This window comes from Corynebacterium mendelii (genome assembly GCF_017307055.1).
GTDB classification, from domain to species: Bacteria; Actinomycetota; Actinomycetes; order Mycobacteriales; family Mycobacteriaceae; genus Corynebacterium; species Corynebacterium mendelii.
In genome coordinates this window covers 120,788-171,840 of the sequence record NZ_JAFLEQ010000016.1, presented here as the reverse complement: position 1 = coordinate 171,840, position 51,053 = coordinate 120,788, and the positions used below count along the sequence as shown (strand labels likewise).

Genomic DNA, 51,053 nt, shown 5'->3' with positions numbered 1-51,053 from the left:
CAGTCAACCTGAACCTCCTGGTTCCCTCCTACTCCGATGACACGAAATCCCTGTGGGAAAACATCATCTCCGGCTTCGAGGCTGACAACCCCAACATCAAGGTCAACCTGCAGGTTGAAAGCTGGGAGAACATCAATGACGTGATGCGCAACAATGTCCAGGCCAACAAGATGCCCGACATTTTGAACATCGACTCCTTCACCGACTACGCCCGGGAAGACCTGCTCTACCCGGCTGATGAAGTCGTCTCCCCCGACACCCTGTCGGATATCCAGCAGTCCTTCCGCGACAACGCCTCGATGGACGGCACCCAGTGGGGCCTGCCGTTGATCGCCTCGGCCCGTGCCCTGTACTACAACAAGGATCTGTTCGAGCAGGCCGGCATCTCCGAGCCGCCGGCGACCTGGGAAGAACTGGAAAAAGACGCCCTGGCGATCAAGGCCCTGGATCTTCCGGGTGTCGACGGCTACGGCATGCCGCTGGGCAACGAAGAAGCCCAGGCTGAAACCGCCGTGTGGTTCTTCGGCGCCGGTGGCAGCTACACCGACGGCAAGGAGATCACCATCGACACGCCCGAAAACCTCGAGGGCGCGACGTTTATGAAAAAGCTCATCGATGAAGGTGCCACCCAGGCCAACCCGGGTTCCTCCCAGCGCACCCCGCTGGGCAAGACCTTCTTCCAGGGCAAAGTCGGCATGGTTGTGGGCCTTCCGCAGTACAAGAAGCTCATTGAGGAGCAGAACCCGGATCTCAACTACGCCCTGGCCGCCATCCCCACCAAGGACGGCTCCGCGATGACTCTGGGTGTCGCCGACCACCTGATGGCCTTCGATCTGGGCGATGACGCCAAGAAGGAAGCGATCACCAAGTTCCTGGACTACTTCTACTCGGTGGACGTGTACTCCAATTTCGTGTCCACTCTCGGATTCATCCCGGTGACCAAGTCCGCCGGTGAGAAGCTCGCCAGCGACGAAACCATCAAGGAATTCATCCCGCTGCTGCCCAACGCCAAGTTCTACCCGTTCACCAACCCGAACTGGCAGACCGCGCAGGGCGCGATCCAGGCCAATATCGGCCGCATCCAAACCGAGGATCCCAAGACGGTTCTGGAGACCATCCAGACCCAGACCGATCAGGGATAGCAGTCGGCTTCACCGGCGGTGCAATCACACGGGTGCTGACCGTTTCCCGGCCAGTACCCCACCACCGCCGGGCCCGGCTGTTGGACAGCACCACACCCACCCCGTAGCCGCCGGGACAACACACGGTGTTTCCCGGCACCGGCCATCATGCCGTGCCACCGGGTGCCTGTGGCGCATGGTCCCCGGGCTGTCCAACCGATGCACACCCACCGTGTGACCGTCTCTGTTGCCGGTTGTCGTCCGGTACCACTGCGTCGGTTTTTCCCTGCGGCCGGGCCAGGTCCGGCCGCGGAGAAAGATCAACGAATCCCGGGCGCATTCTTTAACGGGCTGCCCCACAATTTCATCGCTTTTCCCGTTTTTTCACCTTCCCCGCCATCTGCTTGGGTCAGCGGCAGTGCCCGCCCAACAGTGCCCCGGCGGGACACACGTGGCCGCCACCTCCTTTTTTCCGGTTCCACTGCCCCAAGGAGTGTGTTTTAGTCACACACCGCGGACAACGACGGTGGTCACGGCCTGCACATCCGTCTGCTGATTGGATCCCCATGGCTCGCGTATCCCAAGACAAACGCACACTGAAAGACACCGGCCGCGCCCTGCCGTGGCTGGCGCCGGTACTGGTGCTGATCGCCGGCATTGTCATCTACCCGATGGCGCTGATGGTCTACAACGCCACCCGCAAGATCAGCCGCATCGGCACCGACAAAGGCTCGGCCGGGCTGGACAACTTCAAACATGTCCTCACCGACCCGGCTCTTCCCAGGGTGCTGCTCAACACCGCCATCTGGGTGTTCAGCGTGGTGGTGCTGACCATCATCATCTCGCTGTTTCTGGCCAGCTTTTTGAACAAGGTCTTCCCCGGCCGCCAGCTGGTACGGCTGGCGGTGATCATCCCCTGGGCCGCCTCGGTGGTCATGACCACTACCGTCGTCTACTACGCCCTGGAACCGAAGCTGGGCATCGGCCAACAGTTCCTCTACGACCTGGGGATCATCGATTCCACCGACTACGGATTCACCAAGCAGCCGGTTCCGGCGTTCATCATCGCCATTGTGGTGGCCGTGTTCGTCTCCCTGCCGTTTACCACCTACACCATTTTGGCCGGGCAGGGATCGATCGGAAAAGACGTCATTGAGGCCGCCCGTGTCGACGGGGCCAGCCGCACCAGGATCTATTTCTCGGTGATCCTGCCGCAGCTGAAGCCCGCCATCGCCACCGCCACAACAATCAACATCATCAACGTATTCAACAACATCCCGATTCTGCAGGTGATGACCGGATCGATTCCGGGTACTGCCGCAGACACCACCACAACCCTGCTGTTCAAATACATCCGGGTGCGTGGCCACCTGGACTGGGCATCAGCCCTGTCGGTGATCAACCTCGTGATCATGGTGGTGCTCATCGGCATCTACCTCTACTTCGCCAAACCCATGAAGGGAGTCGACGACTGATGACCGCCCACACTGTCCCGAAAAAACAGATCAAGGCACCGTCGGCCGCGCCGAAAAAACAGTCCTGGTTCTCCCGGCACAGCGAGGAACGCGCACCCGGTGTGAAACCGCACACCGGTCTGCGGATCCTCGGCGGGGTGATTATTTTCGTTATCTTCGTGCTGCCGTATCTGACCATGATCGTCGGATCGCTGAAATCGCGTGCCGAAGTGCTGGGGATCCCGCCGACCTACATCCCCAAGGAATGGCATTTCGACAACTACATCACCATGTGGTCCACCCCGGAGACCCCGGTGGGGATGAACGTGTTCTCCACGATTTTGATCTCCGCGGTCTCCACGATCATTGTGCTGTGCGTGGCCATGCCCGCCGCCTACTACACCGCCCGATTCCGTTTCCCGGGCCGCGGTGCGTTTTTGTTCCTGGTGCTTTTGACCCAGATGTGTCCCCCGGCGCTGGTGGTGGCCGGGCTGTTCCGCGAATTCCAGCTGTTCGGCCTGGTTGACACCTACATCGCCATGATTTTGGTGAACTCGGCATTCAACCTCGCGTTTTCCACCTGGATCATGCACTCCTTCTTCGCCTCGGTACCGAAGGAAGTCGACGAGGCCGCCAAGATTGACGGGTGTGGCCTGTGGACGGTGCTGTTCAAGATCAACCTTCCGCTGGTCTGGCCCGGCATCGTCACCGCCGTGATCTTCACCTTCGTCGCCGCGTGGAACGAATTCGCCGCCTCCCTGGTGATCCTGTCTTCCGCCGAAAAGCAGCCCCTGTCGGTGGCCCTGACCAAATTCGTCGGCCAGTACGAAACTTCCTGGCAGTACGTCTTCGGCGTGTCGGTCATCGCCATTATCCCGGTGCTGATTTTGTTCGGACTCATCGAAAAGCAGCTGGTTGGTGGCCTTACCGCCGGCTCGATCAAATAGTCCCGGCACCCCGCCGCCGGCCCTTGACAGACAAGGGCCGGCGGTTTTTTTCATCCCCCGCACGAAACGGGTCTTGTCCGCCTGCGTCAGCAGCCGCCCCGTTATCCCCCGGCCGGGTATGGGTTGCCGCACCCCAGCATCACCAGTACGGGCAGTGGACCGCCCGGAAAACCCGGCCGGCGTGCCGGTGAAACTGGCCGCACTCCGCAGGATACAGCACATCTGCCACACCACTGGGTCGGCACATGTGCTCTGCTTGCGAACAGAAGGGATTCGCCCCATGGACCACCGGTTTCCCGCGCTACCGTTTTACCCGGATTTTTTTTATGCCTCATGCCCCGAAACACTGACGAGTTCACGCCACCGGATGTCTCGGGCATCGACGATGCGCAACGTGGACTGCTCGACCGACTGTTGACCATCGGTGACACAAGCGTCGGCAGCCAAAGCGGTCCTGGACAAGCTCCGGTAATACGGCCGGGACTGGATCGAGAACAACGGATGGCCAAACCCCTGTGATTTCGTTGTCATCGACGACAGCGACCTTCTGCCGTTGGGTTATGCCAGGTGGAACGGCGCGACCGGTAAGAAGGAAGGAATTCTTCTACGTCTGGCGTTCGCGGCTCGAGCGCTTCAACGCCCTGAAAAAGCAGTACGACGCGTTAACACACTGCGGAAACAATGGGAATCACCAAAGAACAGATCGGCCGTTACCGGGAATATCTCGACGCTGACATCGACCATCACCCGGACAAGTTCGCCAACTCGTACATCAAACCCGGCGTTGATCTCGGATATGGTCTGACGGCTGCAGTCGACACAGAACTCTTCGACTCGCAGCCCCCGGTACTGAGATGGGAGTTTCTCACCGGAGACTGGCAGAAAACAAGGAGGTGTCCCAGCTGATCACGGCTTGTTCACCCGTGTTGGTCAGGCACACCTGTTTGTGCGGCCGACGGCGTCACGCCCGCCGCTGTGACAGCGGTCGGCGCCCGCCCGGCGCCGGGCATCCATCATTTCGCGGCCTGGGGAAAATAAGTTGTTGCCGAACAAAAAAATACCGTGGTCAAATCGTGGCGGCGGCTATCCGGCCCGCCGGAAAAAGACGACAACCCCGCGTGAGCTTGTACTTCACGCGGGGTCTACTGGTGCCCCCAGTGGGACTCGAACCCACACTTGGCGGATTTTAAGTCCGCTGCCTCTGCCAATTGGGCTATAGGGGCGTGGCTTTGTGCCGCAGGTGGCGCATCCGGCTGCCACCGGACAGGACGGCTCCCACCGGTGGTGGAGGGGGAATCATCGTGCCCGTGAAATTGTAACCGGCAACCGCCCGCAAAGGCCACTTGGGGCGGTCAGCTGCTGGCCAGACCGGCGATAATGCCGTCGAGGATGTCTTTTTCACTGACCACGATTTCTTTCACCCCGGCCAGATCACGGGCAACGCCGATAATTCCCTGCACCACCACCGATCCCCCGGCCAGCACATCGGCCCGGCCCGGGTGGATGACCGGGTGGGCGGCCCGCTGGTCGGAGGTTTGCGCGATCAGCTGGTTGGTCAGCACCATCAGCGCATCACACCGCAGCACCGACCCGTGGATGGCCGCGGCTTCGTAGGTTTCCAGCCCCTGGGCAATGGCGGAGATGGTGGTGAAGGTTCCGGCGCAGCCGACGAAGGTTTTTGCCCTGGCCAAATCAACGGTGCGCTGCACTGTCTCCAGGCATTCGTGCACATAGTCCCGGGCAATCTCAATTTCAGTGTCGGTGGCCGGATCATCGCGCATGATTCTTTCGGTGATGCGCACACAGCCCATGTTCGCCGAGTAGGAGCCGTGGATCGTGCCGTCGGCATCACCGACAACGAATTCGGTGGAGCCGCCGCCCAGATCAATGACGCAAAACGGCCCCTTGTCGGCGGGAAGATCCGCCACTGCCCCGGCGAAACTCAGGGCGGCTTCTTCTTCGCCGGTGATCACCTCGGCAACCGCTCCCGGCTGGATACGGCCGAGAAGATCAGAGGTCATGGCGAAAAAATCGTCCCGGTTGGTGGCGTCCCGGGTCGCGGAAGTGGCGACCATGCGGACTTTTTCCACCCGTTCAATGCGCATGATCTCCACATAGCGCTCCAGCGCCGCCCGGGTGCGTTCAATGGCGGTGGGGGAAAACCGGCCGGTGGCATCCACGCCCTCGCCCAGGCGGACGATTTCCAGGGCGCGGTGAATATCCCGGGTTTTACCACCAGAGTGTTCACTGATCAACAGCCGGATGGCGTTGGTTCCGCAGTCGACAGCTGCCAGACGGGTCACTTGTTTTTCCCTTCCGCGTGGGTGAAATCGAAACAGGACTGGTCGATGCCCAGATCATCGGCGGTCGGCCAGTCCGCCGGGATGGCGGTTGCCCGCAGGCCACCGTGATCGGCGGCCAGGGCGACGGCTTCATCGCCGAGAATGAAGTGGCCCGGGCCTTCGGCCAGCGCATAGGCGATAAGCACATGCAGGCATTTGACCCGTTCCGGCATCCCGCCCCCGGAAAAATCGGTTCCCAAATCCTCGATTGAATTGCGGGCCGCCAGGTAGTGGTCGTGTGCTTTGGCGTAGTCGGCGGCGAGTTCTTTGTCCTCGGCCAGACGCTGGGTCATCTGTTTCATCACGCCCGCGACCTCCAGCCGGGAGGCTTCGGCGGTCAGGCGCGGATCCGTCAGATAGTAGAGGGTGGGAAACGGTGTCCCGTCGTCGAGTTTCGGGGCGGTGGTCACCACCGCCGGCACCCCGTCCGGGGTCCGGTAGGCAATGCCGATCACCCCGCGCGGCCTGCGGCCGAGCTGGGCTTCGACAATATCCAGATCGTGCTGTTCGACCTTGGATGTGATCGGTTGGGCTGCCATGGGCTTTCCCTTCGGGTGATCGCGACGTTGTCGGGGCGGAAAAAATGGGCGGGGAGGCGACGTACACACCGGCTCCCGGTGGCGGATCAACCCGTCACCGGTCACCGGCGGGATCATCACCCGCAGCAACCAGTGCGGGGTGTGTCCCCGCAACGGGCTTGTGCCCCGGTGCCACTGTAAGTGCAGCCGGGCCGAAACCCCAAGGCGGTTCACCCCACTGGTGTGCAGTCAGTCTCAGGCAGGGGGTGCGTTATCTGTGTGTCCACCGCTATCCGGCTGCTCGGCCGGGGGCTGCGGGTTGTCAGCTGGCGGCTGCGGGTCATCGGCCGGGGCCAGGGGGTCGTGGTCGGGATCGAAGATGGATGAATCAACGGTACCGATACCGTCGAAGGGGGTTTGCTGGTTTTCCGGTGCATCGGGTTGGCCGTCATCTGCCGGGCGGTGTTCCGGCAGGACCGGGGCGGCCCCCGGATCGGCGATGGAATCCCACATCACTTCCCACCAGGGACCGAGTTCACCGGTGGGTGTGCCGTCCGGTGTGGTCGGGCCGTCGGCCGGGTCCTCGGGCACGGGAACCATAATGCGGAATGCCGTTTCACCGGGTTCGATCACCCCCAGGCGCACGCGTGCCTGTTCTTTGAGGTAAGCATCGGAGCGCTGCTTGTCGATTTCGTCGAGCAGACGCTGCTTTTCGGCCTGTTTGGCTTCCACGGAAGCCGTCAGCCGGGCGATCTCGCCGCGCTGCTGGAAATAGTTGCGCACCGGCATGGAGATCATCAGCACAATCATCACCGCGCACAGGCCCAACACACCCATCTGCAGGGCGGTGAACTTGAAGTCGGACAGCCGCAGCCGGGAGCCTGTTCGTGACCGTGCGGCCTGGTTGTCGCGCCGGTGAGCCACCGGAACCGGCCGGCGGGAGCGCTTTGAGGGAAGTGGTGCCATAGCAATCACATCCTAGTCCTTTTCCGCCCTTCGACGGCAGCGTGCGGACACACCCCGTGCGGGGGCCGAAACAGCCATCACGGCCACCCCATCGCCCGGCGTGTTCCGGTGGCGGGGTGGCCAAAGGGAAAAAGCACCCGCCGTCATCGGCCGCTGCCCGCCGCAGCCTTCAGCTGTGGCGGATGTTGAAAACAAGCGGTCAATGTCGGCGGGTGCGGATATCATCCGGGTCCTACCGCCCCGGGCTGTGCCGGGGCGGTGTGCTGGATGACACCGTGGCCGGATTGCAGGGGTGTGCTAGCCCTGGAAACGCGGGAAAGCGGAACGTCCGGCGTAGACGGCGGCGTCGCCCAGAATCTGCTCGATGCGCAGCAGCTGGTTGTATTTGGCGACACGCTCGGAACGGGCCGGGGCACCGGTTTTGATCTGGCCGCAGGACAGGGCCACAGCCAAATCGGCGATGGTGGTGTCCTCGGTTTCACCGGAGCGGTGGCTCATCATGCAGCGGTAGCCGTTGCGGTGGGCCATCTCAACGGCATCGAAGGTCTCGGACAGCGAACCGATCTGGTTGACCTTCACCAGCAGCGCGTTGGCGACATTTTCCTTGATGCCGCGCTCCAGGCGCTCCGGGTTGGTGACGAACAGGTCGTCGCCGACCAGCTGGACTTTGTCGCCGATGGCGGCGGTGAGCTTGGCCCAGCCGTCCCAGTCGTCCTCGTGCAGCGGATCCTCGATGGAAACGATCGGGTACTTGGCGATCAGGTCTTCGTAAACCTTGGCCATCTCTTCGGCGGTGTGCTCGCCACCCTCGAAGTGGTAGACGCCGTCCTTGCAGAATTCCGAGGAGGCGACATCCAGGGCGATGGCGATGTCTTCACCGGGTTTGAAGCCGGCTTTTTCGATCGCTTCGATGATCAGGTCGATGGCTTCCGCGGTGGAGCCGACCGAGGGGGCGAAGCCACCCTCGTCACCCAGGCCGGTGGACAGGCCCTTGGACTTGATGACCGACTTCAGGGCGTGGTAGACCTCCGCACCGTAGCGCAGGGCCTCGGCGAAACAGGGGGCGCCGATCGGGGCGATCATGAATTCCTGGCAGTCGACACCGGAGTCGGCGTGGGCGCCACCGTTGACGATGTTCATCATCGGAACGGGAAGAATGTGGGCGTTCGGGCCGCCGATGTAGCGGAACAGCGGAAGATCGGCGGATTCGGCGGCGGCGCGGGCCACAGCCATGGACACGCCGAGAATGGCGTTGGCGCCGAGCTTGGACTTGTTGGGGGTTCCGTCGAGTTCGATCATGGCCATGTCGATGGCACGCTGGTCATCGGCTTCCATGCCGACAACCTCGTCGCAGATGGTCTCGTTGACGTTTTCCACGGCCTTGAGAACACCCTTGCCGAGGTAACGGTCCTTGTCACCGTCACGCAGCTCGTGTGCCTCGTGGACACCGGTGGACGCACCGGAGGGAACAGCCGCCCGGCCGTCGCATCCGTCATCCAGGTACACACCGCACTCGATGGTGGGGTTGCCGCGGGAATCAAGAATCTCGCGGGCGAAAACGCTCATGATATCTGCCACTGGAGCCTCCTTTAAGGGCTTCACTTGCTTTTGTCTGTCAGGCCCGCCCGAACCGGGCCGACCGTCGGGATCCAATTGTTCCACAGACCGCCGCTTTGTGACGGCGCCCTGAACCGCCGGGCGGCGCCCCGGGGCTTGCCACCAGCTCACAGCAACCTTAAATATCGGTGAATGACCAGCTAGAAGGCATGACGTTCATGCTGCCGCGGCACCGGGGACAGCAAGACCCGGGGGAAAAATGTAAACAACACCACACCACAAACCCACCGAATCGGACACAAAATAACCGCGCCGATGTCACCGGACGGTCGTTTTCGGACACAATCGGACACTGTTTCGGTCAGGCCGGTTGCCCCAGGGCATAGTTGGCCGCGGCATCACGGACATCGATGAGGTACTGCCGGGAGGCGTTGTAGGAACGCACCGCCCGTGTCCAGCCTTCCGGGGTGGCAAGGTCCCCGCCGCGGGTGCACAGAAGATGGGCCGCGGCCAGTGCCGCATCATCGATCTGGTGGGGATCGGCCACCCCGTCACCATTGGCGTCCCGGCCGAAAATCTCCCAGCTGGTGGGAATGAACTGCATCGGGCCGACAGCCCGGTCGTAGTCGGTGTCCCCGTCCCAGGCACCGCCATCGGTGTCGGGTATTTCGGCAAACCCGGGGGATCCGTCCAGCGCTATGCCCACGATCTTCGGTACGGCATAGCCGTTGTCGTCGAGATGGGAGGGGGAAAACACATTGCCGTTGTAGCTGCCGTGGCGGGTTTCCACCCACCCGATACCGGCCAGGGTGGTCCAGGCCAGATGACACTCCGGCCAGACGTGCCGGGCAATGACCACGGCATTGCCGTAGGCGCGCAGCGCCTGGGCGGGGATACGGGTGCCATCGGCAATCGGGTCCGCCCAGTCGGTCAACTGCCCGGCGGTGCGTCCCGGCATGGCCGTATCAATCTCGGGAACCGGCTGCCCGGGGGCCGGGGGAACATCGGCGGGAATGGGCAGCTTCCGGACCATCGGGTTGTGGATCGGCACGGTGGAGACACCCCAGCCGACCAGCGCGATGACACCGAGGATCGCCACGGTGACGATCACCATGCACCCACCGGCCATTTTCACTCCACGCCCGACCATGGGGCGTAATAGTACCGAAGCCACGCCCCGCCCCGGCACCGGCCGTCCCGGCGTGGCCGAAACCCCCAGCCACATCCAAAAACAACCATCACAGCCGCCACCTCCGCCACTGCCGTCACGGTAGATGACTTTTTTCCCGCCGACTAGACTGCCCACCACACACCCCACCGGTTATCACCCCGGGCTGTTCAGGGTGTGCACGACCACACCGAGACACCACCCAAGGACCCACCAATGACCACACCCTCCACCCGGATTACCGCCGCCTGCCTCGCCGCAGCCCTTGCCTGCTGTGTGGCCGCACCCGCCGGGGCCGATGAATACTCCCCCACCACAGCCCAGTGCCGGGGACTGAAGGAAGTACTGGTCGACCGGGAGATGATCCGGCCTGATCTGTCCACCCCGATATCCACCCTCACCGACAACCTGTCACGCCAGTCCCACGGGGACTTGAAGCTGGCCGCCGCAGCGCTGGGCATGCCGGCCGCCCGGGGGGAAAGCAAGGACACCACCGCCCGCCGGTTGACCGGGGTGGCCCACCGCTGCCATCTGGTCACCGATGATCCGCAGCCGGTCATCGATACCGCCACCCGCGGGTCGTCTGCACTGCCGCAGATTATCCATGCGCTGACCACACCCGACCCGGTGGCGGCGGTGATCACCACCCTGGCAGGCATCAGTTCCGCGCCCGGGCGTTAAGCGGCGGACTGAAAAAATCACAAACACGACCACCGGCAATGTGACCGCCCCGGAAAACCCTTTCCACCGCCCCCGTATCCGGCGGTCATGGCCGGTGTTTCAGGGCCCCGCTCTCCTCGCCCCCTACAGTAACGTAGCCGAAGACCAGCGTTTTTTATCCGCCCACCGGATTTGACACAACGCGGTGATGGACTATGTTGGGGGACCACCCCGCAGGGTTCACCCCGCAAGCGGGGCAGGCCACCGCCTGCCGGTGGCACGCTTTAATTCCCCGATATTTTGTCCGACAATTTCCCAGGAGTTTTTTCATGCGCAAGTTCCTCACTGCCAGCCTCACCGCCGCCACCCTGGCCGGCGGCGCCCTCGTCCCGGCCGCCAACGCCGATATTGTTGACGACGTGAACTCTTTGTCCTGCAAGAGCACCAAGCAGATTGTCGAGTCCATCGGTGCCACCACCAAGGGTGAGCTGATCGTGCTGCTGGACCGCAAGTCGATCAGCGAACTGAAGGGTCTTCTGCTCCTCGCCGGCGAATTCGCCCTGACCGAGAAAAACAAGTCCCCCCTGATCGAGCAGTTCGCCGCCAAGGCCGAAAAGTGCAACGCCGTCGAGCAGGGCCTGCTCGCGGAGACCTCGTCGCTGTTCTCCAACACCTCCTCGGTGGCCAACAAGAAGCTGTCCTCGGACGAGGACAAGGACAAGGACAAGAAGAACTTCGATTTCTCCGATATCTTCACCGCCTTCTCTTCCGGTATCTCCAGCTAGCAGATACCCCGGCGGGGCGGGCTTGTCCCCAGGCCCCACCCGTCACCCCACCCCGGCCGTTGCGGCCCCTGTCACAGGGGCTTTCAACGCCCGGGGTTTTCTTTATTCACACCAGTCCCATCTGTCACACAAGCATTAATCCTTCACTTTTGTCCCATTTTTTATTAGACTGGCCGGGCGACCACCCCGTCGCCGCTCCACCGGCCCGACCGGGGTGGGCAGGAGATGTCACCCGAGTTGAAAGTGTTGTTTTCCACAAGCCATGATCAAAAAACTTCTTGCCTCCACTGCTGCCGCCGCTGTTCTGGCCGCCGCCATGTCGGCCCCGGCCACCGCCGCCGACAACACCACCCCCAGTGCGGGTGAGTGCACCGCGATCGAAATCGCCATGCTGCCGCTGATGGGCCAGGCCCCCAAAGGCCCCAACGGTCAGCTGCGTTTCACCGAATCCGAGCTGCGCGGCAAGTTCGCCCAGAAAAGCGACCAGCAGCTGGCCGGATTGGTCGACAACGCCTACGCCTCCATGCTGGGATCGGCGAAACTGTCGAAGGACTTCACCGACAAAGCACTGGCCTGCGGGCTGGTCAAACCGGATCCGAAGCGTGACCTGGTCGGCTCCTCCGAGATCGTCACCCTGCTGACCTCTGTGCTGGGCCTGACCGGACGCTAGTCGCACCCGCACAGCCGGAACGGCCCTGCCTTTCAGGGGCAAGACCTTATAAAAAACAACCGGATACCGTTACCACCCCCGCCAGGCCGGAACCCGCCGCCTGGCGGGGGTCGGTTTTTTGAAAAACCCCTGCCAACAGCCTGTTTTTTCTTCCCGGTGACAACTTCCCCGGCGCGCAGGTCGCGGGGAGTTGAAACCCGCGTCGTATGCCCCGTCCGGGTGGGGGCGCTCAGTGCGGCCCGGGGCCGGCCCCGTGTTCCCGGCGTTTGCTGTCCTGCCAGATGCGGTCTTCTTCCTCGGCGGTGATCGTGGTGGTCCCCGGGTCAAAGACATAGGGGGCTCGGCGGGAGATTTTTCCGGTGAAGGCCGCCGCCACATCCTCGACGGTAAATGCCCCGCGGCGGCGGGCGATCTCGGCATGGAAAAGCACCTGCAGCAACAGATCCGACAATTCACGGCACACCTGTTGTTCGAGCACTTCATCGCCTTCTTCCAGGGCAGCGACAGCCTCGGCGAATTCGGCTGCTTCTTCTTCCAGGTAGGGCAGCAAACCGGCATGTGTCTGGCTGCGCTCCCAGCCGCCGACCAGATGCGCCCGGGCCATCACACCGGCGGCCCGGGCCAGCTCCGGAAGCATCATTCCGATGGTGTCGGCCACCACCACCCCATCGTCGCCGTCGTTGGACTCATCATCCCGGCACAGGCGGGCCATGTCGCTGTCCCCGCGGGCGGTGATTTTTTCCCTGACCGCCTCTATTCCGGTTGCCCGCTGTCCCGCCAGTTCAACACGGGCCACCACACCGCAATCCCCCGCGGGGTGGCCGGCATCTGCGCCGGGCACACAGCGCACTGTGGCCACCCCGGCCTGCCGCAGCAGATCAACCACACTGTCTGCCACCCCGGGGCCAATGGCCACCGGACCGGAGCCGACAAGCGGCAGCGCCCGGGCGGGAAACAGATCGGGGCAGCGCGGATCGAGATAGACACAAAGCATGGTTGCCATCATGGTCCGCGGCCGGCGGCGGCGCCAGTGCGGGCATGGATGACCACCTCCGGACACCCTGCGCCCCGGGGGACGGGGAAGGGAAAATGAAGGAAAAATCATGCCGGTTGAGGATTTCTTCATCCACCAGCTCACCGCGGGTATGGGCGGTGTTTACCCCCGGCCGGCCGGCACGCTAGGGTATGCACCGTGAAAAACGCGGACACACTTCTCAGTTCCCCCAACAAGCGACATACCGTGACGATGTGGACCCTGGTGTCTTTGATCATCGGTTCCACCGTGGGCACCGGTATTTTCGCCCTTCCCCGCCAATCGGCCACCGCCGCCGGTCCCGGCGCGATGCTCATCGGCTGGGCCATCGCCGGTGTGGGCATGCTCTCGATTGCGTTTGTTTTCCAGATTCTGGCGACCCGGAAACCCCACCTGGATTCCGGTGTCTATTCCTACGTGCGGGCGGGCCTGGGCGATTTCGTCGGCTTCGCCTCCGCCTGGGGATACTGGCTGGGATCGGTGATCGCCCAGGTCGGCTACGCCAGCCTGTTTTTCGCCACTCTGGGCCACTATGTGCCGATTTTCGGCAATGACCATCCTTTCGTGCAGGCTCTGTGTGTCTCGGCGATGACGTGGGCGATTTTCCTCGCCCTGACCAAGGGCGTGAAACAGGCGGCGTTTCTCAACATTGTCACCACTGTGGCGAAGCTGCTGCCGATTCTCGCGTTCCTGTTGGTGATCGCGTTCTTTTCTTTCTCCTGGGACAGGTTCTCCCTGCACATGTGGGAGCATTCCTCCGGCGCCGGGGTGATGGACCAGGTCAAGGGAATCATGGTCTACACGGTGTGGGCGTTTATCGGTGTCGAGGGTGCGTCGGTGTATTCCAAGCAGGCGGCCAAACGCACCGATGTGGGCCGGGCAACGGTCATCGGTTTCCTGTCGGTGCTGTTGATGCTGGTGGCCGTGGGCACCCTGTCCTACGGTGTGCTCACCCAGGAAGAGCTGGCCGCCCTGGACAGCCCCTCGATGGCCGGTGTGATGGAGGCCGCGGTCGGCCCGTGGGGCGGGGCGCTGATTTCCATCGGTTTGATGCTGTCGGTGCTGGGCGCCTATGTCTCCTGGCAGATGCTGTGCGCCGAGCCGATCACCTTGATGGCCCAGGACCGGCTGCTGCCGGCGAAATTGGGCAAAACCAGAAACGGTGCCCCGTGGACCGCGCAGCTGATCAGCTCGATTGTCATCCAGATCATGGTGGTCGTGTTCTTCCTGAATGAAACCACCTACGACAGGATGGTGTCGCTGGCAACCATGATGTACATGCTGCCCTACCTGTTTTCCTCGCTGTACCTGGTGATGCTGTGCACCCGCGGCAAAGGCATCACCCACCCGCAGGCCGGCACCAGCTTCGACGATTCCGGCCCGGCCATCAGCGCGGCCACCAACCGCAAACACCTGCTCATCGGCTCGGTGGCGCTGGTCTACTCGATCTGGTTGTTCTACGCCGCGGAGCTGAAATACCTGCTGTTCGGCGCCCTGCTGGTCATCCCGGGCCTTGTGCCCTACATCTGGCAGCGCAACAAGATGAAGCAGCGGCCGTTCAACACTTTCGAATGGGTCATTGTCGCTCTGGTGGTCATCGGCTCCATCGTCGCCATCTACGGACTGTATTCGGGGCGGATGAGCCTGTAGGAAAACCTCCACCACCGGAAAGCACCAGCAGGGCACAGGTGCACAGCCCACCGGGCGGACATGCCCCGGTGGGGCGTGTTTTCCCGGTGCTTCCCGGACGCTGCCCCTACGCCTAGTATTGTTGGTTCAGCAGGCATCTTTCCCGTCGCCGGATGGGTTTCATCCGCGGTGGGGTCTGCCTTGCGGCAAACTCATCCCACCCTGCCGGCTTTCCCGCACCCGGTTGATCCGTCCCGGCCACCGGGGTTGTCACACACCAGGAGAACACCACACCATGTCAGCTTCACCGATGTTTGCCCCGCGCCGCCTCCGCCGTGTGGCCGCGGCTGTCTCGGTCGCAGGTCTCCTGGCAGCCGGTGCGCCGGTGGCCGAAGCCGGTATTTTGGACACCCTGTTCGGCAGTGCGGGAAGCTCCGGTGCAACCGGAACCACAACAGGCCGCTCCGGCAGCGGGTCATCGGCCGGACAAACCACCCGCCCCCAGAACACCCACCGCACTTCCGCCGATATCCCGCAGTGGACCACCCCCCTGTCCGATCCGCCGGAGGTGCTGAAAAAAAATGCCTCCTTCGGGCAGTACACCTCCAATCACCCCGACGACTGGGGATGGTTGAAAACCTCCCCGAGACTGCAGCCGGGGGCGAAAATCATCCGGGACAGCAGCAACAGGCTGGCGTGCTCGGCCGGCTGGATTCTCAACAGCGGCAAGGCCCGCTACCTGCTGACCGCCGGTCACTGCGGGGCCACCGTCGACAATAGGCAGCAGAACTACAAGTTCGCCCTGCCCAAACAGGACCCGCAGCACCACAATGAGTCCCTGCCTCCTTTCGGCACCCTGGTCGAGTCCTCGTACACCAACAGCGTCCGGGACTACGCCCTGATCGAGTTGAACGGCAACATCACAGGCTCCACCGGCCCCGACACCCAGAAGCTCTACACCAACACCGTGATCAACCGGGATCTGATGGCCGACCTGACCCAGGTGGATACCCCGCTGTCCGTTGATCTGCTGGTCAAAGACAGCACCTGGCTGTGCCATCTCGGGCAGGCCACCGGACTGTCCTGCGGTACTTTCCAGGGATTCAACCGGGCCGGCATGATCACCTTCAAGGGGATGGTCAACGTCGGCGATTCCGGCGGCCCGGTATTCGCCGTCGACAACAAACACATCTACCCGGTGGGTATTTTGTCCTCGGCCGAAGACACCACCGCATCCATCCGGCTGATGCAGGCCCAGTCCATCATCGGCGTGATGCTGACCAAAACCAACCTGTACTGGGGCGACAACTAGGTAACCGGGGCGGGCGGCACCCTTTTTCAAAAAAACTCACCCCCCCACACCGCCGGGTCCCGCGCTCGGCGCCCGGTGCCCCCCTGGCTTTTCCCACCCGTCGGGCACGGCCCCGTCGCCGTGCTGGAAGCAGGTGGGGTGTGCATGTTCTTTTTTCCGCCTTTGTGCCGCACCGGTAGCCGCTGTGCCGGGTGGATGCCGCGGGTGCGGCCACCCGGGGGGGATTGCCGGGCACTTGTCTCCGTCACGGGCCGGGGGCGTCTAGCATGGTCGGTGTCTTGTTGAAAAACAACGGGGGGCAACCGGGTTTTTTCAGCAAAAGACCATTGCTGCTGCACAGGCACAGCCGGTGTCCACCACCGGCACCACAGGGGGTAACCGGGGAAAACAGCGTTGTCGGGGAAACTCCGCCGGACAGGCAACAAAATCTGCCGGTCTTTGCCAACCGATCCGAGTGTGTCCCGCCCGTGGCTCAGGCAGCAGCCGACCGCTTGTTCGCCCCCTTTTTTTCACCAAGGCGTGTTGTTGTCCGCGCCCCGTGCGCCCGTTTTTTCAGGGGGATTGAACAAACCGGTCATGGAATCATGTGTGAAAAATACTGCTGTTGTCCTTGCGGGGGTGCTGGCGGGACTGCTGGTGGTGGCGCTGATCACCGCGTCGGTGGCCGATTCGCTGGTGGTTTCTTCCGCCCGCCACCGATGCTGTGGGGACGGTCCCGGCCGACCCGGCGCGCCGGGATATCCCGCACCTGCCGCCCCACCGGTGGACAGCCCGGTGCCGACCAGCGCTCCGCCGGCGCCCAACGATCCGGCGGTGACAGGTCACACCCTGCCGAAGGATGTCGGCACCGGCAGGCATGAACGCTCCTGGTCGTCGTCCCGGGCGTCGGTGGAGGCACTGGACCCGCAGTCCAGGCCGGATCACCTGGACGAGATGTTGTTGTCCTACTACCGGAAGCTGGACGAGTCGGAGAGAAAAGCCCGGGAATTGACCGGGGGGTTCGCCGACACCGAACAATGGTTGGGCACCTACACCTGGTCGACGGTGACCCCGCGTGCCGCCCCGGCCCGGCCCACCGGCCGACCGGGGCACCGCAAGCGGCGGCCGAGTTCGCGGATTTTCCGGCAGTCCAAAGGCTACGGCTATCTTGACGCCGCCACCGTGGTGCAGCCGGGGGCGAAAATACGGACGACACACGGCTACTGTTCGGCCGGATGGTTCGCCCACGATAACCGGGGCCGGGACTACATGATCATCGCCGGGCACTGCGGGTCGATCGGCGACAGGGTGTATCTGCCGGCCACCGGCGACTTTATCGGCACGATCGTCACCGATGACGACGACACCAACGACGACAGGGAATACATGTCCGGGCTGGGGCTTGATCTGGCGCTGGTGGAGCTGGCCGGGAACCGGTTTTCCGCCGGTCTTGATCTGGGTCCGGCGCATTTCCCGCAGATCAGCCACTGGCTGACCATGAGTGAGGTTGAAAAGCTCGACGATGCCGCCGTCTGCCATCTGGGCTACCGCTCGGGGTTGTCCTGCGGGAGGTTCCTGTCGCTGTCGGGCGACAATGTCATCCATTTCGAGTCGATTGTCGACCACGGTGATTCCGGGGGTCCGGTGTTTGTGGTTTACCGGCGGGCCGACGGGGGGACCAACACCGCCGCGGTGGGTGTCGCCCGCGGCAATCCCGCCCACGACGCCCTGGATGTCAGCAGCTCCTCGATCGAGCCGTACATGACCGGCTACGGGCTGACCCTCTACTCCCCGTCAGCCGGGTAGGGCGCAGCCGCGGAACATTGTTCGTTGTGCCCTTAACCAGCGGAAATGTAGCCGCCCCCGGCGGGGGTGGAGGAGGCCGGGGCCGATTTCTTCCCGCCGGTGACATCGATGGCGGGCACATCGAACAGCGAGGAGATGACATCGGCCAGCCACTGCACCAGGTCGGTGTCCCGCAGCTTCGGGTCGGTGAGGCTGCGGCCCGATTTCGGAATCGACAGCTGGATGGCTTTGGCCGCCGCCCGGTAGGTCGAGCCGGGATAGAGCCTTTTCAGCCGCACCTGTTTGGAATCGGCCAGCTCGACGGGATGGATTTTGATCCGGGTGCCCTGCACCACCAGGTCCGTCAGGCCGGCTGCGCGGGCCTGCTGGCGCAGCCTGGCCAGGCTGAGCAGCCGCTCCACTTCCACCGGGACCGGCCCGTAGCGGTCTTTCATGTCTTCCACAGCCAGCCTAAGGTCCTGTTCATTGTGTGCTTCAGCCACCGCCCGGTAGACCTCCAGCCGCAGCCTTTCGGAAGCAATGTAGCTCTCCGGCACGTGGGCATCGACGGGCAAATCGACCCGGATTTCTTTCGGGCCTTTGTCGGTGGCGTCCAGCGGGGTGCCGTCGGCCAGCGATTTCATTGCCTCGACGGCTTCCCCGACCAGGCGGATGTACATGTCGAAGCCGACACCGGCGATATGCCCGGACTGTTCGGCGCCGAGCACATTGCCGGCCCCGCGCATCTCCAGGTCTTTCATCGCCACCGCCATACCGGCCCCCAGCTCGTTGTTCTGGGCGATGGTGGCCAGCCGGTCGTAGGAGGTTTCGCTGAGAAGCTGGTTTTTCGGGTACAGGAAATAGGCGTAGCCGCGCTGCCGGGAACGCCCCACCCGGCCGCGCAGCTGGTGCAGCTGGCTCAGCCCCATGTGGTGGGCGTTTTCCACAATCAGGGTGTTGGCGTTGGCGATGTCCAGACCTGTTTCGACGATGGTGGTGCACACCAGCACGTCATAGTCTTTGTCCCAGAAGCCCTGGACTGTTTTTTCCAGCTGTTCTTCGCCCATCTGGCCGTGGGCGACGACGATGCGTGCCTCCGGAACCAGTTCGCGCAGGTGTCTCGCCCGCTCGTCGATCGACTGCACCCGGTTGTGGACATAGAACACCTGCCCGTCGCGCAGCAGCTCCCGGCGGATGGCGGCGGCCACCTGTTTGTCTTCCTGTGCCCCGACATAGGTCAGCACCGGGTGCCTGTCCTGCGGCGGGGTGAGGATCGTCGACATCTCCCGGATACCGGCCATCGACATCTCCAGGGTGCGGGGAATCGGGGTGGCCGACATCGTCAGCACGTCAACGTGGCTGCGCAGCGCCTTGATGTGTTCTTTGTGTTCGACACCGAAACGCTGCTCCTCGTCGACGATGACCAGGCCGAGGTTTTTCCACCGCACACCGGTCTGGATCAGCCGGTGGGTGCCGATGACAATGTCCACCGACCCGTCGGCCAGCCCGGTGAGAATCCGTGTCGATTCTTTCCCGGAGGTAAACCGGCTCAAACAGTCGATGGTGACCGGGAAACCGTCCATCCGCCCGGTAAAGGTGGCCAGATGCTGCTGGGCCAGCAGGGTGGTGGGCACCAGCACCGCCACCTGTTTTCCGTCCTGCACCGCCTTGAAGGCGGCACGCACGGCCACCTCTGTTTTGCCGTAGCCGACATCGCCGACAACCACCCGGTCCATGGGAACAGGTTTTTCCATGTCCGCTTTCACATCATCGATCGCGGCCATCTGGTCTTCGGTTTCCAGGTAGGGGAAATTGTCCTCCAGCTCCCGCTGCCAGGGGGAATCGGCGGCAAAAGCATGGCCGGGCGCGGCCTGGCGTTTGGCGTAGAGTTCGATGAGTTCGGCGGCGATTTCCTTGACCGCCGAGCGGGCTTTTTTCTTGGTGTTCTTCCAGTCGGAGCCACCCATTTTCGACAGGGTGGGTTTTTCCCCGCCGACGTAGCGGGAGAGCAGATCCAGCGAATCCATCGGCACATACAGCCGGTCGGCCGGCTGGCCGCGTTTGCTGGCCGCGTACTCGATGACCAGGTATTCCCGCCGGGAGGTCTCATCGCCGGTGGTGATGGTGCGTTCGGTCATCTCCACGAAGCGGCCGATACCGTGGGAATCGTGGACGACATAGTCGCCTTTTTCCAGTGCCAGCGGATCGATGCGGCGGCGTTTTTTCGCTCTTTTCCGCCGCATGCCGGCAATATCGCCCACCCGGTTGCCGGTGACATCGGTTTCGGTGATCACCACCAGATCCCGGCCACCGCAGTCCGGGATCCCCGGCACGGTCAGGCCGCCGTGGGTCAGCGCGGTGTAGACGGCGACCTGCCCGGGCTGCGGGGGGTGCCCGTCAGCTGCCGCCGCACTGATGCCCTGGTCGAGGAAACGGTCGGTCATGCGGGCGGCGAAGGCTTTGTTGGGGCTGACAAAAGCCGCCATGCCCCCGGCCAGGACATGCTCTTTCAGCTCCCGGTACATCGTCTCGACGGCCTGCCGGTCCCCGGCCGGCCGGGGTCCCGGCCCGCACGACAGCTCAATGGTGGTGGTCCCGCCGGCGGTGGCCTGGCCCAGCATGCCGGTCGGCGCCAGTGACCACCACACGCATCCGGCGGCGGTGGCGGCGGCCTTCAGTTTCCCGGGCGGGCAGTAGGAACTGGCGGACAAATCCAGTCCCTCAGCCGAAATCGGCCCGCTGGCCCCCATGGCCGCGGCTTCCCACCCGGCCTGCAGGAATTCCCGGTCGGTGGCTTCCAGATCCACCACCCGGTTGTGGATTTTCACCGGGTCAACGGCCAGTACGTGGGTGCCTTCCGGCATGAATTCGGCCAGGGTGGCCAGCCGGGAATCGGTCAGGACCGGAATCAGGGCTTCCATGCCGTCGGCGGGCTGACCTTCGGCCACGGTGGACAGCAGCTGTTGCAGGGCGGCATTGCCGGTGTGCTCTTCGGCCAGCGCCTGCGCCCGGCGGATCACCTCGTCACTGACGGGCAGCTCCCGGCAGGGGTAGAGCGCCACTTCGTCTGTCCGGCCGTCATCGAAGGTGCGCTGGTCACCGACGGAGAAATATTTCATCTCCTGGATTTCATCGCCCCAAAAATCGATGCGGACCGGGTGTTCCTCGGTGGGCGGGAACACGTCGATCAATCCGCCGCGGACAGCCACCTGCCCTTTCGCCCCGACCTGGTCGGTGGTCTGGTAGCCGCGGAACACCAGGCTGCGCACCAGCTCATCGAAGTCGTGGTCTTCCCCGGTGCGCAGCACCACCGGTTGCCGCCCCTGGACGGTGACCGGGATCGGCTGGCAAAACGCCCGGGCCGCAGCCACCACCACCGGCAAACGGTCGATGTGGTCAAGAACTTTCGCCCGCTGCGCCACAGTCTCGGTTGACGGGCTCATGCGCTCATGCGGGAGGGTTTCCCAGGAGGTGAACACCCCGACCGCCTCCTCGCCCAGGCAGGCGGCCAGTTCAGCGGCAATGTCCTCGGCTTCCCGCCCGGTGGGCACCACCACCAGTACCGGCCGGGTGGCCGCCATGACAGACACCAGCCAGGGGCGCAGCTGGTCGATGGCGGTGACATGGACATCCGGTTGCCCCATGGCCGCCCGAACCCGGTCGAATTGGTCACTCAAACCAATGGTCGCGGCCAGACCGGCCAGGGCCGCCGTCGCGGCGGGTGCGGGTTGAGCAGTCACGGGAAAAACACACCTCACATGTCACAGGGGGCGGCAGGAAAAGAAAACGATGAACAAACCGGCCAAACAACAGGCCCCGGCAGGCGTGCCGGGCTGGATAACGCCGCAACACCCACCCCGCCACAGCCCGCTCAGCCCGGGGCCTGCGGGGTGTCTGCTGCCGCAGGCGGACCACTGGGCACCCTACCCGCCGGAGCGCCGGTGCCAAAAGTTGCGGACCGCCCCCACCCGGCGGGAAAAACCCACCACACGTGTTTCAGCTTCCACCGGCGGCGGCCTCTGCCGGTGGCCCGGCGGTCACGCCGGCAGGGCGCCGCCCCCGCACCGGGGCTGTCCCGGGAACGGCTGCGCCGGGAAAGAGCGGAAAACCGGTCACACCCCTAGTCTTTTTTCCCCAGCACCGCGCCTTCGGTGAGAATGTTCTCGGTGAGTTTCGGGTCGTCGTCCATGCGTTCCAGGCCGTTCCAGATGAGATTGACCAGATAGGCGGCGACGGTTTCCTTCGGCGGCTGTTTGGTATCCAGCCACCATTTGGCGACGGAGGCCACCATGCCGACCATCGCCTGGCCGTAGAGTTCGCTGTAGCGGGTGTCCAGCCCGGAGCGTTTCATGGCGTTGCCCAAAATGTCGGTGGCTTTGGCCACGGAGTTGTTGAGCAGTGTGCCGTACTGGCGGCGGGCGGGGGAATCGGGATCCGGATCGGAATCGCGGGCCAGAATAATGAAGCCGTCGGTGTGTTCTTCCACATAGGTCAGCATCGCCAGCACCGCCTGCTCCACCCGGTAGCGGGAACGCCCCCGCCCCAATGCCTCGGCAAGCACCGACTCGACATGTTCGGCTTCCTGCTTGACCACCGCCTGGTAGAGGCCTTCTTTACCCCCGAAATGCTCGTAGACAACGGGTTTGCTCACTCCCGCTTTGGCGGCGATCTCCTCGACACTGGTGCCCTCAAAGCCACGCTCGGCGAACAGGGCAAGTCCAATACCGATCAACTGTTCCCTGCGCTGCTGTCCCGTCATACGCTGTCTGGCCATGGGACTCATTGTAGCCACCGACCGCCGCCGTTAAGCAGCTCATCGACCGTCACCGCGGTACACCGGTGTATCCACCCCGCACACACACCATCACCGGCGTTTGTGACACGCTGTTCACACCCGGCGGACCACACACCGCACCCCCACCACCGTCACGGGCATCGGATCAATCGTCGCCGTGTTCCCGGCGGGGGTTCAGGCCCGGCCACCACCGTCACGGGCGGGAATAAATCAGACCCGCACACCGGGCGGGCACGCCCGCGGACCGCCGCCGGCCGCGGCACCGGAAAAGACAGGGTGACCGGTGTGTTTTCGTCCCCCCACACCTTCCTGGGGTAAGCGGCGGGCAGTGACGATTGGCGTACCGCCCGGGCCGGTAGGCTAGAATAATCTGCGCCGCACGGAGTTCACCGGTGATCAACCGGCCAGACCGCACGTGCGGTGATTCCCCGTGGTGTAATCGGCAACACTCTGGTTTTTGGTACCAGCTTTCCAGGTTCGAGTCCTGGCGGGGAAGCTTTTTTTATGTCTTTTTGCCTTGTCACCGCTGTTTTTCCGGCCACCGCCAACGACGTGTTCCGCAGCGTGTTTTCACCCGTTTCCCCGCCGCGCCACCAGGCGGGGTGGTGCTGTTTTTCCGGTGTCCGGGATGATCACCGGCACAGCCTGCAGGGTGTACGGGATGGATCACTGTGCCGTGGCACACCGTCTGGTCGGGTACGGTTGGCCCTGCGGCACACACCGTGGTGCCGTGCCCCGTATGTCACACACCTGTGACAGTCCCCTGATACCTGACCCCCGCCGCGTGGACCGCGGGCTGGAAAAAGACGATGGTGTTGCCGTCTTTTTTCACCTTTGTGTTTTTCCCTCCCGGGGTCGTGCGACCGGTGCCGGCCGCACGGTGCGCGGTCGAACACAAACCAGAAAAGAGTCCTTGATCTGCCATGCCGCTTACCCCCCATCCCGATGTTGCTGTCGTAGTGTTGGCCGCCGGTGCCGGCACCAGGATGAAATCCGCCACCCCGAAGATGCTGCACACCGTGGCCGGCCGGAGCATGCTCGGGCACGCGGTGCATGCCGCCTGCGGTATCCGCCCGGATCATGTTGTGGTGGTCACCGGACACGGCAAAGACCTAGTCGATGCGGCCCTGGACGAGCTGAAACCCCGTATGGACAAAGACTACGGGGTCGGCTCCATCGACACGGTGGTGCAAAAACAGCAAAACGGCACCGGTGATGCGGTGGCCTGCGCCCTGCAGTCGGCGGCACTGGCCGATTTCACCGGCACCATTGTGGTGACCACCTCTGATGTTCCGCTGCTGGGCGCCGAGGTGCTCGCAGCCCTGCTGGCCGAGCATTCCGCCAAACCGCGGGCCGGGGTGACGGTTTTGACCACCATGGTTGATGATCCGCACGGCTACGGCCGTATCGTGCGCACCGCCGACGGGGAAGTCACCCGCATCGTGGAGGAAAAAGACGCCGACGAGGAGACCAGAACCATCCGGGAAATCAACTCCGGGGTCTACGCCTTCGATGCGGCGCTGTTGGCTGACGCGGTCGGCCAGCTGGACACCAACAACGCCCAGGGCGAGTTTTATCTCACCGACGTCATCGGTATCGCCCGGGCCAGTGACCGGATCGTGCGCGCCCACCGGCTGGCCGATCCGGCACTGGTGGCCGGGGTCAACGACCGGGTGCAGCTGGCCGAGGCCAACCGGCAGTTCAACCGGCGGCTGCGCGAGATGCACATGAAAAACGGCGTGACCATGACCGACCCGGACAGTGTGTTCATCGACTGTGACGTCGAGATCGCCAATGACGTGCTCCTCGAGCCGAACTGCCAGCTGAAGGGATCAACCAGCATCGCCACCGGCTGTGTCATAGGCCCCGACACCATGCTGGAGAACATGACGGTGGGTGAAGGCGCCAGTGTGGTGCGCACCCACGGGTTTGATTCCGTTATCGGCGCCCACGCTGATGTGGGACCGTTCACCTACATCCGTCCGGGAACTCAACTGGGTGACAACGGCAAACTCGGCGGCTTCGTGGAGACGAAAAAAGCCGTCATCGGCCGCGGTTCGAAAGTGCCGCATTTGACCTATGTGGGCGATGCCACCATCGGCGAGGAATCCAATATCGGGGCCTCTAGCGTGTTCGTCAACTATGACGGAGTCAACAAACACCACACCACCATCGGCTCCCACGTGCGCACCGGCAGTGACACAATGTTCATTGCGCCCGTCACCGTCGGTGATGGCGTGTATTCCGGTGCAGGTACAGTGATCAAGGATGATGTTCCGGCCGGAGCACTGACAGTCTCATCGGCCAAACAGCGCATCATCGAAGGCTGGGTGGAAAACAAACGCCCCGGCACCCCGGCAGCCGACGCGGCCGCCCGTGCCCGCACCGGCAGCGCCACGCCCGGCACCGACAGCGACAAGTAAATATCCTGCTGTTTCCCGCACCGTGGGCATCACCTGCCGAAAGCGCGGAAAACCCCGATTCATCCCCCCTTTTTTTCCAGGAGCGAGCGAAAACAACCACCATGACCGCCCATTGGATCGACAACCAGAAAAATCTCATGCTGTTCACCGGCCGGGCACACCCGGATCTGGCCGACGCAGTCGCCAGGGAACTCGGCATTGAGATCACCCCCACCACAGCCCGTGACTTCGCCAACGGCGAAATCTTCGTCCGTTTCGAGGAGTCAGTCCGCGGCTCCGACGCGTTCGTGCTCCAGGCCCACCCGCAGCCGCTGAACAAGTGGCTGATGGAACAGCTGATCATGATCGACGCCCTCAAACGCGGCTCGGCGAAGAGGATCACCGCGATCCTGCCCTTCTACCCCTATGCCCGGCAGGACAAAAAACACCGCGGCCGTGAACCGATTTCCGCCCGCCTGGTTGCCGATCTGCTCAAAGCCGCCGGGGCGGACCGGATTGTCTCCGTCGACCTGCACACCGACCAGATTCAGGGCTTTTTCGACGGCCCGGTCGATCACATGCACGCCATGCCGATTTTGACCGACTACATCAAAGCCAACTACAGCCTGGACAATATCTGCGTCGTCTCCCCGGACGCCGGGCGGGTCAAAGTCGCCGAAAAATGGGCCAACACCCTCGGCGGCGCCCCGATGGCTTTCGTGCACAAGACCCGCAGTGTGGATGTCGCCAACCAGGTGACCTCCAACAGGGTGGTCGGCGATGTTGACGGCCGTACCTGTGTGCTGCTCGACGACATGATCGACACCGGTGGAACAATCTCCGGTGCGGTCGGTGTGCTGCGTGAAGCAGGTGCCGGTGACGTAATCATCGCCACCACCCACGGCGTGTTCTCCGGACCTGCCCGCGAACGGCTGTCCCAGTGCGGCGCCCGGGAAGTGATCACCACCGACACCCTGCCGCAGTCCACCGACGGCTGGGACAATCTGAAGGTGCTGTCGATCGCCCCGCTGCTGGCCAAAACGATCCACGAAATCTTCGAAAACGGATCGGTGACAACACTGTTCGAGGGCCAGGCCTAGCACACGCACCCCGGCCATGCCGCGCACACGCACTGTCTCCCGGCATGGTCGCGGTGACGGGCCCGGCGCCCGGTGATCTGCCGACCTGATCTTCCACGGGCCGGCAGCCGGTTGATCCACCGGCTGCCGGCCCGACTGCTTTTTCACCCCTGCGCCGCATCCTTCCGCCCGCGGCATCCCCTCACCGCTGTCACCGCCCCACCGCAAAGAGGATTTGCCTGCCGGTGGACTGGGCAACTATACTTTCGCCAGTCTCGGCGAGGGCGCCCCGAATGATCGGGGAGTTGCCGTTATCGACGCGATCACCTTTGCCAGGGACGGGAATTTTTATCCCCGTCTTTTTCATTGTGCCGATCACCCCACCTTCTCCCCCCGCTTTTTAAGCGGACCGGTGATGATCCCCACGACCGGAAAAACCTGCGAAGACTCGACGAGATGGCCGGGTTGGAGCGGGAATTTTTTTATTCCCCCACTCCTTGTCGCCCCGGACACAGCCCGATTGACCTTTTTTATTATCCCACCACCTCAGGAGTATTCCCATGGCACGTTCAGTCGTGAAGAACAAGGCTATCGCCCTTGACGCCAAGCCCCGCAACGAATTCGGCAAAGGCGCCGCCCGCCGCGCCCGCCGCGACGGCCTGATCCCCGTGGTCATCTACGGACCGCACATCGAGCCCATCCACTGCCTGGTGGACCGGCTGGAATTTACCGCCATCGTGCGCAACCACGGCACCAACGCCGTGGTGGAAGTCGATATCGAGGGCGAAAAGCAGCTGGCCCTGATGAAGCACCTGGACCAGAATGTGCTGACCTTCCACATCGACCACGCCGACCTGTTCGCCATCAAACGCGGCGAAAAGGTCGAGGTCTCCGTGCCGGTCACCTACGAAGGCGAAATCGCCGCCGGCGCGATGCTCATGCAGGACGCCGACACCATCCTCATTGAGGCTGACGTGCTGTCCATTCCGGAAGAGCTCATCATCGATGTCGACGGCATGGAAATCGGCCAGCAGGTCCAGGCCGGCGATGTGGAACTGCCGGAAGGCGTCACCCTCATCGACGATCCGGAAATCCTGATCATCAACGTCGTCGAGCCGGAAGAAGAAGACCTGCCCGAAACCGATTCCGAGGGCGAGGAAGGCGAGGACGACGCCGCCGCTTCCGAGGAATCCGAAGGCGACAGCGACAACAGCGACGAAGAGTAACAACTCTTTTTCCGGGTCCTCCGACCCGCCCCTGCCCCCCGTCCCAGCTGCTGCTGGGGCGGGGTTTTTCGTTGCTTCTCCCCCGCCGGCGGCCACAGGGCCACCATGACGCAACATATCGCCCATACTGCCGCCATCCAGAACAGACACCGAACAGAAAAACCATACCGAGCGGTTCACAACAGGGGCCTCAATCACGGTTCACAGCTCCGTAAATAGTGCTTCTACCTGCGCATGTTGCATTTTCTCCCGGATAATGTGTAGATTCCTTCAGCACATAGACATCTTGGTCTATTAGTCGGTTTTCCCGGCTTAGCCCACCGTTTATCCATACCCCCACACAACCACCCACAAGGATTTCCTGATGCTGAAAAAACTCTCCGCAACACTTGTCTCGGTCACCACCGCCGCCGCCCTGTGTGTCGGCTGCTCATCTTCCGACGGTTCCGGGGACACCGGTCCACAACCGGATGAGAACGGAATTACCACCATCAAGCTGGGGGTGACCGATGCCGGCAAGAAACAGTGGCCGATCCTCATCGAGAAAGCCAAAGCCGAAAACATCAATGTCGAGCTGGTTCCCTACACCGATTACGTGACCCCCAACAAGGCCCTGGCCGAAGGACAGATCGATGTCAACCGCTACCAGCACCTGATTTTCCTGGCGCAAAACCAGGCCAACACCAAAGACACCCTGGTGCCGATCGCCTCCACCGAGGTCTTCCCGCTGCCGCTGTACTGGAAGGGACATGATTCCCTCGACGGTATCGAAGGCCAGACGGTGGCCATCCCCAATGACCCCACCAACGGTGGCCGGGCGATCAAGGTGCTGGAAAAAGCCGGTCTGATCACGTTGAAGGACAACGCCAAAAACGCCCTCTCCCCCACGCCGTCGGATATTGATGAAGCCAACTCGAAGGTGGCCATCAACGACGTGGACGCCACCCAGACCGCCATTGTGTGGGACAACGGCACCCCGGCGGTGATCAACCAGAACTTCCTGCAGCGCGCGGGTATTGACCCCACGACCGCGCTGACGGCCGACGATCCCAAGGATGCTTCCTCTGAGCCGTACATCAATGTCTGGGTCACCCGCCCGGAGGAAGCCGACAATGAGGCAATCAACCGGATCACCGAAATCTGGTACGACCCGGAGGTCCAGGTGGCGGTGGCCGAAGACACCGGCCATTCGGCTGTCACGGTGAAAAAGCCCCGCGAGGAACTGCAGAAAATCCTCGACAAGCTGGTTGATGAGGTAAAAGCCAACAATTAGCCCGGTAACGCCAGGCCACAGCCACGCCCGGCTTCCCAGCCGGAAGTGATGCCCTGTGCCCTCCCGCCGCAGTCATCGTTTCCTGCCCGCCCCCTTCGGCTACCGGGGTGGACAGGGAAAAGACTGCGGCGGTTTTTTCTTCTCTCCCCCAGGCCAGGCGACTGCATTTTTTCAAACGCCCAGGAAGATGTTTTTTCACAGGTCACCCCGGCGGTGTCGGGGGCCGGGGAAGCCGGCGCCGACAAGGCTCAACGCTTGCGCCTTGTGTGCCTGTCAGGCAGGTGTGCCACAATCGGGATTTGTGAGTTTCGACGACACCTCCCCCATCCTGGTTGCGGGCCTGGGCAATCCCGGCCCCCGCTACGAGACAACGCGGCACAACATCGGTTTTCTTGCCGCCGATGAACTGGCGGGCGCCGCCGCCCCCATGCCCGGGCACTTCGCGCTGGACAAACGCGCCCAGGCTCTCACCTGTGACATCAGGGTCGGCAACCGGAAAGTCATTGTCGCCAAACCGCAGACCTACATGAATCTCTCCGGCGGGCCGGTCAGCTCCCTTTGCCGTTTCTTCAAAATCCCGGCCGGCAATGTGATTGTCATCCACGATGAACTGGATCTGGACTTTGGTGTCATCCGGTTGAAAAAAGGCGGCGGGGACAACGGCCACAACGGGTTGAAGGACATCACCAAAGCCCTGGGGACCAGGGATTATCTCCGGGTGCGCTGCGGGATTGGCAGGCCGCCCGGGCGGATGGCACCGGCGGACTGGGTACTCAAACCTTTCACCGGCGACCAGGGCAGGCAACTGGGTATCGTCACCGCCGACATATCCGATGCCGTGGAACTGTTGATCACCCAGGGGCTGGCAATCGCCCAAAACCAGGTGCACGCCGACTAGCCCCCCCCAAGCGCCACCCGACAGCACTATTTGCGGCGGGCATCGTCCAAAACGAGGGCGAATTTTTTATCCGGCAAATCCATTGCGGAGGCTTTTTCCAGCCGTTTGACCACCACAGGACAGGTAATGCAACGCGGCTTGGAGCGGCAGCATTTTTTCTTGACCTTGCCTTTGGCCAGTTTCTGGCGTGCCTTCGCGATCTTTTTCTTGCCCACGGAAATACACCCTATAGGGTGTGGGGGCCGCCGTGGGCATCCGGCGGAGTGAACCTGCAGACCCGCCACCGGGATGCAATGATACGTGGCATGGATTCCAGCACCCCGTTTTCTCACGGACTGTGGCCGGTGGCCCGCATGTTGGGGGCCTGCCGGTGGGTGGAGCTGCCGCATGTGTTCCGCCCCGGGCAGTCCCGCTATCCCGGGGATCCGGACCAGGTGACCGAGACGTATGCCACGGTTGACAGCGACGGCTTCCACATCGACCGGTTCAGCTTCATCAGCCAGTGGTCCACCCATATCGACGCCCCCGGCCACCGGATCAGTGGTGGAACGACCCTGGCCGATATCGCACCGGAAAAACTGTTTCTTCCGCTCACTGTCATCGATGTCTCACCCAAGGTGGCCGATAACCCGGATTATCTGGCAGACACCGCCGATATCACCGCCCACGAGGCCCTCCACGGCCCCATTCCGGAAGGATCATTCGTGGCGGTGGCCAGCAACTGGTCGGCCCGCTGGGAGGATCCGCGGGCCTATCTGGGAACCGACACACAAGGTGTCCACCATTTTCCGGGTATCAGCGCCCGGGCGGTGGAATATTTGGCCAATAAAAGACGCATCGCGGTGCTGGGTCATGAATCCCCGGCCACTGATCCGGCGTATCTCTCCTGTGACCGGGCCGGATATCCCGCCCACACCCGGGCCGCCGAAGCAGGTATCCCCCTGGTGGAGATGATGACCAATCTGGATCAGGTTCCGGCCACCGGAGCCGTGGCATCGATTGGTTTCCCTGTCCCGGCCGGCGCCACCGGTTTCCCGGTCCGGGTGCTCGCGGCACTTCCCGGGTAAAACAGCACACCACCGACTGCGCGACCGGCCCGGACTCGCACCACCACAGCCCTGTCAACTACGCTTTGCCTGTTACCGGTGTCCGCCCGCCGTGCCGACACCGCTGTTGCGGCAGGCGGGTTCCCGCCGACACCACTGCCGGAAAAAGGAACAACTGATCAGGTACATGCCGTGCCTGTCCGGTTTCCCCGGCCCTGATAGAAGTTTTTCCACCTACCCCGGGTTGCCATGTCTGAATCTGCGTCCACCTCACCCGCCCACCAGGCTTCGCGCCGCCGTACTTTCGCGGTGATCGCCCACCCTGACGCCGGCAAGTCAACACTGACGGAAGCCCTGGCGCTGCACGCCCATGTGATCTCTGAGGCGGGTGCCGTGCACGGTAAAGCAGGCCGTAAATCCACGGTGTCGGACTGGATGGAGATGGAAAAAGACCGCGGTATCTCCATTGCATCCTCTGCCCTGCAATTCGAGTATTCCCCGGAGGGCCATGCCGGTGAGCCGTATGTGATCAACCTGGTTGATACCCCCGGCCACGCGGATTTCTCCGAGGACACCTACCGGGTGCTCACCGCTGTTGATGCGGCAGTGATGCTCATCGACGGCGCGAAGGGCCTGGAGCCGCAGACACTGAAACTGTTCAGGGTGTGCAAAGCCCGCGGGCTGCCGATTGTCACGGTGGTCAACAAGTGGGACCGGCCCGGTAAACCACCGCTGGAGTTGATCGACGAGATTGTCGCCGAAATCGGCCTGCAGCCCACCCCTTTGTTCTGGCCGGTGGGTGAAGCAGGTGACTTCCGGGGCCTGGCCCGGTTGAACACGGACGGTGAAGTCGAGGAATACATCCACTTCATCCGGACAGCCGGTGGTTCCACCATCGCCCCCGAGGAGCACTACACCCCGGATGAGGCCCTGGAAAAGGAAGACACCGCCTGGGAGACCGCCTGTGAGGAAGCCGAACTGCTGGCCATGGACGGGGCCATCCACGACGAGGAACTGTTTCTCAGCTGCACCACCTCCCCGGTGATTTTCGCCTCCGCGATGCTGAACTTCGGTGTGCACCAGATTCTTGACACCCTGTGCGCCCTGGCCCCCTCCCCCGGCCCGCGCTCGTCTGATCCGAAAGTCGTTGAGGCCGCTTCCTCGGCCATCGACGATCACCGGGATGTCGACGGCGAATTTTCCGGTGTGGTGTTCAAGGTGCAGGCCGGCATGGACAAAAACCACCGTGACTCACTGGCCTTCATGCGCATTGTCTCCGGAGAATTCCACCGCGGCATGCAGGTCACCCACGCCCAGTCGGGCAGAAGCTTTTCCACCAAATACGCCCTGACTGTGTTCGGCCGGACCCGTGAAACAGTCGAAACCGCCTATCCCGGCGATATTGTGGGCCTGGTCAACGCCGGATCCCTGGCTCCGGGTGACACCATCTATGCGGGAAGAAAAGTGCAGTTCCCGCCGATGCCGCAGTTCGCCCCGGAGCATTTCCGCACCCTGCGGGCAAAATCGCTGGGCAAATACAAGCAGTTCCGCAAAGCCCTCGAGCAGCTCGATTCCGAAGGCGTGGTGCAGGTACTCAAAAACGATGCCCGCGGTGACGCGGCCCCGGTCATGGCGGCTGTCGGCCCGATGCAGTTTGAGGTCATGCAGGCGCGGATGGACAACGAATACAACGTCGAAACCGTCACTGACCCGGTGCCCTACACCGTGGCCAGGAAAACCGATGCCGCAACTGTGCCGGCATTGGCCAAGCAGCGTGGTGTGGAGGTCTTCACCCGCACCGACGGAGAACTTGTCGCCCTGTTCGGCGACAAGTGGCGGCTGCAGTTCATCACCAAAGAACACCCCGAATTCCACCTGGAACCGATGGTCGCCGACGACTGACCCGCACCACCGGCACGCCCTGGGCGGGGAACATCATTGTTCCAGCTGTCGGGGCGGCCGGACGGCAGTGGCCCCAGCCCACCGGGCAGGGACCCCACGGGGGTAACCCCGCCTTTTGATGCAGCCTGTAATTATTCGATTACGCAAACTCAATCTGGCAAAATTAAGGGAGTTATCGGCACTGGTTTCCGCCCCAACTGTGCCGGCGCAGTCAAACCGTCGGCACAAGCACCGGCGGTATGAATGCACCCGTCTTGTCTAGGAGTGTGTGATCAACGTGAAAACCATCGGGCTGATCGGTGGCATGAGTTGGGAATCAACCGCCGCCTACTACCGGCTGATCAACGAGATGACCGCGGAGGCTCTCGGTGGCCTGCACTCGGCGAAAATCGTGGTGGTCAGCATTGATTACCACGACCTTGAGCGCCTGCAGGCCACCAGTGACTGGATCACCGCAGGAGAGATTCTGGCCCGGACCGGCGAGCAGGCGCAAGCCGCCGGCGCGGAGATGATGCTGATCTGCAGCAACACCATGCACAAAGTCGCCCATGCCGTGGTCGACCGCATCAGCGTGCCCCTGGTCCACATCGGGGAAGCCACCGCCCACTGCCTGATCGCCAACGGGGTGACCACCATCGGTCTTTTGGGCACCCGATACACCATGTGCCAGGACTTCTACACCGGCCTGCTGGAAGAGATGGGCCTGGAGGTCATCCTTCCGGAATCAAGTTCGATCAACATGGTCAACTCGGTGATTTTCAACGAGCTGCGCCACGGCGTCATCAACGACGAGTCCCGGGAAAACTACCGGAAAGTCATCGAGTCAATGAAACAGCGCGGCGCGCAAGCAGTCGTGTTGGGATGCACCGAAGTCGGCCTCCTGGTCAACGAGGCGACCTCTCCGCTGCCGGTCTACAACACCACCCGCATCCACGCCCACGCCGCCGTACACCGGTCACTGGCCGACGAGAAAAACTGCCGTCTACCGCGCCTGTAGCAGACATCCGCCCCGAAGACACAGCACACAGGCAACCAGCACCACGCCGCCGGGACACCACCTGCCGCCACCGGCCCCTTCATGCTGTCTGCAGTTGAAAAAAATGGGACCCCTGCCACCGGGATGATGCCACACCCGACCCCACCACGTGTCGTTTTCCTGCTGTGTGAGTTTTTGTCCCGCACCACCGGCAAAACGCCAACCAGCCGACGTGATAGACCAAGCTGTTTGTTTTTTTCACCTGTCTAAACGGCCGTTTTAACAAATGGAACTTGCCCGAGCAGCTTTTAATAGACTAGGTTGTCTATCATGTCTTCACACAAACTCTGGGATCTGGCCCGCGAACTCCGGGACAACCACACCTACGTTGACCTCACCCACTCCTTTGACGCCGGACAGCCGAAATTCCACATGCTTCCCGACGAAGAGCGGGAGCGTCTGTTCACTGTCGACGAGCACGGTTTCACCGTGGACCGCTATTCGTTTGTCGGCCAGTGGGGAACCCACGTTGATCCGCCGATCCACTTCGTCAACAACGCCCGGTACTTAGACGAGCTTCCCGTCAACGAAATGGTGCTGCCGCTGGTGGTGCTGGACTTCCACACCCAGGCCGAACAGGACGCCGACTTCACCCCCACCATTGCCGATATTGAGGCCTGGGAGAAAGAACACGGCACCATTCCCGAGGGCTCTTTTGTGGCTTTGCGCACCGACTGGTCCAAACGCTGGCCGAATCCGGAGGCAGTGTTCAACGCCGATTCGGAAGGTGTCTTCCACTACCCGGCCTGGAATGTTGACGTCGTCAAATGGCTGTTGGACAACCGTTCCATCACCGCGATCGGCCATGAGACAACCGACACCGATCTGGGTAAAACCGTCAGCCAGGGGCAGCTTCCCACCGAGCTCTATCTTCTTCAGCAGGACCGCTGGCAAATTGAGCTGCTGGCCAATCTCGACCAGGTTCCGGCCACCGGTGCACTGATTGTTGCCACCTGGGCCAAGCCGAAAAACGGCACCGGTTTCCCGGCTCGTGCCTTCGCCATTCTTCCCCGCGACTGATCAAAAACAGGCGCCCACCCGTCTACCACCGCCAATGATCCATTGGCCCGGTGACAGCCGGTCTTCTTACCTTCGTCAACCGTTCTTTCTCACCGCAGGTCGTGTCTTCCAACTCTTCCCCTGCGGCGCAAAGCCCCGGTGTGCGGCCACTGCCGCACACCGGGGCTTTGTGTCGTCCACGACGGGATCAGGACCAAGACCATCAGCCCACCCGTTGCAAGCATGGGGCGGCCGGTGGACCGGAGCATCCGCTGATGTCACACGTTGGCCGGCACATCCCTGACATCGATGGTCGCGTCATAGGTGTTGTCGGCGTTGCGTTTTATCACCCGCAGCTCAATGACATCCTCAAAACCCTTGATCGGTTCCAGTGGCGAGTTGACTGCCAGTGCCAGTCCCACCTCACCTGCCGTGAAATCCGGAACAGTCCAGGTCCCGGAATCCTTCATCTGCTTGAGTATCTCCGGGTCACGGTCATCGAACAGTGTCACAATGACCGCACCCCTGTTGTTCATGCGTTCCGGCGTCATGGGGAACGGTTCCGGTTCGTCGGAGTACTGCGGCAGTGTGATCCCCATTTTTTCAGCGTCCTCGGACCCGAGTTCACGGCAGTCGTTGCCGGCCGCGATGTTCTGGGCGACATACATGAGTTTCCGGTCACCACCGGTAATATCGGCACGGCCCACACGGCGACTGCGCTGGACCAGCGGCACTTTGAAGTCGACCCCCGGAACATCGATCATCTTCGGATTGTTCTTCAGATGCGGCAGCAGCACCACGATTTCACTGAAGTCCGAAGCATCGGGGTTGGCGTGTGAGCCACGGCCTAGAAGATTGCGCAGGTATTCCAGCCGTGGGTTGACCACATTTTCTTTGAAGCTTCCTTCAGTGGTCCACTGCATTTTTCCCAGCAGATCAACGAAGTCGCTGGAAGACATCAGCCCGCAGTGCGCCTGGATTTGTCCGGTAGAATACCTCAACTTGCCGTTTTTGGCTCCCTCTTCACGGAAGAACGCCAATTTCGCTATATCTGCCGACAGTGTTTGAAGCAACGGCTGCGCAACACCGGTGAAGTTGTCCGCCAAAGCCTGCCGGTTGGAGCGGGCCGGAATACCGTTGAATTCCTTTGTTTCCGGGCCACAGGCGGCTGATACGGGATAGACATTGAAGCGCTTTTCCCTTGCGGTGGGCGCCAGCCAGGGCAGCGACTGCTGGACCAGCGGCGGCAGGTCGGCCGGGGTGAGGGCTCCTTCACCGAATCCGGCATACACACGGGCGTTGTAGCGGAACGTTTCCTCATCGACCATGGCAGCTTCGAACGCGTCAACCAGAGTCTCCGGGGCATACAGGCGAACCAGATCCTGGTAGCCCTTGCGGAAACCGAACCAACGGCCGGTCTGCATGAGTGTGTCGGCTGACACGGTGCGCCGCCGAAAGTAGCTGACGGTTAATCCTTCAACGGTGTAACCACGAGATAGCTTCGCACCGCCGACCAGAACCTTCCATACTTTACCGGACTCGAAGTTCGGCATCTCGTCGGAGTTGTCGCCGGTGTTGATCTGCAGGATCGGCGATCCCCCTGATTCACTTGTGTCAGTGGTGATCTCCTCGTAAGCCTTGATGATGTAAGGCTGCAATTCCTGCCAGCTTTCCGGAACCGGCCAATCTTCACTCCAGCTACCGTCGCCGGCTTTCATCACCGGCAAGACGTCTTTCTCGAACAGCTCCTGCATCTGTGGAATCGGCAGACCCGCACCATATCCCCTGGTAGTCCACAGCTCGCGCAGAATCCGGGTGGTTTCATCGTGCAGGTGGGTGTCGACTCCCTCATGAACCAGCATGGTGTGGTGTTTGAAGGAAAGCTCCGGGTCTTTTTCTTCCCGGTATTTTTTCACCGCACCGGTGAGTACGAACATGTCCAATGCCCGCTGCAGTTCGCAGCGGTGTTCTTCGAAAAAGGCTTCTTTTTCGGCCTGCAGCTGTGCTTCACTGGTGTTTTCTTCATCAACCACCAGTTCCTCAGCCAGGTAGCGGATAAACGCTTCACTGCGACAATTGTCGATAGTGGGTTCTTCGTCGTCATCGGTGAAGTTCAGCCGGTCATGGAACCATTCCGCCCCCCGGTAGCCGTCCGGCTTGTCCAGCATGAGGACAAAGTTGCGGGGATAAAGATCACCCGGATCATCCGGATCAATGAACACATTGGCAAACGGGGTGGCAGTGTAGCCGACGTATTGGGCACGCGGCATGGTTTTGAGAATGCCGGTGATCAGTTCATTGATTCTGGTGCGGTCTTTGTCTTCCGGGGCGACGGACAGATCGTTTTTCTTCGTGTTGATCGATGCCAGATCGGCCTCGTCGTCGATGATCAGGACTGGCAGATCCTTGAACCGGGGATCCTTGTTGCCTTTTGCACTGAGTGCTTCCTGCAGCTTTGCCAGAACATCGGCCTGTTTTTTAACCACTGCAAACATGCAGGGCATCTCGTCGAGGTTTTTCGGGTCGTGTACCGCAGCATCGCCGTGATTGACGTTAAACACCAGTTCGCTGTTGTGGGAATTCGGTGCCCCGTAGTCGTGTTTGGAGCTGGTGATCCTTTTGATCTCCGGAAAACCCGGGGTTCCCCAGGACGGCCCATGGCTGACGAAAATATCGCCAGACTCGTCTTCGGTGCGCTCCCACTCTTCATCGTTGTCAAAGTAGGTTTCCCGTGAGCGCTGGCGCTTCGACATGTTTGCTTCATCAATGCCGTTGAGGATCGCTTCCCGGCCAATGAGTTCTTTGTCGAGTCGCCGCTGGGTTTGTTCCCGAAGATTTGTCAGAGTACCTGCCAGCACAATCACCATGCGGTAGCCGGCATCAATGGCTTTGGCTGCAACAGCAGTAAAGTTCGCGGTTTTCCCGGACTGCACGTAACCGACTACCAGACCACGGTGGGACAGGTAGTGCTCGGCAGTGGGGTCTTCAATCCGTTTGAGTACCTGCCGTGCCTGGTTTTCGACAGTCTTGATCGATTGGATTCCCCAGCCTTTGCGTTCCAGCACACTTCTGTAGCTGTCCCAGTAGTGCGGGTTGCGGGCTTCCCGCTCGGGCGTGTACCAATCCCGAAACTCGTTTCCGATGATCACGGTCGGCACAGGTTTCGGCATCCGCCGCCTGATTTCGTCCCCGACTTTCGACAGACCCAACGTGTCAATGACCCACTCAAGCCGTTCATCGGTCTCTTCGGTGGTCTCTGTTTTCGGGTCAAGCGCCGATGCCGGCTGCTCGCAGACGGCCACCACAAAAGACATCACATGATCGAGACTTCCTTCTGGACTATCAGTGATAAATGCTTCGACGTCTTCTTGCGTGAAGTCGTTGCCTCGGAATTCAAGATAGGTAAGCAGACTGTGGATTTTCCCGGGATTGGCTGGGCGTAGGGAGTTGAAGAGTTCTGAGCGAATCTTCTTGAATTTGGTTGACACTATTGTTCCTTTCGGCCGTCTTCCGGAAGGTCAGATGCTGGGTCTATCTGACCGGTCTGAGACGGCGATTTATCAGAATGAACACTGGGCCGAGCCAGTGCCAGTACGGGGAAAGAGAGAAAACGGACAGAGGTGCCGCTGTCTACTGTATTCATCAGTCACAGCGTCATCGACGCCTTTCACCCCTGTTCAGAACTATTTATGAGGCGTCATTGAGTAAAGGATCAACGTCAGCTGCTGCATTCAGAATGGACATTTGAAGCTCAAGATTTGCTTTCGCTTTCGCTGACATACGGGTGCTTACTGCTATCTGACCGAAGGCCAGGTAGAGCAGGGTTTTCAGCAATGGCGCTTCGTCGCCTGGATTGCTCGCGGCGCTGCCGGTGGCTGTCGTATGTGCAAGGGCTTCCCGCCAACTGTCATTGACAGTGATGGTGTGGGCTTCCGGATCCACGGCAACGAAGCCACCATCTTCGACAGTCCCCCACTCGATTTTCACCTGACCTCCGGGAATGAATTTCTCCGTTTCCCAGATGACTTCCTTCGGCGCTGTCGGAAAGTCCTTGGTGACATCAGGAATCGGATCAGCGTCAGCGGATCGGCTGTTCGATGCCCTCAATGCTTCTCTGGCGTCGGCAACAACCGTTGCGAAAGTAACCGATGGATCGGAGGGATCTTTCAACCGGTCCACAAGATCGTGGAATTCAGGGGTAAGACGTACCGATCCTTTTTGTGGACTGATGGTCATGTACGTGCTGTCCAGCAGTTCCGGTGATGAGATTTCCAGTCGCAGCAGCTTGGTGTCTTTTGCCGCCTGCCGGTAGCCGTGCCATCCTCCGTGGGTAATCAATCTGTTGGCGTCATAGATGTAGAACCCCTGGTGCCCCAATTCGTCTTTTGCCTCCAAGTTGAAGTTGTCTGTCCGTGACCGGTTGGGCCAGATGTGGGCTGTGACCGCTGGGCCATCCTTTTTCCCGTCAAGTGTCAGAGTTCGTGGATAGTCGGGATCACCGCTTCTGCGGTATGCAAAGGGACTGATCGCTTTCGGCCCCGCGGCTAGTCCCGGGACGAATTCATCAACCACGTTGTGGAAGCTGACATCCAGTCTGTCGCTTTCAAGAAAACGGTGGTAGCGGATACCAATATGCTTGCGCAGCCGCTCGAGAGTGCTGGAGACAAATGCCCTGGCTTCATCGATTTTGTTGCCCTGATAGGTTCGCACCAGCTGGTTCCAAACGATGGTGGTTCCCCGGTTGGGGCCGATCACACTGTCCCGGAGATTCCAGACCCGGTTGACCGATTTCTCACTCAGGATTTCAGCTTCCAGGGTCTGTTTATTCAGCCGATAGCCGTGGCCGTAGTGGCCACGCACCCGTGACACGATCGTGGTCAGTCCGGCATTGGCGTAGGAGCCTTCCTTCATGCCCATGCCGTACCGTCCGATATTTGTTGACGAGCGGGCCTCGTGCGATCCCAGTCGGAGCACCTTTTCCAGAGTTTCCTTCGACATTCCGTCGCCGTCGTCATGGATGGCAATCTGCACCATCCGCATATCCGACAGATAGAACACCACCGCAATCTTTGTGGCATGCGCGTCGATGGAGTTGTCGATCAACTCATCAATACCGGTGAAAAGATCATGGTTTGCGCCCAGCGCTTCATTGATCTCTGCCTTCGGCGGCAGCGGAATGGTTCCGGTGATCTCGGGGGAGATTTCGTTCGGTGAGGACACAGGACGGTTACTCCTCCACCATCGAGTTGACGATCATGTTGGTCTCAACGGCAACCCGGGCTACCCGCGCAATGAGATCGACAATGTAGCGGGGATTGCCAACTTCGTCGCACCAGTCATTCGGATCGTTGATGATTCCGGATTTCTTATCCTTTTTGACCTGGTACCGATCAATCAGCCAACCGAGCGCTGACCTTGAACCCAGCATGTATTCTTCGGCTTCGGCCGGAATATCTGTGATGGTGACAGCCTTATTGTAGATCAGCTTTGTCACATCGTTGACGTTCTTACCGGTCTCTGGGTCCTTCTTCTTGGCCCATTTCATCTTGGAAACACGCCACGTCTCGCGGTCATTCTCGTCAGCAGACTTTTTCACCGAAACCGTAACTGGATAGGGTTCGACCGATTCATAGTTGACATGCAAATCCATGAGACGCCGTCCGCAATCAACCATAAAATCAAAGCGTTCGCGATCTGTCGGAACCTCAATGTGGGGCAGTATCTTCTTCAAGTCAGCCCGGTATTTTTCCCTGTATCCAGGATCATGTAGCTGCGCGTAAACGAAGTAGAAGATGTCATCACTGGTGACATCCGGACCGAGCTTCTTCTTGTATTCAGCACGAATCTCATCGGTGATGTTGTCGACTCGACGGTATCCGTCAATGATCTCTCCAGCTTCTCCCACTGACGCATCCGAATTCTCAGCACCAGAGAATAGATCAAGCTCTCCCTCGGTAGGCGAAATTGGTTCCCAAGACCAACGGGCGAAAAACTTTCCCCCTTCAGATCCATAGAGATTCAAATCTGGGATAAGGGAAGTTCCGAACACCGAGAAGGGCTTCTTAGCACCAAGACCTAAGACGTAAATCCCAACATTGTCATGGTGCTTTGTCGGAAAGAGAGCGGGAAGACGATATGTACCAGTATTCAGATCCTTATTGAAGTAACAATGACTTTTAAAGAACGGCCGATAGAGGCTATAGAACTCCGAAGAGGAATCATAGGAAATATCCTGTAACACAGCAAGCTTATTCTGCAGCTCCAACGTCCACGCAATGAGAGTCGAATCTCTCAAGTCCGGTCGAGAGCTTATAAACTGCTCCGCCTCCACAACTGAAACTTTTTTGGCACAATCATACGTGCGCACCGAGTTAAATTCTCTTTTAGCCTGATCAAAGGTGCTAATTAGGAGTTCGATTGACCGCCTCAGATTATCAATTTTTAAGTTGTAGCACCACGCATCGCGATTAGTTTTTAGACCACCTGACTGAATTCTGAAATATTGCCTTTTTACACCCGTCCTATCGGCCAAAACTGGCCACTTATCAAACTCTTCCGATCGGCAATCAAGCCAATCACCCTCTTTGTTGGGGACAATATCCCGCCACTCAAGACTCAATAACTCAGAGTTTTTAACTATCTCTAGTTTCTCTTCTCGAGAAAGAAAATCCCCAACACTTCGGTAGTGAATTCGACACCCCGAAACCCCAGATTCCTTCACTCCCAAAAATAAAGTGATAGTCGTCTGTGAACCAGAACCGAAGATTTGCCCCCCTTCACGTTTCCAATCCGGATTGCGCATATTTCCCATTAAATTAAAGACATAGATTTCGGAAAAATCTTTTTCTAACGAAATGCGCACACCGTCAGCAGAGTTACTATCAATCCATCCACCGTTGGAGACAAACGCCACGATCCCTTGGTCACCAATGCGGTCGGTGGCCCAACGGTAAGCGCGAAGATAAGAATCGTAAAGCCTATTTTTGTTTGTTGCAGAGGACCGAGCTGCATAGGTCTCTGTAATGCGCCGGTCAAGCGACGGGTATTTCAGATTCTGGTTGTTGTCGTTGCCGGTCTTTTGTCCTGCAGAGTAGGGCGGGTTTCCGACAATGATGTGGATGGGCGCAGACTTCTGGCGCTCCAGAGCCTTGTTGTTTTCCTTGAATACCTCGAAATCAAGGGCGTCGCCGTCTTCATAGGTCTGGAAGGTATCGCCCAAGGCAATGCCGTCAAAGGGCACGTAATCGGGTTCGGGTTTACCTTCACGAAGAGCGCGCTCAAGCTGCAGGGCATTGAAGGTGGACTCGATGTTGACGGCTGCGACATAGTAGGCCAGCAGCATGATCTCTGTGGCATGGATTTCGTTGGCGTACTTGCGCGCCAAATCTTCCGGTTCAATAAGACCACTCTGCAGCAGGCGGACAATGAAAGTTCCGGTTCCGGTGAACGGATCCAAGACGTGCACATCGTCATCTGTCAGGCCCTTGCCGAAGTGTTCCTTCGACAGGTCATCGGCGGCACGCAGAATAAAGTCGACGATCTCGACCGGGGTGTAGACGATACCGAGAGCCTCAGACTGTTTTTTGAAGGCCTTCCGGAAAAACTGTTCGTAGAGTTCCTTGACGACCTGCTGTTTGCCGGAAGCACTGGTGACCTCAGAGGCACGGACCCGCACCGATTCGTAGAACTTGTCCAGGCTGGCGGTTTCAGATTCCAGTTTGCTGTCGGCCAGGACGTCAACCATGCGCTGCATGACTTTCGACACCGGGTTATGCTCGGCGAAGCTGTGCTCTTTGAACAGCGCATCAAACACAGGGGCTGTGATCAGATGCTGGGAGAGCAGGCTGACTGCATCTTCCTCAGTGATTGAATCGTTGAGGTTGCCGCGCAATCCCTCAACGAAACGGTCAAACTCTTTTTTCGTTTTCGGGCTGGCATTGTCCAGAAGAGCATTGATGCGGGTGATCTGTGCCTGTGCAATGCCGGCCACATCTTCGGCCCAGTTGTCCCAGTATTCGCGGGAACCGACCTTTTTCACCAGCTTGACGTTCATGGCTTCCTGCCACTGTTCAAGAGAGAACAGCGCCAGTTGGGTCACCGATTTCGAGTCGCCGAAAGCTTCCGCGTCCCCTTCCCCATCGCCCGGTGTGTCACCTTCGATCACATTGGGTTTTACGACCCTATCGATTTCCAGGGGCAATTCAGGGGCCTGGTCTTTATCCAGCTGGATCGAGTTGACCTTGGCGTTGAACCGGTCGTCGTGGGCGCGCAGAGCGTTGAGGATTTGCCACACGACTTTGAACCGGCGGTTGTCGTTGAGGGCCACTTCCGGGGAAACATCCGGAGAAACAGCCACCGGCAAAATGATGTAGCCGAGGTTTTTATCCGCGGCTTTCCTCATGACCCGGCCCACAGACTGAACCACATCGACCATCGAGTTGCGGGCATTGAAGAACACAACGGCGTCCAGCGCCGGCACATCCACACCTTCACTCAAACAACGGGCGTTGGTGAGGATCCTTGTTTCGTTGTCGGACACGGAGGCCTTCAACCACGACAGCTTTGATTCGCGTTCCATTGCATTCATGGAACCGTCGACATGTTCGGCTTCGATGTCAAGATCGATGTGGTGCAGGCTGACATCATTGAGGGCCGAGGCGTCAACGAGTGATTCCCGGTAGTTGCCGATCAGTGTCGGGAAAGCACGGGCAATCTCTTTGGAAGTTTTGATGTCTTTGGCGAAAGCCACCGCACGCCGCATCGAGTAGTCATCCGTGGAAAAACCTTCCGCCGATTCCGCCAGCTTCCCGGAGCGTTTGGCCAGTGCATTCCAGGTACCGATCATCGCCGCAGCCGTGGTCAGGTTCAGTGCATTGGAGCCCTGGAAGACATCCTGCCGGGCCATCGCTTCGGCTGCGACGTCCTCATCGACTGTCATGACAACGACCTTGTAGTCGGTGAGCAGTCCTTTCTCCACAGCCTGCCCGAAGCCGATGCGGTAGAACTCCGGCCCGTAGATGGCTTCATCATCCATCGACGCGACCTCGGCGGAGACTTCTTCCGCCTTGTCTTTGAGGTTGTCATCGAATAACCGCGGCGTGGCTGTCATGTACAGCCGTTTGGCGGCTGCGATGTAGTTTTTGTCGTGGATTCTGGTGAAGGTGGAAGGCTCATCACCCTGGGCGGTAATACCGGTGGTGCGGTGCGCTTCATCGCAGATCACAAGATCAAACTCGTCTAGCCCTTTGCCCTGGGCGTCGTGGACAGCATCAAGTGACTGGTAGGTGGAAAACACCACATTCAGGCCCTTGGCACGCTTGCCGTGGCTGTAACGCTCGGCGATATCGGCACCCGTGGTGGACACCGGTACCTGCAGCTCGTAGGGGGCGATGTCTTCTGCTTTCCGGGAGACTTTCGCATCAGAGCACACGGCGAACGGGCGCAGCTCGACTTCCGACTGGGCGACCCATTCTTTCAGGGTTTGCGACAGCAAAGAGATCGACGGCACCAGAAACAGGATGTTGGCTTTTCCGTCTCTTTCTTCAGCCACCCTTTCCGCCAGGCGGAGGGAGGTGAAGGTTTTGCCTGTACCGCAGGCCATGATCAGTTTGCCGCGGTTGTGGGTTGTAAATCCTTCCAGCACCTTGTCGATGGCTTCAGCCTGGTGGGGCCGCGGCTGGAAGGTTTCCCTGCGGGAGAGATTGATCTTCATCTCGGAGCCGGGGAAGACCACATCCCAGTCGACCGGGGATTCCGCAATACTGGCCATGCCAATACGTGAGACCGGAATCGACTGGTCTTCCAACATCGCCTCAGCATTGGTCGACCACCGGTCGGTGGTGGAAATAATCAGCCGCTGGGCGAAGGTTTCCTTGCCGTTTTCGGTGGTTATTTTCCTTCCGGAAGCCTCGAAAAAGGAATCCAGGTGCCCTTTGTCCAGGAAGGCGGTTTCTTTGTAGAACTTGCACTGGATGGCAACCCAGCGGCCGTCTTCGATCCGGCGGGCCACCATGTCGATGCCGGTATCGGTTTTCCCGCCGTTGTAGCGCCAATCCCCCCACCGGCACACTTCGTCGTAGGTGGCAGCCAAAACCGGATCGGCCTGAAAATAGTTGACCATCAGTCTTTCAAAGGCAAGACCGTATTTGGCTTCCGGCTGATTGTCACGAAGAGCGGCAAGGGCATCCTGAAATGTCGGCATACATACCATTATGCGTATACCTCAGAGATTGATGTCGAACATTAAAGGGGCTTTCGCGTTCCTCCTGGTCGATGCCGGTCACAGGGCTTTCAGCTCCCCCCATAACAGACACCCGGCGTGCCGGACAGTGATCGTCTGCCTCTGGCGCACCGGGTGGTGTCGATTGTTTTGGTATTCGGTTGTTCCGTAGTGGCCGTTATTTGGATGTCACGACCTTTTTGCCCTTTTTAAACTTCACCGAGTTCCAGGCGGTGGGGGCGGACGCGGGGCCGGGAGCCGGCCACTTCTTCCACAATGCGGATCACCTGGTTGGAGTAGCCGAACTCGTTGTCGTACCAGACATAGACCACCGCATGGTTGCCCTGGGTGATCGTGCCCATGCCGTCAACCACACCGGCGTGGGTGGAGCCGACAAAGTCCGTTGACACGGCCTCAGGTGAGCGGATGTAGCCGACCTGTTGGCGCAGCACACTGCGCAGGGACACATTGCGCAGATAGGTGTTGATTTCCTCGGCTTCAGCGGGCTTGTCGAGGGTGAGGTTCAAAACCGCCATCGACACATCGGGGGTGGGCACACGGATGGCGTTGCCGGTCAGTTTCCCTTCGAATTCGGGCAACGCCTTCGACACCGCTTTGGCGGCACCTGTTTCGGTGAGCACCATGTTCAGTGTGGCGGCCCGGCCCCGCCGGTCACCGGAGTGGAAATTGTCGATGAGGTTTTGGTCGTTGGTGAAGGAGTGGACTGTTTCCACATGCCCGTAACTCACCCCGTAGCGGTCATCCATGGCTTTGAGCACCGGGGTGATCGCGTTGGTGGTGCAGCTGGCGGCGGTGATGATTGTGGTGTCGTCGGTGATGTCTTTGTGGTTGATGCCGTAGACCACATTGAGCAGATCGCCCTTGCCGGGGGCGGTGAGCACCACCCGGGCCACACCCTTGGACTTCAGGTGCTGGGACAGGCCTTCCTCATCACGCCAACGGCCGGTGTTGTCGACGACGATGGCATTGTCGATGCCGTATTCGGTGTAGTCGATTGTGGCCGGATCATTGGAGTAGATCATCTGGATCGGGGTGCCGTTGGCCCAGATGATGTCATTGTCGTGGTCGATGGTGATGGTGCCGTTGAACTGGCCGTGGACCGAGTCACGGCGCAGCAGGGAGGCCCGTTTGATGATGTCGTCGTCGCCTTTTTTGCGGACCACCACAGCCCGCAGTTTGGTTCCCAGTCCGCGGCCTTCCCGGGCGATGAGAATACGGGCCAGCAGCCGGCCGATCCGGCCGAATCCGTAGAGCACCACATCGGTGGAGGTGGTGTCGGCGTCCGCGCCGATGACATCGGCCAGCTGTTCGTTGAGGAAGTCTTTGAGTTCACCGTCATAGTCCCGGAAGTCCTGGGCCAGTCGGGCGATGTCGATGGACACGGTGGAGATGTCCATGTCCACCAGACACTCCAGGATGGGGTAGGTTTCCGACAGCGGCAGCGGCTCGTCGAGCAGCCGGCGGGCAAACCGGTGGGATTTGATGATGTCGATGGCGGTGACATTGTCGAGCAGGTGACCGAAAATCGATGTCACGACATTTTTTTCACGGTGCAGCCGCCCGAGCAGCGGGAGCATTTTCTCCGCGAGATCCAGCTTGTCGTTGAAGTTTCCGGACGGGTTGGTCAGTGTCGTCACTTGTGTGAAATCTCCTTGTGGCGGGCATGGGTGGTCAACGGTGGGGACATGGAAGTATTTACGCCCTTCACTAACGCTAGCCGGTCAACGCCGCCTGTACATGTGAATGGTTTCCACCCCCGTCCCCCCTCACGGCCAACCCCCTATCACATCCCGGCATTCTTGCTGCCCAGACGGCTTTTTGAGGGTTTTAATGCGATCTTTTTCACCGTCCTCATTAAGGGGGTTTTATGTAGCCTTCCCCACAGGTAGCCACCCCTTAATGAGGGTTATCTCCACTGGTCTGCCACCTCGGGTGGCAGACGGGTCCGGTACCCCGGGGTGTCCGGAAAGCACATCCCCTCATCCACCCGGCTGTGCCCTATAGTGGGGGCTTTGCACGGCAGGTAGTTAACGGACGACGCTCTGGTTGTCAGCCCGACGGGTGTTCCCGGCGGCCGCAACGGGTTGTCTGTCCGGTCGTTTTTCAAGGTATCTCGTTCAACCCCTATCGATTGGTGTGGTGGTCTCCCGGATGGAATCGTGTCGTTTTTACCCGTGGCTTTTTGCCCGGCCGTTACCGTCGGACCAGCCGTCTGAGGCGCTGGCCGACTATGTGTTCATGTCCAATCTGGCGTCCCAGCAGATCACCGGCAGCATGCAGGCTTCCACCACCGGCCGGGCCACCATCCACCAGCTTGTGCCGGGTCCTGAATCAGAAGCTGTGCTGGCCTGTGTGACCGATACCCCGGATACGGATGCGCCCGGTGATCCGCAGATCAGCCGGTGCCCGTCAACGGGGTGGCCGATCGCCGATGCAGCCGATCACGGGGATGCCACTGTTGTGCCCCGGGGCAGGACCCACGGCTGGGTGCTGGTGTGTTTTCCCGCCATCGATGACACCGGTGTGGCCACCCTGTCACCGGAACTTGATGTCGATCATCTGCCGCTTCCCGGTGATCCGGGTCCGGTGGACGGATCCACTGCCGCTGTCGCCGATGCCCTGGTGGCTGCCGGTGAACGGTTGGCGGAAGTCAATGGGCGCACCACCGCCATCTGTTCGGAGTATCTTCCCCTTTCCCCGGCGCCGGGTGACCGCTGGCTCGGGGAACGGTTGTCCCGGCGCGGATACACCCGGGCTTTGTCGGAGAAGGTGTGGCTGGTGCCGCTGGAGTCGGCCCGCAGGGCGGCCCGCAGTCTTCCCGCGCTCCCGGCGGGCTACCGGTTGGTCAGTTTCGCCAATGCCCTGGACCAGTCCGACACGGCTGTGACTGAGGGATTGTGCCGTCTCTTCGACCATTTCGCCGCCGATGCCCCGCACGGTGGGCTTCCCAGCACTCCGGGGCCGTGCACTCCTTCCCGGTTGGCTGAATCGGACCGGCGGGCCGCACAGTCCGGTATCGGAATTGCCACTGCCGTCATTGTCGATTCCACCGGCAGCCCGGTGGCCGCCGCAGTGGCGCACAAAGCCACAGATACAGCACAGGCGGCGGAATTGACCAGTCTGATTGTCGATCCGGCCCACCGCGGCTCTGGTTTTGGTGCAGCGGTCTCAGCGGGTCTTGTTCTTGCTGTTGCCGACTGGTGGCCGACAGTGACCGGACTGTGGGCCACTGTCGCCGACGGCAATCAACCGGTCATCGACTATCTCACCGGGGCCGGGGCCACCGCCAGGGCAGGCATTGACACCTGGATGCGGCAGCTGGACGACAAGCGCTGAGCAGGTTAAGGGACAAAGACGCCTGGTTTTTCTTGTCTTTTTCTTGTTTCCGCGGCTATCCGGCGGCGATGGCGTCGAGCTGTTTTTTCACCACGGAGGTGATTTTTGCGGTGGTCAGCCCCCGGGCGCGGGCAAACGCCACGGCTTCGGTGACGGCCCGGGCCAAATCTTTTTCCGCGGTGTCTTTGGCGGTGGCTGTCACCGCGATCCGGGTGCCGCTGCGGTCCCGGGTGACAGCCACCCCGTCGTCGACCAGCATGTTGTAGGCCTTTTTCACCGTCGCCGGATTGATCCGCAGATCATCGGCGAGCATCCGCACCGACGGCAGCCGGGAACCGGGGGCGAGATTACCCGCCGCCACCTGGTGCACTATGGAATCCCTGATCTGCAGAAACAGGGCTTTATCGCCCAGCGGGTCAATATCCGGGACAATGAAGGTTTCGGTTCCGGGGCGTTTTTTGCCTGCCATAATCGAACATGTCTCCTGTCACAGCTCGGGTGGGAAAAGTCGGCTGGTTAACCGGTGGCAACAACGGTCCGGCCGTGGCGGCGTCCGGCGAGAAGACCGGCGCCGGCGTCAGCGACGTGGTCGAGGTCGACGTCTTCAGTCAGTTCATCGAGCAGCTCGCCGTCCAGGTGTTCTGCCATCAACGCCCACGATTTGTTGCGGGAGCGCAAATCCTGGGTCACCGAGTTGATGCCGCGCAAAATAACCCCGCGCAAAATAAACGGCATCACGGTGGCGGGAAGATCCGCCCCCTGCGCCAGCCCACAGGCGGCCACGGTGCCCTCTTCGGTTGTCTGGGCCAAAAGATTGGCCAGCGTGTGGGAGCCGACACAGTCAACGGCCCCGGAAAAACGTGCTTTCTGCAAGGGTTTGCCCGGCTGCGACAACTCTGCCGCATCGATGACCGTCGCCGCACCGAGCCGGTGCAGGTAGTCGCTGAACTCCTCCGGCCGGGAGGTCACGGCTGTCACCGTTGCCCCCAAAGATTTCAGCAGCATAACCGCCACCGACCCCACGCCGCCGGTGGCACCGGTGACAGCCACCGGCAGGCCGGTGTCCTGGCAGCGGGCAATCACCCCGGTGTGGCGGAGCCATCTCACACACAGCGAAGCGGTGTATCCGGCAGTGCCGATGGCCGCGGCCCGGTGGGCGCTGATCTGCTCGGGGACAGCCACAGTTGCCTCCCGCGGAACCCTCACCCGGTCGGTGTAGCCGCCGTGGCGGCGCTCCCCCAGGCCGCCACCATTGGCGGTGACCAGTTGACCGGGCTGAAAGCTTCCGGTCGGATCATCGATGACATGACCGACCACATCAATGCCGGGAACCAGCTGCGGCAGGCGCATCACCCCGGGATTTCCGGACAGCGCCAGGGCATCCTTGTAGTTCAGCGAGGAGTAGCGGCAGTCCACCAGAATGCCGCTGTCCCCCCAGCCGCCGGAAGGGGTGTCAATGACGCCGGCCTTAACGGTGCCGTCATCGGTGCGTTCGACTGACAGTGTTTTACCCATGGGTTCAATCTAACCCAGTGATCAATCCCCTGTAGCACAATGGCTCCAACAGATACGAAAGTTCTAACCCAAGGGGTAAAATTGGTGTGCCACCGGTCACATACCCGGCGGTGTGATCCCGCCCGTTCCGTGGTGGCGCAGTCCCTTTCGGATACTTGTTGATCAGCGCAAATATCCCCCATACCCGCCGTCGGCGGGCAGCCCGGCCCCTCAGGCACATATGTCGCCTGCCGCTTATCCATCCGGCGGTGGCGGGTGTGGCCGGGTGTTTTTTACACCCGTACACCGAACCCCCGCGGAATGTGGGCCGGAAGGCGGGTCAAGGCCTCGGGCGCAACACTGCGCGGGGGGGAAGGGGACAACGATTTCGCTGCCGTCGCGCCGCTTAGTCGACCAGGTCGGCGTAGGCGGCAGCGTCCACGGCACCGGTGGTGGCCGGATCGAAATGCGGCGAGCGGTCTTTGTCAACCAGCACGGCCCGCACCCCCTCAACAAAGTTCGCGTCACGGCGCAGCCTGGCCCCCATGGTGAATTCGTTGTCCAGGGCTTTGCGGATGCTTGTCACCGTGCAGTTGGCGGCAATCAACTCGGCGGTGGCCACCAGGGAGGTGGGGTTGGCCGGTGCAAAAAGGTCAGCGACCATCTGGCAGAACTCCCTGTTGGGATGGTCGGCCAGGGCTGCCTCGATGTCGGCGAAGTGGTCGAAATCGAAACAGGCCTCAATGTCGTCACGCATCGCCTTCAACCGGCTTCCGGTCGGCCGGGGCCCGGAATAGAACTCCAGGGCCTCGTCGAGGGATTCGGCAATGAGCATGTCGGTGAAAGCCTCGGCATCGCCGGTGGCCACGAAATCGGTGGCAAGCCCGGTGTAGAGCATGTCGGCGGCATTCATCCGGTAGCCGGTCAGGCACAGAAATTGCGCCAGCGCTTTCGACGGTGCCGACTGCTCGGACGACATGCGGGGAAACATCCAGGTGGCACCGACATCGGGGCAGAAACCAATGGCCATCTCCGGCATGGCGGCCAGGGCTTTTTCGGTGATCACCCGGTGGGAGCCGTGCATGGAAATACCCAGTCCCCCACCCATGACAATCCCATCGATGACAGCCACCACCGGTTTCGGGAAGTTCGCCAGAAGGTCGTTCAGTTCGTATTCTTCGGTGAAAAACTGATCCGCCGGGGCATGGTTTCCCGCCAGAGCAGCCTCCCGCGACATGCGCACATCCCCGCCGGCGCAAAACGCTTTCCCGGAGGTCGAGTAGATGACCACCCGGTGCACCGAGTCGTCGTCACGCCACTGTTCCAGTGCCCCGGTGATGATCTCCACCATCTCGTGGTTGAGCGAATTCAGCGCCTTCGGACGGTTCAATGCCAGCACAC

At 61.2% G+C, this 51,053-nt stretch carries 37 protein-coding genes and 2 tRNA genes (1 of these 39 cut by a window edge); 21 read left to right on the top strand and 18 right to left on the bottom strand.

Features of this window, described 5'->3' with window-relative positions; all coding sequences use genetic code 11:
* The 3 genes from JZY06_RS09190 to JZY06_RS09180 all read left to right on the top strand — a co-directional run.
* The coding region (locus JZY06_RS09190) for an extracellular solute-binding protein (RefSeq protein ID WP_207279251.1) at positions 1–1,142 on the top strand (1,142 nt) is incomplete at its 5' end.
* Between the two features lie 545 nt (positions 1,143–1,687).
* The gene (locus tag JZY06_RS09185; protein WP_207279250.1) at positions 1,688–2,596 is read left to right on the top strand and encodes a carbohydrate ABC transporter permease; all 909 of its coding nucleotides are present in this window, start codon (positions 1,688–1,690) and stop codon (positions 2,594–2,596) included.
* Positions 2,596–3,522, top strand: a complete 927-nt coding sequence (locus JZY06_RS09180) for a carbohydrate ABC transporter permease (RefSeq protein WP_207279249.1) — start codon at positions 2,596–2,598, stop codon at positions 3,520–3,522. The genes JZY06_RS09185 and JZY06_RS09180 overlap by 1 nt, the downstream gene beginning before the upstream one ends.
* Positions 3,523–3,846: 324 nt before the next feature.
* On the opposite strand, the gene JZY06_RS09175 is transcribed toward JZY06_RS09180, so the two are convergent.
* Positions 3,847–4,053: a hypothetical protein gene (locus JZY06_RS09175; RefSeq protein WP_207279248.1), complete on the bottom strand. Its 207-nt coding sequence runs from the start codon at positions 4,051–4,053 to the stop codon at positions 3,847–3,849.
* A 150-nt stretch (positions 4,054–4,203) separates the two neighbouring features.
* On the opposite strand from JZY06_RS09175, the gene JZY06_RS09170 reads away from it, so the two are divergent.
* Positions 4,204–4,428 carry a hypothetical protein gene (locus JZY06_RS09170; RefSeq protein ID WP_207279247.1) on the top strand — a complete coding sequence of 75 codons (225 nt, stop codon included), beginning with the start codon at positions 4,204–4,206 and terminating at the stop codon, positions 4,426–4,428.
* A 240-nt stretch (positions 4,429–4,668) separates the two neighbouring features.
* On the opposite strand, the gene JZY06_RS09165 is transcribed toward JZY06_RS09170, so the two are convergent.
* The 6 genes from JZY06_RS09165 to JZY06_RS09140 form a co-directional block, all read right to left on the bottom strand.
* Positions 4,669–4,745: transfer RNA gene (locus JZY06_RS09165), tRNA-Leu, on the bottom strand.
* A gap of 129 nt (positions 4,746–4,874) precedes the next feature.
* Positions 4,875–5,825, bottom strand: coding sequence for a Ppx/GppA phosphatase family protein (locus JZY06_RS09160; protein ID WP_207279246.1), 951 nt, complete (start codon positions 5,823–5,825; stop codon positions 4,875–4,877).
* Positions 5,822–6,403, bottom strand: a complete 582-nt coding sequence (locus JZY06_RS09155) for a DUF501 domain-containing protein (protein ID WP_207279245.1) — start codon at positions 6,401–6,403, stop codon at positions 5,822–5,824. The genes JZY06_RS09160 and JZY06_RS09155 overlap by 4 nt, the downstream gene beginning before the upstream one ends.
* Positions 6,404–6,637: 234 nt before the next feature.
* Entirely contained in the window at positions 6,638–7,348 is a 711-nt protein-coding gene (locus tag JZY06_RS09150) for a septum formation initiator family protein (protein ID WP_207279244.1), read from the bottom strand.
* Positions 7,349–7,645: 297 nt separating this feature from the next.
* A complete protein-coding gene (eno, locus tag JZY06_RS09145) occupies positions 7,646–8,926 on the bottom strand; it encodes a phosphopyruvate hydratase (protein ID WP_207279243.1) in 1,281 nt (426 codons plus the stop codon).
* Between the two features lie 340 nt (positions 8,927–9,266).
* Positions 9,267–10,034, bottom strand: a complete 768-nt coding sequence (locus JZY06_RS09140; RefSeq protein WP_207279465.1) for a lytic transglycosylase domain-containing protein — start codon at positions 10,032–10,034, stop codon at positions 9,267–9,269.
* Positions 10,035–10,289: 255 nt separating this feature from the next.
* On the opposite strand from JZY06_RS09140, the gene JZY06_RS09135 reads away from it, so the two are divergent.
* From JZY06_RS09135 to JZY06_RS09125, 3 genes are all read left to right on the top strand, one after another.
* The gene (locus JZY06_RS09135) at positions 10,290–10,754 is read left to right on the top strand and encodes a hypothetical protein (RefSeq protein WP_207279242.1); all 465 of its coding nucleotides are present in this window, start codon (positions 10,290–10,292) and stop codon (positions 10,752–10,754) included.
* Between the two features lie 308 nt (positions 10,755–11,062).
* The gene (locus tag JZY06_RS09130) at positions 11,063–11,518 is read left to right on the top strand and encodes a hypothetical protein (protein ID WP_207279241.1); all 456 of its coding nucleotides are present in this window, start codon (positions 11,063–11,065) and stop codon (positions 11,516–11,518) included.
* Positions 11,519–11,780: 262 nt separating this feature from the next.
* Positions 11,781–12,188: a hypothetical protein gene (locus JZY06_RS09125; RefSeq protein WP_207279240.1), complete on the top strand. Its 408-nt coding sequence runs from the start codon at positions 11,781–11,783 to the stop codon at positions 12,186–12,188.
* A 229-nt stretch (positions 12,189–12,417) separates the two neighbouring features.
* Here the strand turns inward: JZY06_RS09125 and JZY06_RS09120 are convergent, their stop codons facing one another.
* Entirely contained in the window at positions 12,418–13,182 is a 765-nt protein-coding gene (locus JZY06_RS09120) for a MazG nucleotide pyrophosphohydrolase domain-containing protein (protein WP_207279239.1), read from the bottom strand.
* Positions 13,183–13,380: 198 nt separating this feature from the next.
* Between JZY06_RS09120 and JZY06_RS09115 the strand changes: the two genes are divergently transcribed.
* From JZY06_RS09115 to JZY06_RS09105, 3 genes are all read left to right on the top strand, one after another.
* Entirely contained in the window at positions 13,381–14,871 is a 1,491-nt protein-coding gene (locus tag JZY06_RS09115) for an amino acid permease (protein ID WP_330617236.1), read from the top strand.
* Positions 14,872–15,145: 274 nt separating this feature from the next.
* Positions 15,146–16,162 (top strand): trypsin-like serine protease, encoded by a 1,017-nt coding sequence (locus JZY06_RS09110; protein ID WP_207279238.1) that lies wholly within the window; start codon positions 15,146–15,148, stop codon positions 16,160–16,162.
* A gap of 588 nt (positions 16,163–16,750) precedes the next feature.
* The gene (locus JZY06_RS09105; protein ID WP_207279237.1) at positions 16,751–17,947 is read left to right on the top strand and encodes a chymotrypsin family serine protease; all 1,197 of its coding nucleotides are present in this window, start codon (positions 16,751–16,753) and stop codon (positions 17,945–17,947) included.
* A 32-nt stretch (positions 17,948–17,979) separates the two neighbouring features.
* Here the strand turns inward: JZY06_RS09105 and mfd are convergent, their stop codons facing one another.
* Both mfd and JZY06_RS09095 read right to left on the bottom strand, forming a co-directional pair.
* Positions 17,980–21,666, bottom strand: a complete 3,687-nt coding sequence (gene mfd / locus JZY06_RS09100) for a transcription-repair coupling factor (protein WP_377769044.1) — start codon at positions 21,664–21,666, stop codon at positions 17,980–17,982.
* Between the two features lie 380 nt (positions 21,667–22,046).
* A complete protein-coding gene (locus tag JZY06_RS09095; RefSeq protein WP_207279236.1) occupies positions 22,047–22,700 on the bottom strand; it encodes a TetR/AcrR family transcriptional regulator in 654 nt (217 codons plus the stop codon).
* 445 nt (positions 22,701–23,145) lie between these two features.
* Here JZY06_RS09095 and JZY06_RS09090 point away from each other — a divergent pair.
* The 6 genes from JZY06_RS09090 (at position 23,146) to pth (ending at position 29,599) form a co-directional block, all read left to right on the top strand.
* A tRNA-Gln gene (locus JZY06_RS09090) sits at positions 23,146–23,217 on the top strand.
* Between the two features lie 427 nt (positions 23,218–23,644).
* Entirely contained in the window at positions 23,645–25,144 is a 1,500-nt protein-coding gene (gene glmU / locus JZY06_RS09085) for a bifunctional UDP-N-acetylglucosamine diphosphorylase/glucosamine-1-phosphate N-acetyltransferase GlmU (protein ID WP_207279235.1), read from the top strand.
* A 101-nt stretch (positions 25,145–25,245) separates the two neighbouring features.
* On the top strand, positions 25,246–26,223 hold the full coding sequence (locus tag JZY06_RS09080; RefSeq protein WP_207279234.1) for a ribose-phosphate diphosphokinase: 978 nt from the start codon (positions 25,246–25,248) through the stop codon (positions 26,221–26,223).
* A 539-nt stretch (positions 26,224–26,762) separates the two neighbouring features.
* Positions 26,763–27,428 carry a 50S ribosomal protein L25/general stress protein Ctc gene (locus tag JZY06_RS09075; RefSeq protein WP_207279233.1) on the top strand — a complete coding sequence of 222 codons (666 nt, stop codon included), beginning with the start codon at positions 26,763–26,765 and terminating at the stop codon, positions 27,426–27,428.
* Between the two features lie 364 nt (positions 27,429–27,792).
* Positions 27,793–28,701, top strand: a complete 909-nt coding sequence (locus JZY06_RS09070; RefSeq protein WP_242516881.1) for a MetQ/NlpA family ABC transporter substrate-binding protein — start codon at positions 27,793–27,795, stop codon at positions 28,699–28,701.
* 301 nt (positions 28,702–29,002) lie between these two features.
* Entirely contained in the window at positions 29,003–29,599 is a 597-nt protein-coding gene (gene pth, locus JZY06_RS09065) for an aminoacyl-tRNA hydrolase (RefSeq protein WP_330617235.1), read from the top strand.
* Between the two features lie 26 nt (positions 29,600–29,625).
* Here the strand turns inward: pth and JZY06_RS09060 are convergent, their stop codons facing one another.
* Positions 29,626–29,814, bottom strand: a complete 189-nt coding sequence (locus tag JZY06_RS09060) for a hypothetical protein (RefSeq protein ID WP_207279231.1) — start codon at positions 29,812–29,814, stop codon at positions 29,626–29,628.
* Between the two features lie 90 nt (positions 29,815–29,904).
* Here JZY06_RS09060 and JZY06_RS09055 point away from each other — a divergent pair, with 90 nt between their 5' ends.
* From JZY06_RS09055 to JZY06_RS09040, 4 genes are all read left to right on the top strand, one after another.
* A complete protein-coding gene (locus JZY06_RS09055; RefSeq protein ID WP_207279230.1) occupies positions 29,905–30,666 on the top strand; it encodes a cyclase family protein in 762 nt (253 codons plus the stop codon).
* Positions 30,667–30,894: 228 nt separating this feature from the next.
* Positions 30,895–32,547, top strand: coding sequence for a peptide chain release factor 3 (locus JZY06_RS09050; protein WP_207279229.1), 1,653 nt, complete (start codon positions 30,895–30,897; stop codon positions 32,545–32,547).
* Between the two features lie 268 nt (positions 32,548–32,815).
* Entirely contained in the window at positions 32,816–33,544 is a 729-nt protein-coding gene (locus tag JZY06_RS09045) for an aspartate/glutamate racemase family protein (protein ID WP_207279228.1), read from the top strand.
* A 309-nt stretch (positions 33,545–33,853) separates the two neighbouring features.
* On the top strand, positions 33,854–34,603 hold the full coding sequence (locus JZY06_RS09040; RefSeq protein WP_207279227.1) for a cyclase family protein: 750 nt from the start codon (positions 33,854–33,856) through the stop codon (positions 34,601–34,603).
* A gap of 257 nt (positions 34,604–34,860) precedes the next feature.
* Here the strand turns inward: JZY06_RS09040 and JZY06_RS12585 are convergent, their stop codons facing one another.
* The 4 genes from JZY06_RS12585 to JZY06_RS09020 form a co-directional block, all read right to left on the bottom strand.
* On the bottom strand, positions 34,861–38,070 hold the full coding sequence (locus JZY06_RS12585; protein WP_207279226.1) for a Z1 domain-containing protein: 3,210 nt from the start codon (positions 38,068–38,070) through the stop codon (positions 34,861–34,863).
* 199 nt (positions 38,071–38,269) lie between these two features.
* Complete coding sequence (locus tag JZY06_RS09030) at positions 38,270–39,802, bottom strand: ATP-binding protein (protein ID WP_207279225.1); 1,533 nt, start codon at positions 39,800–39,802, stop codon at positions 38,270–38,272.
* Between the two features lie 7 nt (positions 39,803–39,809).
* On the bottom strand, positions 39,810–44,783 hold the full coding sequence (locus tag JZY06_RS09025) for a DEAD/DEAH box helicase (protein WP_207279224.1): 4,974 nt from the start codon (positions 44,781–44,783) through the stop codon (positions 39,810–39,812).
* A 227-nt stretch (positions 44,784–45,010) separates the two neighbouring features.
* Entirely contained in the window at positions 45,011–46,450 is a 1,440-nt protein-coding gene (locus JZY06_RS09020) for a glyceraldehyde-3-phosphate dehydrogenase (RefSeq protein WP_207279461.1), read from the bottom strand.
* 523 nt (positions 46,451–46,973) lie between these two features.
* Between JZY06_RS09020 and JZY06_RS09015 the strand changes: the two genes are divergently transcribed.
* Complete coding sequence (locus JZY06_RS09015) at positions 46,974–48,158, top strand: GNAT family N-acetyltransferase (RefSeq protein ID WP_207279223.1); 1,185 nt, start codon at positions 46,974–46,976, stop codon at positions 48,156–48,158.
* A 55-nt stretch (positions 48,159–48,213) separates the two neighbouring features.
* Here the strand turns inward: JZY06_RS09015 and JZY06_RS09010 are convergent, their stop codons facing one another.
* The 3 genes from JZY06_RS09010 to JZY06_RS09000 form a co-directional block, all read right to left on the bottom strand.
* Positions 48,214–48,627 (bottom strand): GntR family transcriptional regulator, encoded by a 414-nt coding sequence (locus JZY06_RS09010; protein WP_207279222.1) that lies wholly within the window; start codon positions 48,625–48,627, stop codon positions 48,214–48,216.
* Between the two features lie 47 nt (positions 48,628–48,674).
* Positions 48,675–49,673: an acrylyl-CoA reductase family protein gene (locus JZY06_RS09005; protein WP_207279221.1), complete on the bottom strand. Its 999-nt coding sequence runs from the start codon at positions 49,671–49,673 to the stop codon at positions 48,675–48,677.
* 385 nt (positions 49,674–50,058) lie between these two features.
* Positions 50,059–51,053: the 3' portion of an enoyl-CoA hydratase/isomerase family protein gene (locus JZY06_RS09000; RefSeq protein ID WP_207279220.1), read on the bottom strand. The gene runs 55 nt beyond the window's last position; 995 of the gene's 1,050 nt are visible here — the last part of the coding sequence; the start codon falls outside the window, past its right edge; it ends in the stop codon at positions 50,059–50,061.

What these genes read in the sequence shown, in the direction of transcription:
- JZY06_RS09185 (WP_207279250.1), top strand. Translation starts at nt 1,688, where the DNA reads ATGGCTCGCGTATCCCAAGACAAACGCACACTGAAAGACACCGGCCGC.
- JZY06_RS09180 (WP_207279249.1), top strand. Translation starts at nt 2,596, where the DNA reads ATGACCGCCCACACTGTCCCGAAAAAACAGATCAAGGCACCGTCGGCC.
- JZY06_RS09175 (WP_207279248.1), bottom strand. Translation starts at nt 4,053, where the DNA reads ATGACAACGAAATCACAGGGGTTTGGCCATCCGTTGTTCTCGATCCAG.
- JZY06_RS09170 (WP_207279247.1), top strand. Translation starts at nt 4,204, where the DNA reads ATGGGAATCACCAAAGAACAGATCGGCCGTTACCGGGAATATCTCGAC.
- JZY06_RS09155 (WP_207279245.1), bottom strand. Translation starts at nt 6,403, where the DNA reads ATGGCAGCCCAACCGATCACATCCAAGGTCGAACAGCACGATCTGGAT.
- JZY06_RS09150 (WP_207279244.1), bottom strand. Translation starts at nt 7,348, where the DNA reads ATGGCACCACTTCCCTCAAAGCGCTCCCGCCGGCCGGTTCCGGTGGCT.
- JZY06_RS09140 (WP_207279465.1), bottom strand. Translation starts at nt 10,034, where the DNA reads ATGGCCGGTGGGTGCATGGTGATCGTCACCGTGGCGATCCTCGGTGTC.
- JZY06_RS09135 (WP_207279242.1), top strand. Translation starts at nt 10,290, where the DNA reads ATGACCACACCCTCCACCCGGATTACCGCCGCCTGCCTCGCCGCAGCC.
- JZY06_RS09130 (WP_207279241.1), top strand. Translation starts at nt 11,063, where the DNA reads ATGCGCAAGTTCCTCACTGCCAGCCTCACCGCCGCCACCCTGGCCGGC.
- JZY06_RS09125 (WP_207279240.1), top strand. Translation starts at nt 11,781, where the DNA reads ATGATCAAAAAACTTCTTGCCTCCACTGCTGCCGCCGCTGTTCTGGCC.
- JZY06_RS09120 (WP_207279239.1), bottom strand. Translation starts at nt 13,182, where the DNA reads ATGCTTTGTGTCTATCTCGATCCGCGCTGCCCCGATCTGTTTCCCGCC.
- JZY06_RS09110 (WP_207279238.1), top strand. Translation starts at nt 15,146, where the DNA reads ATGTCAGCTTCACCGATGTTTGCCCCGCGCCGCCTCCGCCGTGTGGCC.
- JZY06_RS09095 (WP_207279236.1), bottom strand. Translation starts at nt 22,700, where the DNA reads ATGGCCAGACAGCGTATGACGGGACAGCAGCGCAGGGAACAGTTGATC.
- glmU (WP_207279235.1), top strand. Translation starts at nt 23,645, where the DNA reads ATGCCGCTTACCCCCCATCCCGATGTTGCTGTCGTAGTGTTGGCCGCC.
- JZY06_RS09080 (WP_207279234.1), top strand. Translation starts at nt 25,246, where the DNA reads ATGACCGCCCATTGGATCGACAACCAGAAAAATCTCATGCTGTTCACC.
- JZY06_RS09075 (WP_207279233.1), top strand. Translation starts at nt 26,763, where the DNA reads ATGGCACGTTCAGTCGTGAAGAACAAGGCTATCGCCCTTGACGCCAAG.
- JZY06_RS09070 (WP_242516881.1), top strand. Translation starts at nt 27,793, where the DNA reads ATGCTGAAAAAACTCTCCGCAACACTTGTCTCGGTCACCACCGCCGCC.
- JZY06_RS09055 (WP_207279230.1), top strand. Translation starts at nt 29,905, where the DNA reads ATGGATTCCAGCACCCCGTTTTCTCACGGACTGTGGCCGGTGGCCCGC.
- JZY06_RS09050 (WP_207279229.1), top strand. Translation starts at nt 30,895, where the DNA reads ATGTCTGAATCTGCGTCCACCTCACCCGCCCACCAGGCTTCGCGCCGC.
- JZY06_RS09040 (WP_207279227.1), top strand. Translation starts at nt 33,854, where the DNA reads ATGTCTTCACACAAACTCTGGGATCTGGCCCGCGAACTCCGGGACAAC.
- JZY06_RS09025 (WP_207279224.1), bottom strand. Translation starts at nt 44,783, where the DNA reads ATGCCGACATTTCAGGATGCCCTTGCCGCTCTTCGTGACAATCAGCCG.
- JZY06_RS09015 (WP_207279223.1), top strand. Translation starts at nt 46,974, where the DNA reads ATGGAATCGTGTCGTTTTTACCCGTGGCTTTTTGCCCGGCCGTTACCG.
- JZY06_RS09010 (WP_207279222.1), bottom strand. Translation starts at nt 48,627, where the DNA reads ATGGCAGGCAAAAAACGCCCCGGAACCGAAACCTTCATTGTCCCGGAT.
- JZY06_RS09005 (WP_207279221.1), bottom strand. Translation starts at nt 49,673, where the DNA reads ATGGGTAAAACACTGTCAGTCGAACGCACCGATGACGGCACCGTTAAG.